At 67.7% G+C, this 56,460-nt stretch carries 49 protein-coding genes, 1 tRNA gene and 1 pseudogene (2 of these 51 only partly in view); 17 read left to right on the forward strand and 34 right to left on the reverse strand.

What is annotated here, in order from left to right:
* Window positions 1-1,912, reverse strand: the 5' portion of a protein-coding gene (locus ABDJ85_RS16600; protein WP_347705910.1) for a hypothetical protein. 368 nt of this gene lie to the left of the window's left edge; only the first 1,912 of its 2,280 coding nucleotides appear in the window; it begins with the start codon at window positions 1,910-1,912; its stop codon lies beyond the left edge, outside the window.
* Window positions 1,913-2,045: 133 nt separating this feature from the next.
* On the opposite strand from ABDJ85_RS16600, the gene ABDJ85_RS16605 reads away from it, so the two are divergent.
* Genes ABDJ85_RS16605 through ABDJ85_RS16620 form a run of 4 tightly spaced genes read left to right on the forward strand, consistent with a single transcriptional unit; the run spans window position 2,046 to window position 7,555 of the window.
* Entirely contained in the window at window positions 2,046-4,139 is a 2,094-nt protein-coding gene (locus ABDJ85_RS16605; RefSeq protein ID WP_347705911.1) for a 3-hydroxyacyl-CoA dehydrogenase NAD-binding domain-containing protein, read from the forward strand.
* A gap of 10 nt (window positions 4,140-4,149) precedes the next feature.
* Window positions 4,150-5,325, forward strand: coding sequence for an acetyl-CoA C-acyltransferase (locus ABDJ85_RS16610; protein WP_347705912.1), 1,176 nt, complete (start codon window positions 4,150-4,152; stop codon window positions 5,323-5,325).
* Entirely contained in the window at window positions 5,325-7,097 is a 1,773-nt protein-coding gene (locus ABDJ85_RS16615; RefSeq protein ID WP_347705913.1) for an acyl-CoA dehydrogenase family protein, read from the forward strand. The genes ABDJ85_RS16610 and ABDJ85_RS16615 overlap by 1 nt, the downstream gene beginning before the upstream one ends.
* A 5-nt stretch (window positions 7,098-7,102) precedes the next feature.
* Entirely contained in the window at window positions 7,103-7,555 is a 453-nt protein-coding gene (locus tag ABDJ85_RS16620) for a PaaI family thioesterase (protein ID WP_347705914.1), read from the forward strand.
* Here ABDJ85_RS16620 and ABDJ85_RS16625 read toward each other — a convergent pair.
* Window positions 7,540-8,049 carry a hypothetical protein gene (locus tag ABDJ85_RS16625; protein WP_347705915.1) on the reverse strand — a complete coding sequence of 170 codons (510 nt, stop codon included), beginning with the start codon at window positions 8,047-8,049 and terminating at the stop codon, window positions 7,540-7,542. The genes ABDJ85_RS16620 and ABDJ85_RS16625 overlap by 16 nt on opposite strands.
* A gap of 158 nt (window positions 8,050-8,207) precedes the next feature.
* Between ABDJ85_RS16625 and pelA the strand changes: the two genes are divergently transcribed.
* On the forward strand, window positions 8,208-9,539 hold the full coding sequence (gene pelA / locus ABDJ85_RS16630; protein ID WP_347705916.1) for a pectate lyase: 1,332 nt from the start codon (window positions 8,208-8,210) through the stop codon (window positions 9,537-9,539).
* Between the two features lie 66 nt (window positions 9,540-9,605).
* Here pelA and ABDJ85_RS16635 read toward each other — a convergent pair.
* The 13 genes from ABDJ85_RS16635 to ABDJ85_RS16695 form a co-directional block, all read right to left on the reverse strand.
* Window positions 9,606-9,682, reverse strand: a tRNA-Pro gene (locus tag ABDJ85_RS16635).
* A gap of 26 nt (window positions 9,683-9,708) precedes the next feature.
* On the reverse strand, window positions 9,709-10,191 hold the full coding sequence (locus ABDJ85_RS16640) for a MerR family transcriptional regulator (protein WP_347705917.1): 483 nt from the start codon (window positions 10,189-10,191) through the stop codon (window positions 9,709-9,711).
* A 35-nt stretch (window positions 10,192-10,226) separates the two neighbouring features.
* On the reverse strand, window positions 10,227-10,583 hold the full coding sequence (locus ABDJ85_RS16645) for an integration host factor subunit alpha (protein ID WP_347705918.1): 357 nt from the start codon (window positions 10,581-10,583) through the stop codon (window positions 10,227-10,229).
* Between the two features lie 23 nt (window positions 10,584-10,606).
* Entirely contained in the window at window positions 10,607-13,036 is a 2,430-nt protein-coding gene (gene pheT, locus ABDJ85_RS16650) for a phenylalanine--tRNA ligase subunit beta (protein WP_347705919.1), read from the reverse strand.
* An 18-nt stretch (window positions 13,037-13,054) separates the two neighbouring features.
* Window positions 13,055-14,098, reverse strand: coding sequence for a phenylalanine--tRNA ligase subunit alpha (gene pheS, locus ABDJ85_RS16655; protein WP_347705920.1), 1,044 nt, complete (start codon window positions 14,096-14,098; stop codon window positions 13,055-13,057).
* A gap of 88 nt (window positions 14,099-14,186) precedes the next feature.
* The gene (rplT, locus tag ABDJ85_RS16660) at window positions 14,187-14,543 is read right to left on the reverse strand and encodes a 50S ribosomal protein L20 (RefSeq protein WP_025564000.1); all 357 of its coding nucleotides are present in this window, start codon (window positions 14,541-14,543) and stop codon (window positions 14,187-14,189) included.
* 27 nt (window positions 14,544-14,570) lie between these two features.
* Complete coding sequence (gene rpmI, locus ABDJ85_RS16665) at window positions 14,571-14,774, reverse strand: 50S ribosomal protein L35 (protein WP_028601240.1); 204 nt, start codon at window positions 14,772-14,774, stop codon at window positions 14,571-14,573.
* A gap of 120 nt (window positions 14,775-14,894) precedes the next feature.
* Window positions 14,895-15,440: a translation initiation factor IF-3 gene (gene infC / locus ABDJ85_RS16670; RefSeq protein WP_347705963.1), complete on the reverse strand. Its 546-nt coding sequence runs from the start codon at window positions 15,438-15,440 to the stop codon at window positions 14,895-14,897.
* A 68-nt stretch (window positions 15,441-15,508) separates the two neighbouring features.
* Entirely contained in the window at window positions 15,509-17,416 is a 1,908-nt protein-coding gene (thrS, locus tag ABDJ85_RS16675; RefSeq protein ID WP_347705921.1) for a threonine--tRNA ligase, read from the reverse strand.
* 184 nt (window positions 17,417-17,600) lie between these two features.
* A complete protein-coding gene (locus ABDJ85_RS16680) occupies window positions 17,601-18,689 on the reverse strand; it encodes a patatin-like phospholipase family protein (protein ID WP_347705922.1) in 1,089 nt (362 codons plus the stop codon).
* Between the two features lie 12 nt (window positions 18,690-18,701).
* Complete coding sequence (locus ABDJ85_RS16685) at window positions 18,702-20,900, reverse strand: TonB-dependent receptor plug domain-containing protein (RefSeq protein WP_347705923.1); 2,199 nt, start codon at window positions 20,898-20,900, stop codon at window positions 18,702-18,704.
* 187 nt (window positions 20,901-21,087) lie between these two features.
* Window positions 21,088-23,418, reverse strand: coding sequence for a Tex family protein (locus ABDJ85_RS16690; protein WP_347705924.1), 2,331 nt, complete (start codon window positions 23,416-23,418; stop codon window positions 21,088-21,090).
* A gap of 53 nt (window positions 23,419-23,471) precedes the next feature.
* Window positions 23,472-23,993 carry an FKBP-type peptidyl-prolyl cis-trans isomerase gene (locus ABDJ85_RS16695; protein WP_347705925.1) on the reverse strand — a complete coding sequence of 174 codons (522 nt, stop codon included), beginning with the start codon at window positions 23,991-23,993 and terminating at the stop codon, window positions 23,472-23,474.
* 36 nt (window positions 23,994-24,029) lie between these two features.
* Here ABDJ85_RS16695 and ABDJ85_RS16700 point away from each other — a divergent pair, with 36 nt between their 5' ends.
* Together ABDJ85_RS16700 and ABDJ85_RS16705 are read left to right on the forward strand one after the other, a co-directional pair.
* On the forward strand, window positions 24,030-25,142 hold the full coding sequence (locus ABDJ85_RS16700) for a JmjC domain-containing protein (protein WP_347705964.1): 1,113 nt from the start codon (window positions 24,030-24,032) through the stop codon (window positions 25,140-25,142).
* An 89-nt stretch (window positions 25,143-25,231) separates the two neighbouring features.
* The gene (locus ABDJ85_RS16705; RefSeq protein WP_347705926.1) at window positions 25,232-25,639 is read left to right on the forward strand and encodes a hypothetical protein; all 408 of its coding nucleotides are present in this window, start codon (window positions 25,232-25,234) and stop codon (window positions 25,637-25,639) included.
* 500 nt (window positions 25,640-26,139) lie between these two features.
* Here ABDJ85_RS16705 and bamC read toward each other — a convergent pair whose 3' ends face one another.
* The 5 genes from bamC to ABDJ85_RS16730 form a co-directional block, all read right to left on the reverse strand.
* Window positions 26,140-27,309, reverse strand: coding sequence for an NlpB/DapX family lipoprotein (gene bamC, locus ABDJ85_RS16710; RefSeq protein WP_347705965.1), 1,170 nt, complete (start codon window positions 27,307-27,309; stop codon window positions 26,140-26,142).
* 80 nt (window positions 27,310-27,389) lie between these two features.
* A complete protein-coding gene (dapA, locus tag ABDJ85_RS16715; protein ID WP_347705927.1) occupies window positions 27,390-28,271 on the reverse strand; it encodes a 4-hydroxy-tetrahydrodipicolinate synthase in 882 nt (293 codons plus the stop codon).
* 48 nt (window positions 28,272-28,319) lie between these two features.
* Window positions 28,320-28,829 (reverse strand): class I SAM-dependent methyltransferase, encoded by a 510-nt coding sequence (locus ABDJ85_RS16720; protein WP_347705928.1) that lies wholly within the window; start codon window positions 28,827-28,829, stop codon window positions 28,320-28,322.
* A 112-nt stretch (window positions 28,830-28,941) separates the two neighbouring features.
* Window positions 28,942-30,150 carry an MFS transporter gene (locus ABDJ85_RS16725; protein ID WP_347705929.1) on the reverse strand — a complete coding sequence of 403 codons (1,209 nt, stop codon included), beginning with the start codon at window positions 30,148-30,150 and terminating at the stop codon, window positions 28,942-28,944.
* A gap of 51 nt (window positions 30,151-30,201) precedes the next feature.
* Window positions 30,202-31,659, reverse strand: coding sequence for an amidohydrolase family protein (locus tag ABDJ85_RS16730; RefSeq protein ID WP_347705930.1), 1,458 nt, complete (start codon window positions 31,657-31,659; stop codon window positions 30,202-30,204).
* A 56-nt stretch (window positions 31,660-31,715) separates the two neighbouring features.
* On the opposite strand from ABDJ85_RS16730, the gene ABDJ85_RS16735 reads away from it, so the two are divergent.
* From ABDJ85_RS16735 to ABDJ85_RS16750, 4 genes and pseudogenes are all read left to right on the forward strand, one after another.
* Window positions 31,716-33,716, forward strand: a complete 2,001-nt coding sequence (locus ABDJ85_RS16735; RefSeq protein ID WP_347705931.1) for a DNA topoisomerase IV subunit B — start codon at window positions 31,716-31,718, stop codon at window positions 33,714-33,716.
* Window positions 33,709-34,377 (forward strand): lytic transglycosylase domain-containing protein, encoded by a 669-nt coding sequence (locus ABDJ85_RS16740; protein ID WP_347705932.1) that lies wholly within the window; start codon window positions 33,709-33,711, stop codon window positions 34,375-34,377. Before ABDJ85_RS16735 ends, ABDJ85_RS16740 begins: the two co-directional genes overlap by 8 nt.
* Window positions 34,374-36,710 (forward strand): DNA topoisomerase IV subunit A, encoded by a 2,337-nt coding sequence (gene parC / locus ABDJ85_RS16745; protein WP_347705933.1) that lies wholly within the window; start codon window positions 34,374-34,376, stop codon window positions 36,708-36,710. The genes ABDJ85_RS16740 and parC overlap by 4 nt, the downstream gene beginning before the upstream one ends.
* A gap of 235 nt (window positions 36,711-36,945) precedes the next feature.
* A pseudogene (locus ABDJ85_RS16750) lies at window positions 36,946-37,407 on the forward strand (FxDxF family PEP-CTERM protein); the annotation flags it as partial.
* On the opposite strand, the gene ABDJ85_RS16755 reads toward ABDJ85_RS16750, so the two are convergent.
* The 4 genes from ABDJ85_RS16755 to ABDJ85_RS16770 form a co-directional block, all read right to left on the reverse strand.
* A complete protein-coding gene (locus ABDJ85_RS16755; protein WP_347705935.1) occupies window positions 37,401-38,003 on the reverse strand; it encodes a hypothetical protein in 603 nt (200 codons plus the stop codon). The pseudogene ABDJ85_RS16750 and the gene ABDJ85_RS16755 sit on opposite strands and share 7 nt — an antisense overlap.
* Window positions 38,003-38,662: a ribose-5-phosphate isomerase RpiA gene (gene rpiA, locus ABDJ85_RS16760; protein ID WP_347705936.1), complete on the reverse strand. Its 660-nt coding sequence runs from the start codon at window positions 38,660-38,662 to the stop codon at window positions 38,003-38,005. Before rpiA ends, ABDJ85_RS16755 begins: the two co-directional genes overlap by 1 nt.
* 31 nt (window positions 38,663-38,693) lie before the next feature.
* Window positions 38,694-39,137, reverse strand: coding sequence for a DUF2141 domain-containing protein (locus ABDJ85_RS16765; RefSeq protein WP_347705937.1), 444 nt, complete (start codon window positions 39,135-39,137; stop codon window positions 38,694-38,696).
* 126 nt (window positions 39,138-39,263) lie between these two features.
* Window positions 39,264-40,385 (reverse strand): 3-deoxy-7-phosphoheptulonate synthase, encoded by a 1,122-nt coding sequence (locus tag ABDJ85_RS16770; protein ID WP_347705938.1) that lies wholly within the window; start codon window positions 40,383-40,385, stop codon window positions 39,264-39,266.
* A gap of 42 nt (window positions 40,386-40,427) precedes the next feature.
* Between ABDJ85_RS16770 and ABDJ85_RS16775 the strand changes: the two genes are divergently transcribed.
* The 4 genes from ABDJ85_RS16775 to ABDJ85_RS16790 all read left to right on the forward strand — a co-directional run bounded on the left by ABDJ85_RS16775 (window position 40,428) and on the right by ABDJ85_RS16790 (window position 44,698).
* Window positions 40,428-41,465: a quinone-dependent dihydroorotate dehydrogenase gene (locus tag ABDJ85_RS16775; RefSeq protein WP_347705939.1), complete on the forward strand. Its 1,038-nt coding sequence runs from the start codon at window positions 40,428-40,430 to the stop codon at window positions 41,463-41,465.
* Between the two features lie 64 nt (window positions 41,466-41,529).
* Entirely contained in the window at window positions 41,530-42,930 is a 1,401-nt protein-coding gene (locus ABDJ85_RS16780) for a TolC family protein (RefSeq protein ID WP_347705940.1), read from the forward strand.
* Between the two features lie 272 nt (window positions 42,931-43,202).
* Window positions 43,203-43,616 (forward strand): sugar 3,4-ketoisomerase, encoded by a 414-nt coding sequence (locus ABDJ85_RS16785; RefSeq protein WP_347705941.1) that lies wholly within the window; start codon window positions 43,203-43,205, stop codon window positions 43,614-43,616.
* Window positions 43,610-44,698 carry a DegT/DnrJ/EryC1/StrS family aminotransferase gene (locus ABDJ85_RS16790; RefSeq protein WP_347705966.1) on the forward strand — a complete coding sequence of 363 codons (1,089 nt, stop codon included), beginning with the start codon at window positions 43,610-43,612 and terminating at the stop codon, window positions 44,696-44,698. Before ABDJ85_RS16785 ends, ABDJ85_RS16790 begins: the two co-directional genes overlap by 7 nt.
* A gap of 36 nt (window positions 44,699-44,734) precedes the next feature.
* Here the strand turns inward: ABDJ85_RS16790 and ABDJ85_RS16795 are convergent, their stop codons facing one another.
* From ABDJ85_RS16795 to ABDJ85_RS16810, 4 genes are all read right to left on the reverse strand, one after another.
* A complete protein-coding gene (locus ABDJ85_RS16795) occupies window positions 44,735-45,916 on the reverse strand; it encodes a radical SAM protein (RefSeq protein ID WP_347705942.1) in 1,182 nt (393 codons plus the stop codon).
* 137 nt (window positions 45,917-46,053) lie between these two features.
* On the reverse strand, window positions 46,054-46,761 hold the full coding sequence (locus tag ABDJ85_RS16800) for a class I SAM-dependent methyltransferase (RefSeq protein ID WP_347705943.1): 708 nt from the start codon (window positions 46,759-46,761) through the stop codon (window positions 46,054-46,056).
* A gap of 2 nt (window positions 46,762-46,763) precedes the next feature.
* Window positions 46,764-47,369: an HAD family hydrolase gene (locus ABDJ85_RS16805; protein ID WP_347705944.1), complete on the reverse strand. Its 606-nt coding sequence runs from the start codon at window positions 47,367-47,369 to the stop codon at window positions 46,764-46,766.
* Window positions 47,366-48,313 carry an ATP-grasp domain-containing protein gene (locus ABDJ85_RS16810; protein ID WP_347705945.1) on the reverse strand — a complete coding sequence of 316 codons (948 nt, stop codon included), beginning with the start codon at window positions 48,311-48,313 and terminating at the stop codon, window positions 47,366-47,368. Before ABDJ85_RS16810 ends, ABDJ85_RS16805 begins: the two co-directional genes overlap by 4 nt.
* Before the next feature lie 135 nt (window positions 48,314-48,448).
* Between ABDJ85_RS16810 and ABDJ85_RS16815 the strand changes: the two genes are divergently transcribed.
* Both ABDJ85_RS16815 and ABDJ85_RS16820 read left to right on the forward strand, forming a co-directional pair.
* Entirely contained in the window at window positions 48,449-49,795 is a 1,347-nt protein-coding gene (locus tag ABDJ85_RS16815) for a hypothetical protein (RefSeq protein WP_347705946.1), read from the forward strand.
* Window positions 49,792-50,466 (forward strand): glycosyltransferase, encoded by a 675-nt coding sequence (locus tag ABDJ85_RS16820; RefSeq protein WP_347705947.1) that lies wholly within the window; start codon window positions 49,792-49,794, stop codon window positions 50,464-50,466. The genes ABDJ85_RS16815 and ABDJ85_RS16820 overlap by 4 nt, the downstream gene beginning before the upstream one ends.
* A 146-nt stretch (window positions 50,467-50,612) precedes the next feature.
* Here the strand turns inward: ABDJ85_RS16820 and ABDJ85_RS16825 are convergent, their stop codons facing one another.
* From ABDJ85_RS16825 to ABDJ85_RS16850, 6 genes are all read right to left on the reverse strand, one after another.
* Entirely contained in the window at window positions 50,613-51,608 is a 996-nt protein-coding gene (locus ABDJ85_RS16825; RefSeq protein ID WP_347705948.1) for a succinylglutamate desuccinylase/aspartoacylase family protein, read from the reverse strand.
* Complete coding sequence (locus tag ABDJ85_RS16830) at window positions 51,605-52,408, reverse strand: PIG-L deacetylase family protein (protein WP_347705949.1); 804 nt, start codon at window positions 52,406-52,408, stop codon at window positions 51,605-51,607. The genes ABDJ85_RS16825 and ABDJ85_RS16830 overlap by 4 nt, the downstream gene beginning before the upstream one ends.
* A gap of 34 nt (window positions 52,409-52,442) precedes the next feature.
* Entirely contained in the window at window positions 52,443-53,606 is a 1,164-nt protein-coding gene (locus tag ABDJ85_RS16835) for an esterase-like activity of phytase family protein (RefSeq protein ID WP_347705950.1), read from the reverse strand.
* Window positions 53,607-53,694: 88 nt separating this feature from the next.
* Window positions 53,695-54,954, reverse strand: coding sequence for a 3-deoxy-D-manno-octulosonic acid transferase (locus tag ABDJ85_RS16840; RefSeq protein ID WP_430765562.1), 1,260 nt, complete (start codon window positions 54,952-54,954; stop codon window positions 53,695-53,697).
* Window positions 54,951-55,136 carry a hypothetical protein gene (locus tag ABDJ85_RS16845; protein WP_347705951.1) on the reverse strand — a complete coding sequence of 62 codons (186 nt, stop codon included), beginning with the start codon at window positions 55,134-55,136 and terminating at the stop codon, window positions 54,951-54,953. The genes ABDJ85_RS16840 and ABDJ85_RS16845 overlap by 4 nt, the downstream gene beginning before the upstream one ends.
* A 14-nt stretch (window positions 55,137-55,150) precedes the next feature.
* On the reverse strand, window positions 55,151-56,460 hold the 3' portion of the coding sequence (locus ABDJ85_RS16850) for a phosphomannomutase/phosphoglucomutase (protein WP_347705952.1). The gene runs 88 nt beyond the window's last position; 1,310 of the gene's 1,398 nt are visible here — the last part of the coding sequence; its start codon lies off the right edge, out of view; the stop codon is at window positions 55,151-55,153.

Consider the following 56,460-nt stretch of genomic DNA (forward strand, 5'->3'; position numbering starts at 1 on the left):
CATCCCGGCAGAGCCAGTCGTCGGCGCGGGCCGGCGTGTTGACCAGCAGCACCAGGCGCAGGCGACGGCGGTCCAGCACCTGGCTGCAATCGTCCTCGGGCTTGCAGTCGCGCAGCAGGCCACTGGTCTCCAGCTCGCGCAGCACGTCCAGCAGCGCCAGCGTGCCGCTGGACTCGACGTAGCCGCCGTCACCCAGGTGGTCCCAAGTGCCGCCGTCGTCAAAGGCGTCGCCGTCGTGGTGCGGTGTCTTGAGCCGCACCGTGCCGGCCGGGCTGATGTAGGGGAAACGGGCGCTGTTGTGCACGGCCTGGGCCAGGCTCAGGTTGTCCACGTCCAGGTCCAGCGTGCCGTCCAGCAGGTCGATGCCATCGGCCTCGTGCAGGCGGAAGTGGGTCTGGTAGACGCGTTGTCCGCGTGTCAGCGCAGCGGTATTGAGCGACAGCAGGGGCAGCCAGCCGTTGCTGCGAGCCATCTCGCCGGTCAGGGCCGTGAAGGGCGCGGCGAACGGGTTGGGGGCCGGCGTCTTGGCGGCGCAGCGCAGCGCCAGCTGGCGGTCCCAGTCGCGCTGCCAGACCTCTTCCAGCCCCAGCGAGCGGTCCCAGCCCTGGAAGTCGATGGGCAGGAAGCGCTGCACGAGGTCGGGGTAGAGCATCAGGCCCACGGGCGCGGCCAGGTGGTCTTGGCCGGTGAAGGCGCGGGTGAGCTTCCAGGGCGAGCAAGCGGCGGCATCGGCCGCACGGCGTCTGGCGTCGAGGGCCGCGACAAAGGTGCTGGCACCCAGCGCACCGCCGGAGGTGCCACTGATGGTGAACACCGAATCGGCGAAGTTGACGTTCTCCTGCTCGCCCAGCTCCTGCAGGCGCGCCAGGGCCGCGCTGCCCCAGTAGGCGGCACGCGAGGCGCCGCCCGCCACGGCCACCAGCACCAGCGGCCGCTTGCCGTCGGCACCGGGCCCGGCCAGCCACTGCTGCAGCCACACGTCCACACCCAGGCGTGGCGCGTTGGCGGTGACTGTGCCTGGGCCTGCGCGGCCCACGATGTGGTTGTCGTTCAGCGGGGCAAAGAGGACGAAGAGCACCAGGGGCAGCGGCGTCAGCGGCACGCGCAGATAGACCTTGGGCAGGTAGGTCAGCACCACGGCGCCAAACACCACCCAACTGCCCAGCGCAAACAGCACCAGTGCCGGCGCGCCCAAGGCACGCGCAGTGCCTTCAGGCCACCACAGCAGGGCGCTGAACAGCACCCACTGCAGCCCCAGGGTCAAGGTCAGCAGGCCGCGCGAGAGATTGGTCAGCCTGTCTTCACGTGCCAGGTCGGCCACCGCCTGCGCGCGGGTCTCCAGGGCCAGCGCGCGATACAGCCAGGACTGCTCGGGCAGCCGCTGCAGCCACACACGCCGTTTGATGGCAAACAGCAGCAGGGCTGCCGTGATCAAGAGCAGCACCGCGCCCACCCAGCGCTCGCCGTGCACGGTCAGGAAGAAGCCCGCCACCGGCAGCCCACCCAGCGGGATCAGCGCGCGCGGCATCCAGCGGCGCAGCTGCTCGGCAAAGCGCTTGTGCACGCATTCGCCCAAGGTGTCGGCCTTGAAGCGCCGGTCCAGCAGCAGGCGGCAGGTGTACCAGGCCAGCAGCAGCCACAGGCCAAAGGCGACGAACAAGGACAGCGGCTGGCCCCAATGCGCATCCAGGGCCAGCAAGGCCTCCTGCGCCTGCGGCACGCTCACCAGGAAGAGCATGCCCGCCACCACCACGCCCACCGGGAAGGCGCACAGCCACAGCGCGCGGGCGAGGTAGAGCAGCCGGGGGACGTCGCCCTCGGCACCGCCCCCACCCATGCGTGGCGGTTCGTCAGCGGGTGGCGCTGATGGCGGGGGTTTGTCGTGCGGGGGGTAGACCACGGGAATCAGCATGCCCGCATGCTAGCTGCGGACCCGCCGGCCTGGCGCCGAAATCGGGCCGCAGCCTGTCACGGCAGGGACAAGACCGCGCCGGAGCCCACTCCTAGAATGAATCGAACGATCGTTCTTTTTTGTCAGGACGCCCATGACTGCCCTTTATGAAGTGCGCGGCAACGTCGCCGTCATCACGCTGGACAACCCGCCCGTCAATGGCCTGGGGCTGGCGACCCGCAAGGCCTGTGTCGAAGGCGTGCTGCGCGCCGAGGCCGACCCGGCCGTGCAAGCGGTGGTGCTGACGGGTGCCGGCCGCGCTTTCTCGGGCGGGGCGGACATCAAGGAATTCGGGCAACCGAGCGCCCTGGCCGAACCCAGCCTGCACACCCTGATCCGCGTGGTGGAAGCCTGCAGCAAGCCGGTGGTGGCCGCGTTGCACAGCGTCTGCATGGGCGGCGGGTTGGAGCTGGCCCTGGGATGCCACTACCGCGTGGCCGAGGCCAAGGCCACGCTGGCCCTGCCCGAGGTCAAGCTGGGCCTGGTGCCGGGCGCCGGTGGCACGCAGCGCCTGCCACGCGCCCTGGGTGTGGAGCCCGCGCTCAACATGATCCTCAGCGGCGAGCAGGTGCCCTGCGAGTTGCTTGCCCTGGCGCCGGGCCAGAAGCTGTTTGACCGCCTGGTGCCGCAGGACGCCCTGGGCGCCGCCGTGGCATTGGCGCAAGAGGTGGCAGCCGTGCGCCCGTTGCCCAAGGTGCGCGACCTGGCCGCCACGCACCCGAATGCCGACGCCTACTTCCAGTTCGTCCGCAACAGCGTGGCGGCTGCGCAGCCCCGCTACCCAGCCCCGCAGCGCTGCATCGACGCCGTGAGCTGGAGCCTGACCCTGCCGTTTGAAGACGGCCTGCGCCGCGAGCGCGAGACCTTCATCGCGCTGATGCTCACGCCCGAGTCCAAGGCTTTGCGCCATGCCTTCTTTGGCGAGCGCGCGGCCAGCAAGATTGCCGATGTGCCGGAGAACACACCGCTGCGGGAGATCCGCAGCGTGGGCGTGATTGGTGCCGGCACCATGGGTGGCGGCATCACGATGAACTTCCTGAATGCCGGCATCCCCGTGACCCTGCTGGAGACCAAGCAGGAAGCGCTCGATCGCGGCGTGGCGACCATCCGCAAGAACTACGAAGCGCAGGTCAAGAAGGGCAAGCTCAAGGACGACAAATACGCCGCGCGCATGGCCCTGCTCAGCACCACGCTGAGCTATGACGACCTGAAGAACACCGACCTGATCATCGAGGCCGTGTTCGAGGAGATCGGCGTCAAGGAGGCCGTGTTCCGCCAGCTCGATGCCGTGGCCAAGCCCGGCGCCATCCTGGCCAGCAACACCTCGACGCTGGACCTGAACCAGATCGCCGCCTTCACCGCGCGCCCGCAGGACGTGCTGGGCATGCACTTCTTCAGCCCCGCCAATGTGATGAAGCTGCTGGAGGTGGTGCGCGGCCAGGCCACGGCCAAAGACGTGCTGGCCACCGTGATGCAGCTGGCCAAGAAGATCAAGAAGACGGCCGTGGTCTCGGGCGTCTGCGATGGCTTCATCGGCAACCGCATGCTGGAGCAGTACGTGCGCCAAAGTACCTTCCTCGTGGACGAGGGTTGCAGCCCCGAGCAGGTGGACAAGGCGGCCGAGGCCTTCGGTTTTGCGATGGGCCCGTTCCGTGTGGGGGACCTGGCAGGAAATGACATTGGCTGGGCCATCCGCAAGCGCCGCCGCGTTGAGAAGCCCGACGTGCGCTACTCCGAATGCGCCGATCGCCTATGTGAGCTGGGCCGCTTTGGCCAGAAGACCGGTGCTGGCTGGTACGACTACCAGCCGGGCAATCGCAAGCCCATTCCATCGCCCGTGGTGGCCGAGATGCTGGAGAAGCACCGCGCCGCCATTGGCGCCAAGACGCGCGCGATCTCCGACGATGAGATCGTCCAGCGCCTCGTCTTCGCCCTCGTCAACGAGGCGGCCCATTTGTTGGAAGAAGGCATCGCCCAGCGTGCGTCCGACGTGGACATGGTCTACCTCACCGGCTATGGCTTCCCGCTCTGGCGCGGCGGGCCCATGCGCTACGCCGACGAGTTCGGCCTCTTCAACGTCGTGCAGGCCATGAAGCGCTTTGCCGCCAACGCGATGGACGACGGCGCCTTCTGGCAGCCGGCGCCGCTGCTGGAGCGCCTCGTCGCCGAAGGCAAGTCGTTCACCTGAGGATTGCACGATGACCTCCGCACTCATTCTTTCGACCGCCCGCACGCCCTTCGCCAAGAGCTGGAAGGGCGCCTTCAACATGACCCACGGCGCAACGCTCGGCGCCCATGTACTGAACGCGGCCGTGCAGCGCGCAGGCGTTGCGCCCGAGGAGGTCGAGGACGTGATCCTGGGCTGTGCCCACCCCGAGGGCGCCACCGGCGGCAACATCGCCCGGCAGAGCCTGCTGCGCGCCGGTTGGCCGGTCAGCGTGTCCGGCATGACGGTCAACCGCTTCTGCTCCAGCGGGCTGCAGACCATTGCACTGGCCGCACAGCGCATCCTGGCGGGGGAGGGCGACGTGTTTGTGGCCGGTGGCGTGGAAAGCATCTCTTGCGTGCAGAACGAGATGAACCCCCACATGGCGCTCGACCCCGCACTGCTGGCCGCCAAGCCCGAGGCCTACTGGCCCATGCTGCAGACGGCCGAGATGGTGGCCAAGCGCTACGCGATCCCGCGTGAGCGGCAAGACCGCTTTGGCGCCGAGAGCCAGCAAAAGGCCTGTGCGGCGCGCGCGGCCGGCCGCTTCGAGGCCGAGATCGCCCCCATCACCGTCACCATGGGCGTGATGGACAAGCAGCTCGGCCTGGTCTCGCGCGAGGTGACCGTGAGCGGCGACGAGGGCCTGCGCGAGGGCACGACCTACGAGACCATCAAGGACATCCGCACGGCCGTTCCAGGCGGGGTCGTCGCAGCCGGGAATGCCAGCCAGTTCTCGGACGGCGCCGGGGCCTGCGTGGTGGCAAGCGAGGCGTATGCAGCGCGGCGCGGCCTGCAGCCGCTGGGTCGCTTCCTGGGCTTTGCGGTGGCGGGCTGCGAGCCGGACGAGATGGGCATCGGCCCCGTCTTCGCCGTCCCCAAGGTGCTGAAGCGTCTTGGCTTGAGCGTGCAGGACATCGACCTCTGGGAGCTGAACGAGGCCTTCGCGGTGCAGGTGCTGTACTGCGTGGACAAGCTCGGCATCCCCATGGACCGGCTCAACGTCAACGGCGGTGCCATTGCGATGGGCCACCCCTATGGCGTCTCTGGCCAGCGGCTGACGGGGCATGCCTTGATCGAAGGCCGGCGCCGGGGCGTCAAACGCGTCTGCATCACCATGTGCATCGGCGGTGGCATGGGCGCGGCTGGGGTGTTTGAAGTGCTGTGATGCGTGAGCTGCTGGACTTCCTGCTCTTCGACTGGCTGAAGGTCGAGACCCTTTGCGCGCGGCCGCGCTTTGCCGAGCATTCGCGCGAGACCTTCTCCGCCGTGCTCGACACCTGCGAGCGCATCGCCCGCGAGCGCTTCGCGCCGCTGAACCGCCTCGTCGATGCCCAGGAGCCGCAGTTCGATGGCCAGCGGGTGACCCTGCCTGAGGGCGTGGGCGCGGCACTGGCCGCGTACGTCGAGTCCGGCATGCTGGCTGCTGCGCAAGACATGGATGCCGGCGGCATGCAACTGCCTTGCACGGTCGAGATGGCGGGCAATGCCTTCTTCAGCAAGGCGAGCGTGGGCCTGTCGGCCTACGCCATGCTCACCTCGGGCAACGCCAATTTGCTGATGGCCCATGGCACGCCGCGCCAGCGCGAGGTGTTTGCGCGGCGAGAGCTGGCGGGCGAGTGGTTTGGCACCATGTGCCTCTCTGAGCCGCAGGCCGGCTCGTCGCTGTCCGACATCACGACCCGCGCCGAGCTGGACGACGCGGCCGACCCGCTGGGCCCGCGCTACTGCTTGCGCGGCCACAAGATGTGGATCTCGGGCGGCGAGCATGAGCTGACGCCCAACATCGTCCACCTGGTGCTGGCCAAGATCCCAGGCCCCGACGGCAAGCTCGTGCCGGGCACGCGCGGCATCTCGCTCTTCATCGTGCCCAAGTGGCGGGTCGATGCGCAAGGCCAGCTCACCGGCGTGCGCAACGACGTGCAACTGGCCGGCCTCAACCACAAGCTGGGCTACCGGGGCACCACCAACTGCCTGCTCAACTTTGGCGAGCGCGAGGGCGCCGTGGGCTACCTCGTCGGCCAGCCCGGCGAGGGCCTGAAGTGCATGTTCCACATGATGAATGAGGCGCGCATCGGCGTGGGTACCGGCGCCGTGATGCTGGGCATGGCCGGGTATGAGGCCAGCCTTGAGTACGCCCGCCAGCGCCCGCAGGGCCGCGCCATGGGCCCGGCCGGCAAGGACGCTGCCGCGCCCCAGATCCCCATCATTGAGCATGCCGACGTGCGGCGCATGCTGCTGGCGCAGAAGAGCTATGTCGAAGGCGGCCTGGCGCTGGAGCTTTACTGCGCGCGCCTGGTGGATGAGCTGCGCACGGGCGATGCCGCAGCGGCCCAGGCCCTGCTCGACGTGCTCATCCCCATCGCCAAGAGCTGGCCCAGCGAGTGGTGCCTGGAGGCCAATTCGCTGGCTATCCAGGTGCTGGGCGGCTATGGCTACACGCGCGACTTCCCGGTCGAGCAGTACTGGCGCGACAACCGCCTGAACATGATCCACGAGGGCACGCACGGCATCCAGGCGCTGGACTTGCTCGGTCGCAAGGTCGTGCAGCAGGGTGGGGCTTCGTTGGCCGCCCTGGCCGCCCACGTGCAAGCCACGGTGGAACGCGCGATGCCGTCTGATTGGGCTCCGCAGGCCAAGCAGCTAGCGGCCGCGCTGGCGCAACTGGGGGCCGCCACCCAGCAGGCCTGGCGCACCGGCGAGCCCGCCGAGGCGCTGGCCAATGCCGTGCCCTACTTGCAGGCCTTTGGGCACACGGTGGTGGCCTGGCTATGGCTGGACGTGGCGCTCGCGTCCCCCGGCAACACGGCAGCCGCGCAAGGCCGGCAGGCGGCGGCGCGCTACTTCTTCGCCTACGAACTGCCCAAGACGGCGGCCTGGCTCGACGTGGTCGCACGGCGAGAATCCGTTTGCCGCGACATGCGGCCCGACTGGTTCTGAGCCCCTTGGACTTCCCCGTACACATTCCGTTCGTCGAGCAGCTTGGGCTGCAACTGGTGCGCCTGGACGAGGGCGAATCCGAGCTGCATCTCAGCGTGCAGGAGCGCCACCTCAACTCCTGGCGCGTGGCGCATGGCGGCGTGCTCATGACTTTGCTCGACGTGGCCATGGCGCATGCCGCGCGCAGCGTGCACCGCCATCTGCCCGAGATGGGCCCCGGCGTGGTGACGGTGGAGATGAAGACCAGCTTCATGCGCCCCGGCGAAGGCGAGCTGCGCGCCATCGGCCGCTTGCTGCACCGCTCGACGACCATGGCCTTTTGCGAGGCGCAGGTGGTGGCGCCTGACGGCAAGCTCTGCGCCCATGCCACCGGCACCTTCAAATACCTGCGAGCCCTGCCTGGGCGCGATCGCGCGGTGAAGCCCCTGGCCTCGCGGGCCGCTCAGGCCGACGGCTGACGCCCCATCCATCCGCGCACCCGGCGGCGCACAGCGAGCTTGAGCGCCCGCGCCGCCCGCCAGACGCTGCTGCCGCGCACCCAGGCCAGCAACTCGGTCTTCCAAGCCGTCCAGCGCCCGTAGACGCGGGCGAACCATGGCAGTTGCATCAGTGCCGGCTGGATCAAGCCAAACAGCCAAGCCAGCAAGGCCGTGCCCACCAGCTTGGCCGCAATCACCAGCAGCACGCCGAGGCTCACGCGCCCCATCGCCACCAGCCACACCGCCAGCAGCTTGATGGGCAGGATCAAGAGGCTGGGCAGCACCAGCACCAGCAGCGCCCAGCGTGGCGGCAAGCGCCGCAGCCGTGCCTCCAGGCGCGCCACCAGCGGCAGCCGTCCCAGCAGCGCAAACGCGCGCCGCAGCGGCTCCCAGCCCCATTCCTCGAACAGGATCAGCAGGGCCACCACCAGGCGCACCAGCCAGCGCAAGGGCGCGATCAACAGCTTGAGCATGGGCGTGAGTCTGCCTCGGCGTCGGGGCCATGCCTGAAGTCAGCGCGTCGGTTTGGAAGAGCCGACAGCGCCCGGACGGGCATGGGCTCGTAAAAATGCAAGAATGGAACGACGTTTCAACTTAACAGCCCCGCCGCTTGGGGTCTGCGTTTGACCCCATGAAGCTCCGACTGCCCATGCTTGCCCTGCTGCCCCTCGCCTTGAGTCTGGCGCTGGCTGGACCCGCCGCCTTGGCCCGCGTGGTCGGCCAGAACCTGCCGCCGCCGCCGCTGACGGCCGAACGCGTGGAGACCCTGCCGGCATCGGCGCGAGCGGCCTGGCTCGACTACCTGAGCCGCTCCAGCGCCCAACAAGCCCGGGACCGTGCTGCGCTGGCCGCCGAGCGTGCCGGCCTCGACACCTGGCCTGCGCCGCCCGAGAGCCACGGCCGAGGTGCTGAGACCATGCCGCTCAACAAGCCTGCCGCTTGGTATGCCAGCGAGGAAGCCCTGCTGATTGGCCGCAACATCCTCAGCTACCAGACGCCCGCCGGTGGCTGGGGCAAGAACCAGCCGCGTGACCGGCCGCCCCGCGCGCGCGGCCAGGCCTACGTGGGCAACAACAACTCCAAGTACGCAACGCCGGGCGACTTTGACCTGCCCAAGGACGCCAACTGGAGCTATGTGGGCACCATCGACAACGATGCCACCATCACCGAGATCCGCTTCCTGACCCGACTGGCCGCCCAGGCACCCGGTGCGGTGGGCGAGGTGTACCGGGAGGCAGCGCTGCGCGGCATCGACTATGTGCTGCACGCCCAGTTCCCCAACGGTGGCTGGCCCCAGGTCTGGCCCCTGCAGGGCGGCTATCACGATGCCGTGACGCTGAATGACGACGCCGTGGTCGAGGTGGCCGAGCTGTTGATGCAGGTGGCCAAGGGCTCGGACGGCTTCGACTTCATCCCCCAGGACCGCCGAGCACAGGCCGCGCAGGCTGTGGAGCGCACCATCCAACTGCTGCTTGACGCCCAGCTGCGCGAGGGCGGCCAGCGCACCCTGTGGGCCCAGCAGTACGACGCCCTGACTCTGGCGCCGGTGTCGGCGCGCAACTACGAGCCCGGCGCGCCCTGCACGGCCGAGAGCGTGGGCGTGCTGGTCTTCCTGATGGGCTTGCCCGATCCCAGCCGCCAGGTCCAAGCCGCCGTGCACGATGGCATCGCGCTGCTGGAGCGCATCGCCGTGCACGGCCGCGCCTGGGACGGCAAGGGCAGCACCGAGGGCCGACGCCTGATCGACAAGCCCGGCAGCCGCCCGCTCTGGGCGCGCTTCTACGGCCAGGACACCTGGCAGCCGCTGTTCGGTGACCGCGACAAGAGCCTGCACGACGACGTCAACGAACTCAGCCGCGAGCGACGTGATGGCTACAACTGGTGGGGCGAGTGGCCGGCCAAGGCCTTGAAAGCCTACGAGAGCTGGTCGACACGCTGGCCACGTCCGGCGGCACAGCCCTGACTCAAAGGGACAAAGAAAAACGGGTTAGCGGCCAAAGCTGCTAACCCGTTGCTCTATCGAAAAAAATGGTCGGGACGGCGGGATTCGAACTCGCGACCCCTTGCACCCCATGCAAGTGCGCTACCAGGCTGCGCTACGCCCCGACTGAGCCTCGCAGTATAGCCGAGATTCAGAGTGTCAGAGACGCTCGGATGGCGAGCAGCTCGGCACGGACCTGCTCGAGCGTCTCGATGGGCTCGGCGACAGGCAGCGAGCTGGAAGCGCCTTGCGCCAGCAGCGGACGCGCGCTCATGGCCGGTGCGGCGACGGGGACCCGATGCGCCAGTTCGGCCGCCAATTCGCGTGCGGCCTCGGCCTCGTCGCGGAAGGTTTCCGAGCCTTCGGGCTTTTGGCCGGGCGTGACTTCGCCCAGTTGGTTGCGCGCACCGCTGATGGTGAAGCCCTGGTCGTAGAGCAGATCGCGGATGCGGCGGATCAGCAGCACCTCATGGTGCTGGTAGTAGCGCCGGTTGCCGCGCCGCTTGACCGGTTTGAGCTGGGTGAACTCCTGCTCCCAATAGCGCAGCACATAGGGCTTCACGCCGCAAAGGTCGCTGACCTCACCGATGGTGAAGTAGCGTTTGGCGGGGATGGCGGGAAGCGCCTTTTCCATTGGGAATCAACGGGTTCGGATGGGGAGAGAAGACTCTACTCGAAGTCTTCCGCGCCGGGAGCGTCACCTTGCACAACTGCCTTCAACTTTTGGCTGGCGTGAAAAGTCACAACGTTGCGGGCGGCGATCGGGATCGACTCGCCGGTGCGTGGGTTGCGACCCGGGCGGGGCGCCTTGCGGCGGATGTTGAAGTTGCCAAAACCCGAGAGCTTCACGTCGTGGCCCTTGACGAGGCTGGCGTGGAGCAGGTCGAAGAAGGCCTCGACCATGTCCTTGGACTCGCGCTTGTTGAGGCCGAGCTTGTCGAACAGCAGGTCAGCAAGTTCGGCCTTGGTGAGGGTCGGCGTTTCGAGGCTGCCGATTGCGATGCCGGGTGGGGTGGGTGCGTCCATCGGTCGTTCCAGTCGGTGCGGGCTCAGCCACGCAGGCGTGCGCCAAGTTGCTGGGTGGCGGCGGCCGTCAGGGCGCCGATACAGGCTTCGGTGCGCTCGTCAGTGAGCGGTTGTTCGTTGTCGAGCAGTTCGAGGCGAACGGCGAGGCTGCGCTCGCCGGGCTGCAGGTCACTGCCCGCGCCAGGTGCGGGCTTGAAGACGTCAAACAGGCGCGCAGAGCGTAGCAGCGGTCCGCCGGCCTGGGTCAGCGTGGTCAGCAGCGCGTCGTGCGTGACGTGTTCGCCCACCACGAGGGCGAGATCACGCAGCACCGGTTGCTGGCGCGGCAGGGCCTGACCCTGGGGCAGGGCGCGCTGCAGGGCGGCGTCCAAGGTCAGCTCGAAAACGATGGGCGCGCTGCCGGTGATCTCATAGCCCTGGCGCCAACGGGGATGCAGTTCGCCAACGATGCCGATGTCACGCCCATCCAGCAGCACACGCGCGCTGCGGCCGGGGTGCAGGGCCGGGTGCTCGGCTGCGATGAAGCTGAGGCGCTGGGGCGCAAACAGGGCTTCCAGGTCGCCCTTGACGTCGTAGAAGTCCACCGCGCGGTCGCGCTGGCTCCATTGGGTCTCGTCGGCGGGGCCCCAGGCCAGGCCGCCGAGGCGCATCGGCTGGCGGATGCCGGCCACGTCGGTGGGGCCGACCTGGATGCTGGCGTCGCGCAGGAACACGCGGCCACACTCGAACACCCGCACGCGCGAGGCGCGCCGGCTCTGGTTGTGGCGCAGCACCTGCACCAGGCTGCCGATCAGGCTGGTGCGCATCACGGCCAGCGGCGCGGCGATGGGGTTGAGCAGCTTGATCGGGTCGGTGCAGCCGGCCAGCTCACGCTCCCAGCGCTCTTCGACGAAGCTGAAGTTGATGGTTTCAAAGTAGTCGCGTGCGGCGAGGCTGCGGCGCAGGGCATGCACGCCCTGGCGCGACTCCGAGCGCACGCGGCCGACGATGGGCGCCAGCGGCGCCGTGCCCGGCAGGCTGGGGTAGCCGAGCACGCGGATGACCTCTTCGATCAGGTCTTCCTCGATCTCCAGGTCAAAGCGCCAGCTGGGCGGCGTGACGGTGAAGACGCCATCCTGGACCGTGAAGGGCAGGCCGAGGCGGGTGAAGACGGTCTCGACCTGCGCCTGCGTGATGGGCATGCCGATGACCTTGCTGGCGCGCGCCACGCGCAGCTTCACGGGCTTGCAGGCGGGCAGCTTGGGCGACTGGTCGTCCATGGGGCCGACCTGGGTCTCGGGTGTGCCGCAGATGTCGAGGACGAGCCGCGTGATGCGCTCGATGTGCTCGACGGTCTGCGACGGATCCACGCCACGCTCGAAGCGGTGGCCGGCGTCGGTCGAGAAGTTGAAGCGGCGGCCACGACCCATGACGGCCTCGGGCCACCAGAAGGCGGCCTCGACGTAAACGCTCTTGGTGTCGTCCGATACGGCGGTGTGGTCACCACCCATGATGCCGGCCAGCGACTCAACCTCGCGCGCATCGGCGATCACGCCGACCTTCTCATCGACTGTGATGGTGTTGCCATTGAGCAGCATGAGCTGCTCACCCGCGCGGCCCCAGCGCACGATCAATTCGCCGCTGATCTTGTCGAGGTCAAAGATGTGCGACGGGCGGCCGAACTCGAACATCACGTAGTTGGAGATATCGACCAGGGCCGTGACCGAGCGCTGGCCACAGCGCTCCAGGCGCTGGACCATCCAGGCCGGTGTCTGGGCTTTGGTGTTGATGCCCTTGATGACGCGACCCGAGAAGCGGCCGCAGAGGTCAGTGGCTTCAATGCGCGCGGGCAGCTTGTCGGCGATCGTGGCGGCGACGGCGGGGAACTCGGGCTTGAGCAAGGGCGCGCCGGTCAGCGCGGCCACCTCGCGGGCGATGCCGTAGACGCTCAGGCAATGTCCGAGGTTGGGCGTGAGCTTGAGGGTGAAGAGCGTGTCGTCCAGCAGCAGGTGCTTGCGGATGTCGGTGCCGACGACCGCATCGCTGCCAAGTTCGAGCAGGCCGCCGTGGTCTTCGCTCAGCTTGAGCTCGCGGGCCGAGCACAGCATGCCGAAGCTCTCGACGCCGCGCAGCTTGCCAACGCCGATCTTGAAGGGCTTGGCAGGGTCATCGGTGGGCAGTTCGGCCCCGACGGTGGCCAGTGGCACCTTGATGCCTGCGCGCGCATTGGGCGCGCCGCAGACGATCTGCAAGTGCTCTGCACCTCCCGCATTGACCTTGCACACGCGCAGCTTGTCGGCGTTGGGGTGCTGGACGGCTTCGAGGATCTCGGCGACGACGATGCCGTGGAAGGGCGGCGCGACCGGGCGCAGCTCTTCGACCTCCATGCCGGACATGGTCAGCAGTTCGGCCAGTTGCTGGGTGTTGAGTGGCGGATTGCAGAACTCGCGCAGCCAGGACTCAGGAAATTGCATGATCTCTTCGGGACAGGATTACTTGAACTGGGCGAGGAAGCGCAGATCGCCATCAAAGAAGGCGCGCAGATCGTTGACGCCATAGCGCAGCATGGCCAGGCGGTCGATGCCCGAGCCGAAGGCAAAGCCGATGTAGCGCTCTGGGTCGAGGCCCATGTTGCGGATCACTTGCGGGTGCACCTGGCCCGCGCCAGAGACCTCCAGCCAGCGCCCCTTGAGCGGGCCGCTCTCGAACATGATGTCGATCTCGGCGCTGGGCTCGGTGAAGGGGAAGTAGCTGGGGCGGAAGCGCAATTGCAGCGCATCGGTCTCGAAGAAGGCCGTGATGAAGTTGAGGTAGACGGCCTTCAGGTCCTTGAAGCTGATGTTCTCGCCAACCCAGAGGCCTTCGACCTGGTGGAACATCGGCGAGTGTGTGGCGTCGCTGTCCACGCGGTAGGTGCGGCCCGGGGCGATCACGCGGATCTCAGGCATGGTCGCCAGCCCGGCATGGCGCTTGGCATGGGCCTGCGCGTAGCGGATCTGCATCGGGCTGGTGTGCGGCCGCAGGTTGAGCCAGGCCCCGTTCTCGTCCTTCATGTCGACGTAGAAGGTGTCCTGCATCGAACGGGCAGGGTGGTTCTCGGGGTTGTTCAGCGAGGAAAAGCTGAACCAGTCGGTTTCGATCTCGGGGCCATCGGCCACGTCAAAGCCCATCGAGCCGAAGATGGCCTCGATGCGCTCCATGGCGCGGGTGATCGGGTGCAGGCCGCCAGTGCCGCGTTGGCGGCCGGGCAGGGTGACGTCGAGCGCTTCGGCCTTGAGCTGCTTTTCGAGCTCGGCGGCGGCCAGGGCATCACGGCGTGCGGTCAAGGCGGTCTCGATGCCGACCTTGAGTTGGTTGATCTCGGCGCCGCGCGTCTTCTTCTCCTCGACGCTGAGGGCGGCCATGCCCTTGAGGAGTTCGGTCACGCGGCCGGACTTGCCGAGGAAGCGCGCCTTGGCGTTTTCCAGTTCGGCGGGCGTCGGGGCGGCGGCAAAGTCCGCTTGCGCGGCGGCCAGAAGAGCGTCGAGATCAGACATTCGGGACAAATGAACAAAAAAGGGGCCGACCACGATGGGCCGGCCCCGATAAGTTGCGGTCCCCGACGCGAGTCGGGGCGGGTCGCAATCAGGCGAGCGCGGCCTTCACCTTGGCGAAGATGCTGGCAAAACCAGCCGGGTCGTTGACGGCCAGATCGGCGAGGACCTTGCGGTCGATCTCGATCTGGGCCTTCTTCAGACCCGCCACGAACTTGCTGTAAGACAGGCCCAGACCACGCGACGCGGCGTTGATACGGGCAATCCACAGCTGACGGAAAACGCGCTTCTTGGTGCGGCGGTCACGGTAGGCGTATTGACCCGCCTTCATCACCGCCTGCTTGGCGATGCGGAAGACGTTCTTACGACGACCGCGGAAGCCCTTGGCCAGGGCCAGGACCTTCTTGTGACGGGCGCGAGCGGTAACACCACGTTTGACGCGAGGCATGTGTTTCTCCTTTGAGTCTTGGTGGGGTTACAGACCGGCGAAAGGCAACATTTGAGCCATATGGCCCATGTTGGTTTCGTGCACGTTCACAGCGCCGCGAAGCTGACGCTTGTTCTTCGTGGTCTTCTTGGTCAGGATGTGGCGCTTGAACGCCTGACCGCGCTTGACGGTGCCACCCGGACGAACGCGAAAACGCTTTTTCGCGCTGCTCTTGGTCTTCATCTTGGGCATGTAATGCTCCTTCTTCGTTATGTCCCTGGGGCGGTGTCGGAGAGCCCGGCACGCTTGTTGGCCTCAGGAGACTTGTGATCCGGCGGGCGACCAAACCCACCGGCCAAACTGCAAAACCTGCTACTTACGCTTGGGCGCCAGCACCATGATCATCTGGCGGCCTTCGAGCTTGGGCATGTGCTCCACCATCGCCACATCGGCCAGTTCGTCGCGGATCCGTTCCAGCAGGCGCATGCCGATTTCCTGGTGCGTGATCTCGCGGCCCCGGAAGCGCAGCGTGACCTTGCCCTTGTCGCCGTCTTCGGCGATGAAACGGCGCAGGTTGCGCATCTTGATCAGGTAGTCACCTTCGTCCGTGCCCGGACGGAATTTGACTTCCTTGATTTCGATGATCTTCTGCTTGGCCTTGGCCTCCGCAGCGCGCTTTTGCTCCTGGTACTTGAACTTGCCGTAGTCCATCAGCCGGCAGACAGGCGGGTTCGCCGTCGCCGAGATCTCGACGAGGTCCACGTCCATGTCGCCCGCCATGCGGAGGGCTTCCTGGATGGAAACGACGCCGATCGGCTCGTTCTCGGGGCCGTTGAGGCGAACCTCGGGAGCCATGATTTCGCGATTCAGTCGGTGCTTGCGCTCCGGGATGGCACGACGGTCGGCAAAAGTAGCGATGGTGAAAACCTTTCGTCGGGTGCCTCAGGCGCTGGCACCCAGAAAAAACAAAACGCGCCCGAACCTGGTCAGGCCTTGTTCGTGATGTCTGCGGAGATCCTGGAGAGGAAGTCCTGCAGAGGCATCACACCAAGGTCCTGGTTGCCCCGGGCGCGCACCGCAACGCTGCCATTTGCCTTCTCCTTGTCACCCACGACAAGGATGTACGGCAGCTTTTGGACGGAATGCGCGCGAATTTTATAGGTGATTTTCTCGTTGCGCAAATCAGCTTGAGCCCTAAGCCCTTGTTTTTGCAGCGATTTCACGACTTCCTGGACGTAGTCGGCCTGGGCATCCGTGATATTGCAGACCACGACCTGGGTCGGAGCCAGCCAAACGGGCAGGGCGCCGGCGTGTTGTTCAATCAGGATGCCGATGAATCGCTCCAGGCTGCCGACAATGGCGCGGTGCAGCATCAGGGGGCGTTTGTGCTCGCCGTCTTCATCGACGAAGGCCGCGTCGAGGCGCTCGGGCATGTTGGGATCGACTTGAATGGTGCCGCACTGCCATTCGCGACCGAGGGCGTCCTTCAGCGTGTATTCGATCTTGGGGCCGTAGAACGCGCCTTCGCCGGGCAGGTAGGTGAAGTCGCAGCCTGAGGCCTTGAGGCCTTCGGCCAGCGCGGCCTCGGCTTTGTCCCAGCTCTCTTCGGTGCCGATGCGCTTTTCGGGCCGCGTCGAGAGCTTGTAGATGATGTCGTTGAAGCCGAAGTCCTTGTAGACCTTCTGCAGCAGGGTCGTGAAGGCGGTGACCTCGGCCTGGATCTGGCCCTCGGTGCAGAAGATGTGGCCATCGTCCTGCGTGAAGCCGCGCACGCGCATGATCCCGTGCAGGCCGCCGGTGGGTTCGTTGCGGTGGCATTGGCCGAACTCGCCGAAGCGCAGCGGCAGGTCACGGTAGCTCTTGACGCCCTGCTTGAAGATCAGGATGTGGCCTGGGCAGTTCATCGGCTTGAGCGCGTAGTCGCGCTTCTCCGACTCCGTGGTGAACATGTTCTCGCGGTACTTGTCCCAGTGGCCGGTCTTCTCCCACAGCGTCTTGTCGAGGATCTGCGGGCCCTTGACCTCCTGGTAGCCGTTGTCGCGGTAGACGCGGCGCATGTACTGCTCAACCTCTTGCCACACCGTCCAGCCCTTGGGGTGCCAGAAGACGACGCCAGGAGCGTGCTCGTCGATGTGGAAGAGGTCCAACTCGCGGCCCAGCTTGCGGTGGTCGCGCTTCTCGGCTTCCTCCAGCATGGTCAGGTACTTCTGCAGGTCGTCCTTGCTGGTCCAGGCCGTGCCGTAGACGCGCTGCAGCATCTCGTTGCGGTGGTCGCCGCGCCAGTAGGCGCCGGCCACCTTCATCAGCTTGAAGTGCTTGAGCTTGCCTGTGCTGGGCACGTGGGGACCCCGGCAGAGGTCTTCGAACTTGCCCTCGCGGTAGAGGCTCACGTCCTCGTTGCTCGGGATGCTCTCGATGATCTCGGCCTTGTAGTGCTCACCGAGACCCTTGAAATAGGCCACGGCCTCGTCACGCGGCAGCACGCGGCGCTCGACCTTTTCGTCCTTCTTGGCGAGTTCGACCATCTTGGATTCGATGGCGGCCAAGTCCTCGGGCGTGAAGGGGCGCTTGTAGGAAAAGTCGTAATAGAAGCCGTGCTCGATGACCGGGCCGATGGTGACCTGGGCCTCGGGGAAGAGCTCCTTCACCGCATAGGCCAGCAAGTGGGCGGTGGAGTGGCGGATCAGTTCCAGGCCGTCGGCGTCCTTCTCGGTGACGATGGCCAGGCTGGCGTCCTGGGTGATGAGGTGGGAGAGGTCGACAAGCTTGCCGTCGACACGGCCGCCGAGTGCGGCCTTGGCCAGGCCGGTGCCGATGCTGGCGGCGACATCGCCGACCGTCAGGGCTGCGGGGTACTCACGGCGCGAGCCGTCGGGGAGTTGGATAGAGATCATGGGTCTGCTCCTCGGAGCTGAAAAACAAAAAGCGCGGCCGGGTGCCGCGCTTTGTTGTTGGGCCCGTGAAGGGCGAAAGGCGTGACAAGCCGCGGCCGACTATTCCGTGGTGACGGTCGGGGTAGTTCGCGGTGTCATAACCAAGTTGCCTTTCTCGCTCTTGCTATGGAAGGGAGCCGCGATTCTACGGGAGGGGCTCGGCCTGGAGGCTGGGCTGTCGCGTCAAGGTGTCAAAGGCCTCGGCCAGACGAGCGCTCTCAGACACCGCATGGCGCCAACGCGCTTGCCGCGTCGCGTCGTCGAGTTGCATGAAGTCGTTGCGGTCGGGCAGCTTGCTGCCAGGCAGCGAGGCGATCCAGTCTGGGTGCGGACAGAGCAGCACGAGGTTGTCCAGAAACGGTGTGCTGCGGTGTCGGTTCTTGAGCGCCTTGTCGAGCCAGCCTGGCACGACATGGGGCTGGAAATGGGGGTAGAGCACCAACGGCGTCTCGGTAGCCAGCAGCGGGCGGTAGTCCAGGTGCAGGTGGTAGTCGGTGATGCCGCCGTCCCAGTACGCGCCCTGCGGCGCGCCGGGCAGATCGTGCTGGGCTTGCAGCCAGAACGGGATGGAACAGCTGGCCAGCAGGGCCGGGCGCAAGTTGGCGGCGGAGAGGTCGACGCGATGCGTCGGAAAGTCGGCCAGCGGCAGCGGGAGCGCTGTGCGGGTGTCCGAGAACACCACGCGGTCCAGCCATCGCGCGAGCCCAGGCCGACTGATCAGGTTGTTCGCGAAGGCGCCGGCATAGCCGGCTGCCGTGCGCCAGCGTCCCTCGCGCCGCAACAGCGGGTGGCGGCCGCGCGAGGTCACGACGTGCAAGCGCCAGCGCGGGTGGCCCAGCACGGCGGCCTCACGGCCAGAGAACCAAGTAGACAGGATGTCGCCAAAACGCTCGCTGACATGGGCTGGGCGCGGGCGTTTCTCGCCCGGCAGCGTGTCGTAGCGCTGGGTGACATAGGCCTCGGCCATGTCGCGGAAGGCCGCGTCAGCGTCCTGGTGCGCCCGGGCTGCCGTGGCCATTCGCCAGGCGCCAATGCTGGCGCCGACGAGGTGGACAGGCTGCTGGCTGCGCTGCAGCCAATCGCCAAACAGGAAACGATCCAGCCCGTTGAGGACCAGCCCCTTGGGGCCACCCGCTGCGGCGGGGACGAGCCCGACGTCTGCGGGCTGCAGTCCGCGCTCGGCCAGCCGCTGCCTAGCGACCGGACCGGCGAGGACGCGCAGCACCTCAGCCATGGGCGCTTGGGTTCAGAACTTGTGTTCCCAGTTCACCGACCACCAAGTCGGCGGCACGCGGCGGTTCCAGTTGAATTCGCCGGTGGGGAAGGACGTCATCGACCCTTGCTTGGAGGCCAGCAGGCCGTTGACGGCCACGCGCACGCCATCCTTGGGTGAAAGCTGGGCCATCACAAAGGCATCCATCGAGCGGTTGGGCAGGTTCTCCTGGCGCTGCAGCGCCGTCTGCTGGACGCTGAACTTGGGGGCGATCTGGGCCGAGAAGCCCATCGACACCGGCAGGGACTTCATCCGGTAATCAGCCCCGAAGTTGAACTGCCAGGGCTGCTGGCCCTCCAACCGGTTGTCAGGGCCGGGCACGCCGCCCACCTTGGACTTGTAGACGTTCAAGGAGGCGCGCAGGCTGAGCGCAGTGGTGGGCTCGAACACCGAGGGGAAAAGTTCCGCTGCACGGCCCTTGACCTCGACCTCCAGGCCTTCGGTGGTGGCACGGTCCAGGTTGATGGGCTTGGCCACCCAACGCTGGCCGCTGGCCCACGACACGGTCTCGAGCGCCAGGCTGTTGCGGATCAGGCCATTGATGCGGCGGTGGAACACGCCCACCGACAACATGCCGCCACCCGGCAGGTATTTCTCCCAGGCCACGTCCAGGCCGGTGGCCAGCTCGGGGTTGAGGTTGGGGTTGCCGGTGCGGTCGGGGGCCGTCTCGGTGTTGGGGCCGGTGGTCGGGTAGTTGGTGTTGATGGTGGGCCGGGCGATCAGCTGCTGCACATCGGGCGCCTTGTAGCTGCGCGTCAGGCTGGCGCGCACCAGGTCGCGGCCCTTGGGGTTGGGCTTGAAGTTGACGTGCAGCAGCGGCGTGGTGACCTTGCTGGTGCTGCTGAAGTCGCTGCCCACGCCGGTGCTGATGGTCTTGATCTGCTCGTGCCGGACGCCGGCATACGCCGACCACTGCGGGCTGATCTCCCACTCGTCCTGCGCATAAGCGGCGCTGCGGGTGATGCGGGCGTCGAAGGGCTGTCCCTCCAGGCCGGGCAGCAGGTCCACGCCGTTCTCGACGGTGCGGCGCTGCTCGTTGCGGGTGCGGCGTTCGACCTCGGCGCCGGTGGTGACGGTGTGCGCCTCACCAGCGTATTGGCTGTATTTGCCGGCGAGTGATGCCTGGCGATTCTTGTTGTCGCCCGAGGTCACGCGGTCCACCGTCGGCTTGCCGGTGGCGTCGCGGCCGGCCAGGCTGAAGTTGAAGTCCGCGCCGCCGCTGCCCACGCCTGCGCGCAGCTCGATGCGCTTGTCTTCGTCGAAGCGGTTGTTGTATTGCAGGTTCAGCCGCGTGGCCGAAAAGGTGCCACGGTTGCGCGTGGTGTCGAGCACGCTCGGCGGCGCGCTGCCCAGCAGCACTTGCGTGACGCTCTCGCCCTCGTTGCGGAAGCGGTTCTGCACCGCAAAGCCCTGCAGGGACAGGGACTCGTCGTCGCCCAGCTTCCAGGTCAGGCGGGGCGAGAAGTTGATGCCGCGACCAAAGGCCTTGTCCTGGCTGCTGCTGCTCAGGTGTTGGGGCTGACCGAAGCGATCACGCCCCAGGCGTTCGCTCTCCGAGTCGTTGGCAAAGTGCCATTGATAAAACGACACGGGCAGGACAAAGCCCAAACCGCCAATGGCTCGGTCGCCGTAGGTGAAGCCGGCATTGAGCACCGGCTTCTCAGCCGCGTAGGCAAAGCCGATGCGGGCGTCCTTCTGGACCACGCGGGGCGCGTCCTTGAGGATGATGTTGAGCGTGCCGGCAATGGCCTGGGCGCTCTGGTCGGCGGTGGGCGCCTTGGTGACTTCCAGGCGCTCGACCTGGGCGGGGTTGAGGTTGTCGAGGCTGAATCCCGGGGGCGCAGGCTCGCCGTTGACCAGGATCTGCGTGTAGGCGCCGCCCAGGCCGCGCATGCGCAGCTGGCCACCGGAGACATTGATGCCGGGCAGACGCTTGAGAACGTCGGAGAGCTGGGTGTCGCCGTATTTGTCGAGCTCGTCACGGCCATACAGCTGCTTGGCCACAGGCTCGCGGCGGCGCAGGTCGGTGTCGGTCTGGGTGCGGCGCACCTCGACACGGTCGAGCTGGTTCTGGGTGCCGGGGGTGGTGGTCTGGGCGCGGTCAACCTCCTGCTGCGCGAGCGCCAGTGCGGGGCTTAGCAACAGCAGGGTGGCGAGGGAAATCGACTTCAAAAGGGGCTCCGGAGCAAAGGAAGGCGGCATGCTGCCCGCACGCCGTGAGTCGCGCCGCAAGGGGGCGACGAAGTGTCGAAAGGGGAGGGCGAACGGCGGCTGCCGGGCGCGATTGGATCATCGCAGGGGATACCCCGAGGTGCCGAAGGTCAGCCCGTGCTGACTCAGGGTGTGGATGCGGGGTGGTTCAGCGCTTGGTCTGCAGCTTGGCGAAGGCGGCAGCCATGGCCCCGCCGGAGCTGGGCTCTGGCCGCGCACGCGGCTGTTCACCACGCGCGGGCGGGCGGTAGGCGTTGCGCTCGCCTCCGCTGCCAGCGCGCGGCGGCGCGGCATCGAGCTTCATGGTCAGCGAGATGCGCTGGCGTGCCAGGTCCACCTCCAACACCTTGACCCGGACCACGTCGCCCGTCTTGACCACCTCGCGGGCGTCGGTGACGAATTTGTGACTCAGCTGGCTGACGTGGACGAGCCCATCCTGATGCACGCCCAGGTCCACAAAGGCCCCGAACTGCGCCACATTGCTGACGGTGCCCTCCAGCACCATGCCGGGCTGCAGGTCGCGCACGTCCTCGACGCCGTCGTTGAAGCGCGCGACCTTGAAGTCGGGTCGCGGGTCGCGGCCCGGCTTTTCCAATTCGGCCAGCACGTCCTTGACGGTGATGAGGCCGAAGCGCTCGTCCGCCAACAGCTCGGGCTTGAGGCTGCGCAGCACCTCGCTGCGGCCAATCACCTCGGCGGCGGGGCGCTTGAGCAGGCCGAGCGCGCGCTCGACCAGCGGATAGGTCTCGGGGTGGACGCCACTGAAGTCGAGCGGGTTGTCGCCCTCGCGGATGCGCAGAAAGCCAGCCGCCTGCTCGAAGGTCTTGGGGCCGAGGCCGGTGACATCGAGCAGCTGCTGCCGGTTGCGAAAGGCACCGTGCGCATCGCGCCAACGCACGATGCTGGCCGCCACGCTGGGGGACAGGCCCGACACGCGTGAGAGCAGGGCGCTGGAGGCGGTGTTCAGGTCCACGCCCACCTTGTTCACGCAGTCCTCGACCACGGCGTCCAGCGCGCGGGCCAGTTCGCTTTGGTTGACGTCGTGCTGGTACTGGCCAACGCCAATACTCTTGGGGTCGATCTTGACCAGCTCAGCCAGCGGGTCCTGCAAACGCCGGGCGATGGAGACCGCGCCGCGCAGCGAGACGTCGAGGTCAGGCAGCTCCTTGGAGGCGAACTCCGAGGCCGAGTAGACGGAGGCACCCGCTTCACTGACCACGACCTTTTGCAGGCCCGTGCCGGGTGCGTGCTGCTCGATGCGCTTGAGCAGGTCGGCGGCGAGCTTGTCGGTCTCACGCGAGGCCGTGCCGTTGCCGATGGCGATGAGGTTGACACCATGCGTGGCGCACAGCCGCCCCAGGGTGTGCAGGGCGCCTTCCCAGTCACGCTTGGGCTCGTGGGGGTAGACGGTGCTGGTGTCGAGCACCTTGCCGGTGTCCGACACCACGGCCACCTTAACGCCGGTGCGGATGCCGGGGTCCAGGCCCATCACCACCCGCTTGCCGGCTGGGGCGGCGAGCAACAGATCGCGCAGGTTCTCGGCAAACACCTTGATGGCCGTGGCCTCGGCAGCCTCGCGCAGGCGGGCGAACAGGTCGCGCTCCAGGCTGAGCGAGAGCTTGACCTTCCAGGTCCAGGCCACGGTCTTGCGGATCAGCTCGTCGGCCGGGCGGTTGGCGTGGCGCCAGCCGAGGTGGGTGGCGATGCGCCCCTCCGCCAGGCCGGGCTTGCCAGGCACGGGCTCTTCGTCAAGCGCCAGCTTGGCGTCGAGCAGCTCCAGGCCACGGCCACGGAACACCGCCAACGCGCGGTGCGAGGGCACAGTGCGGATCGGCTCGGCGTAGTCGAAGTAGTCGCGGAACTTGGCGTGGTCGGGGGTGTCGGGGCTCTTGCCCTCGCAAAGCTTGGACTGGAACAGGCCCACTTCCCACAGCCACTCGCGCAGCTTGCCCACCAGCACGGCGTCTTCGGCCCAGCGCTCGGAGAGCAGGTCGCGCACGCCGTCGAGCACCGTGTGAGCATCGGCAAAGCCGGCATCGGGGTTGAGGAAGTGGGCGGCCTCGGTCAGCGGCTCCAGGCTGGGGTCGGCGAACAGCGCATCGGCCAGCGGCTCCAGGCCGGCCTCCCGCGCAATCAGGCCCTTGGTGCGGCGCTTTTGCTTGTAGGGCAGGTAGAGGTCTTCCAGCTCCTGCTTGGTGGGCGCGGCGGCAATCGCGGCTTGCAGTTCGGGCGTCAGCTTGCCTTGCTCGGCAATGCTCTTGAGCACGGCGATGCGCCGCTCAGCCAGCTCACGCAGGTAGGCAAGGCGGCTCTCCAGCTCGCGCAACTGGGTGTCGTCGAGGCCCTGGGTGGCTTCCTTGCGGTAGCGGGCGATGAAGGGGACGGTGGCGCCGCCATCGAGCAATTCGACGGCGGTCTGCACCTGCTGGGGCCGCACCTGCAGTTCGGCGGCAATCTGGGCAACGATCTGGGAATCCACAACGACATCCGGCGCCGCAGGGGCGCCTCAAGCAAAAAGAAAAGGGGGAAGAGTCAGTGCAGCGGTTCGTCCGGCGGAGCGCCGGTCTGGACGCTGAAGAGCGGCTCGGCAATGCCGCCGGCCTCGACCTCGGCCTCGGTGGCCGGGCGCACGTCCAGCAGCTTGAGGTGCATGCGCAGGCCAATGCCGGCCAGCGGGTGGTTGCCGTCCAGCACCACATGCTCGGGGTAGACCTCGGTCACGGTGTAGATGGCCTCGGTCGGCATGCCTTCGGACTGGGCCCCTTCGGGCAGGCCTTCCATCTGCATGCCAACCTCGACCCCATCGGGGAAGAGGCTGCGTGCCTCGAAGCAGACCAGGTCGGCGTCATAGTCGCCAAAGGCTTCGTCGGGGTTGAGCGCGAGGCTGGTCTCGAAGCCAACTTCCTGGCCTTCCAGGGCCGCTTCGACCTTGGCAAAGAGGTCATCCCCGCCATGCAGGAATTCCATAGGCTCGGTCAGTTCGTCGATCAGCTGACCTTGGGCGTCTTCAAGTCTCCAGCGCAGGGAGACAACACAGGGGCGGGACACTTGCATGGCCAGGATCATAGGCTCGGCACAATGACCGGCATGATCGACATCGACGTCCCAACGCCGCTGCTGGGCGGCATCAGCCCCGCCACTTTCATGCGGCGGCATTGGCACAAGAAGCCGCTGCTGGTGCGCGGCGCCGTGCCCCCCGTTTCGCCCGTGACACCGCAGGACATGGCGCGCCTGGCGGCCAGCGAGGACGTGGAGTCCCGCTTGGTCTCGGCTTTCGACGGGCGCTGGCGCCTGCGCCATGGCCCCATCGCCCGTCTGCCTGCCCGCAGCAAGCCGGGCTGGACCTTGCTGGTGCAAGGCCTCGACCAGCATGTCCCTGCGGCCCGCCAGTTGCTCGACGCTTTTCGCTTTGTGCCCGAGGCGCGGCTGGATGACCTGATGGTCTCCTATGCCAGCGATGGCGGCGGTGTGGGGCCGCACTTCGACTCCTACGACGTTTTCCTGATCCAGGTGGCCGGCCAGCGCCGCTGGCGCATCGGCCGACAGCCGGACGCCAGGCTCAAGCCCAATATGCCGCTGCGCATCATCGAGAACTTCCAGCCTGAAGCCGAGTTCCTGCTCGGCCCCGGCGACATGCTCTACCTGCCGCCGCGCTGGGCGCACGACGGCATTGCCGTGGGCGATGGCTGCATGACGGCATCGGTGGGATTCCGGGCGGGCACCCAGGCTGAACTAGCGGCCGAGTTGCTCTCGCGGCTGGAGCCCGCCAGGGCCACTGCCGAGCGGCGCTACGCCGACCCGGGCCAGCCCGCCGTGCAAGCGCCGGGCGAGGTGCCCGCAGCCCTGCAGGCCTTTGCCCGTGAGGCCGTGGCGGCTGCGCTGGCTGCGCCCCAGGCGCTCGATCAGGCTTTGGGCGAGTGGCTGACCGAGCCCAAGCCTCGCGTCTGGTTTGATGCGGGTGGCGACTGGCAGCCTGGTCAGGGCGTCAAGCTCGATCGCCGCAGCCGCATGCTTTTCGATGCCAAGCATGTGTTCCTGAACGGCGAGAGCTATCTGGCCCGGGGCCGAGACGCCCAGATCATGCGCAAGCTGGCGAACGAGCGATCCTTGTCGGCCCGCGAACTGCAGCGCCTCTCGCCGGGCGCCCAGGAGCTGGTGAGCCAGTGGGCCGAAGCTGGCTGGCTGCATGGGGAGGGCGCATGAGCGAATCCAGCGCGTTCGAGGGCCGGCTGGCTTTCCAGGATGCGGTGCTGTCCTTGCTCGCCTGGGCCGGTGAGCACCAGGCGCGCAGCATGGCCGCCTTTGACCCAGACTTTGCCGATTGGCCCTGGTCCCGGCCGCAGGCCCTCGAAGCCCTCCAGCGCTGGGCGGGCAGGGGGCGCCAACTGAAGCTGCTGGCGCTGCACTACGAGGCTTTGCTGCAGGGCCAGCCGCGCTTCGTGCGCTGGCGGCGTGACTATGACCACCTGGTCGAAGCCAAAGCGATCCCCGACGATGCTCCCGAGCAGGAACTGCCGGTGGCCCTGCTGCTGATAGACGGGGGCGAGGCGGGTGTTCGCGGCTTGCGGCTACTCGAAAAGGCCCGCTGGCGGGGCGTTTTGTTCACTGACCAAGCCACGTTCAGCCAAAACTGGCACTGGTTTGATGCAGTAGCGCAACGTTCACCCGACGCATTCCCGTGCACCACGTTAGGTCTGTGAAAGGAAACCGGTGTGAGCCCCCTATAATTGCGGGCTAGGCGAGGGAAGCGCTCGAGGTTTTCCGCGTCTTGTTCTTCCGGGAATGGTGGGTTGCTTGAATGTACAGCGACATCGCCGTTACCCAAGATTTGGTGTGCACCGTCTCTTTAATCCTTTGAGGACAAGTATGAATAAGTCGATCGTTTTGGCTTCCCTGGTCGCGCTGGTGGCCCTGACCGCTTGCGGCAAGAAGGCTGAAGAAGCTGCTCCGGCCCCCGCTCCGGCCGCCTCCGCCGCTCCGGCCGTTGAAGCCGCTTCGGCTCCCGCTAGCGCCGCTGACGCTGGCTCGGCGCCCGCCGCTGACGCTGCTTCGGCCGCCTCTGCCGCCAAGTAATCGCAGTCCCGGTTTTGCAAGAGCCGCCAAGGTGCAAGCCTTGGCGGCTTTTGTTTGGGCCGACGCTTTTGCTGAGCACCAATGAAAACGCCCTCCGAAGAGGCCGTTTTCATTGGTGCGGGCTGAATCAGCGCAGGTCTTCCATGAGCAAGCCCAGGATGCGCTTGGCATCGTCATTGGACTGCGGCTGACCCCGTTCATCCAGGATGCGGACGGTGGTCTTGCCGGCGTCGGTCTTGACGGAGACACGGTAGCGGTTCGGGGCCACGGACTTGGCGCCAAACCACTTCATGATGAAGTTGGGCTCTTCCTGGCCGGCCTTCTCGGGGTCGGCGTAGCGCAGGTAGAACAGGCCGGCGCTGCGGTCACGGTCTTCGATGGTGAAGCCATGGCGGTCCAGCGCCAGGGCGACGCGGCGCCAGCCGCGATCGAAGGGCTCGTTCAGGGTCAGGAACTCAGGCACTTCGCTGAGCGGAATGCGCTTGCGGAAGTCGGGGCCAGGCAGGCTGCCGGCGGGCCGGGCAGGCGTCGGCGCGGCGTCTGCCGCAGCCAGCTTGACCTCTTCGGCTCGTCCGCCGAGTTTCAACATCAGGCGCGAGAGCATCTCGGCTTCGAGCTGCGGGTCCACGGGACGGGCTTGCCACGCGGTCTGATCACGGTTTTGCGTGGTGTAAACCTCTTGCATGCCGCGATGGCTGATGTAGATGTCAGTGCCGCCACTGGGATTGCGCTCGACCCGGGTGCGGTACATGTCGCGCTCGCCGGTCGAGTAGAGGCCATCAAACAGCTTGCCGATGGTGGAGCGGATGATGTCCTGGGGCAGCTTGGCGCGGTTCTCGGCCCAGCCGGTCTCCATGGAGCCGATGTCGGCCTGTTCCTTGGCAATCTCCAGGCCACGCTCTTGCCAGAAGGCACGCACCTGAGGCCAGACCTGCTCAGGCGTCTGCGAGGTGTGCAACCAGCGCTCGCTGCCGGATCGCTCGATGCGGATGTCGCCGACCGAGGCAGGCGCCACGGTGCCGGCCGCGACGGTTTGCAAGCCGGAAGGTGTCGGGCCACGCACTGCATTCAAGGCCGACGCGGTGATCGCGCCATCCTGAACCTGGGCGCGGTTGTCGCGCGCCAGCTGGCTGAGGTCCGGGGGCACTTCCAGGCCTTGGGTCTGGCGGGCGTTGGTGCGGTAGTCGACCTTGTCGGTCGGGAACATGCTCTCGATCGTGCTGCAGGCGCTGAGCGACACGATCAGAGCCACCGCTGCTGCGCGAACGGCCGAGACGGTGAACGGGGTATGGGACATCACGCTGGGAATCTCCGGGTGGGGCGGCCAAGGCCGCCCAGGCAGTCGCGCATTAGACCAGAGCAGATCACTGTCAAAGCTCAGCGCAAGCCCGCCTCGGTGAGCGCTTGGCCAACAGCCGCCTGGCCTGCGGCCGTGAGCGGCGTGAGCGGCAAGCGTAGGTGCTCGCCGCACAGACCCAATTGATGCATGGCCCACTTGGCCGGTGCTGGACTGGGTTCACAGAACAGTTGCTTGTGCAGACCGAGCAAACGCAGGTGAATTTCCCGAGCGCCGATGGCGTCGCCGGCCAGCGCCTTTCGGCACATGTCGGCCATGGCGCGGGGCGCAACGTTGGCCGTCACACTGACATTGCCATGTCCGCCCAGCAGCATGAGGGCGATGGCCGTTCCGTCATCGCCCGAGTAGATGTGGAAGCCCTTTGGCGCGTGCTTGATCAGGTAAGCCGCCCGCTCAATGTTGCCGCTGGCTTCCTTGATGCCGAACACCCCGGGAAGGCCAGCGCAGCGCAAGGTGGTGTCCGGGAGCATGTCTGCCACCGTCCGCCCGGGGACGTTGTAGAGCATGGTCGGAAGATCCACCGCCTCGGTGATGGCCTTGAAGTGCTGGTAGATGCCCTCTTGAGACGGCTTGTTGTAGTAGGGCACCACAGACAGTGAGCAGTCAGCGCCGACCTGCTTGGCGAAGCGACTGAGTTCGATGGCCTCACGGGTCGAGTTGGCGCCGGTGCCGGCCATGATGGGGATGCGACCAGCCGCATGCTCGACAGCGGTCTTGATGATCTGGCAGTGCTCCTCGACATCCACGGTGGGCGATTCACCCGTGGTGCCGACGACGCAGACGCAGGCCGTGCCCTCTTGAATGTGCCAGTCGATCAGGCGCTTGAGCGCCGGGTAGTCGACGCTGCCGTCCTCAAGCATGGGGGTCACGAGGGCGACGATGCTGCCGGTAAAGGGAATCATGGGGAGAGTAGGGGAGTCAGTCGGGCGATTTTATGGGCGCCCGCCCTGTCAAAGTTGCGGCCACCGGGCCGCAACGCGCTGGACGAAGCGGGCGTTGACACCGCCAGGGCCTGCGGGCTCGAACACGTCTTCAAACGCGGTGACGTCCCAGCCGCGCAAGTGCGTGAGCAACTCGGCGCGCTGGAGCAGAAAGTCGGGCCGGGAGGGGCGCCCGATGCGCTGCTGTCCGTTTGCAAAGGTTTCGTAAATCAGGCTACCTCCGGGCGCCACGCTGGACATAAGCGTGCCCAGCAAGGGGCGCCACAGGTAGTTGCACACCAGCACCAGGTCGAACGTCTGACCAGCCAGGGGCCACGAGCCGGCTTCGATGTCGGCCACGATGACGTCAGCCACCGCGCGTAGCGGCTCGATGGCCTCGGCATCACGGTCCACGCCGGTCACCTGCCAGCCTTGTGCGGCCAGCCAGCGCAGGTTGCGCCCACTGCCGCAGGCGACGTCGAGGCAGCTGCCGCGCTGCGCGGGGAGGTGATCCTGCAGCCAGCGAGACGGAGCCGTCATCCGACGCAGGACCAAACGTAGTCGGCCAACCGGACCATGACCCCGGGGCGCAGGTAGGCGAGCGCCACCAGCAGCAAGACGGCGCCAACGGCTACGGCGACCCAGGCCGATCTCACGCGGCCGCCATCCTGCGAATCGGCGACTCGCGAACCGGCAGGTTGATCAAGGCGGCGAACACGCCCAGCGCCACCGCCAGCCACCACACCACGTCATAGCTGCCCGTCGCGTCATAGAGGCGGCCGCCCAGCCAAACGCCGAGGAAGCTGCCCACCTGGTGGCTCAGGAAAACGAAGCCGCCCAGCATCGACATGTGCGCCGGGCCGAAGATCTGCGCGATCACGGCATTGGTTGGCGGCACGGTGGACAGCCACAGGAAGCCGATCACGGCCGAGAACAGGTAGACCGACATCGGCGAGAGGGGCAGCGTCACGAAGAGCGTGATGGCTACCGCTCGCAGGGCGTAGATGCCGGAGAGCAGGTAGCGCTTGGGGAAGCGCTGGCCCAGCATGCCGGCCGCATAGGTGCCGAAGATGTTGAACAGGCCGATCAGCATCAGCGCGACGGTGGAGACCTCCAGCCCCAAGCCCTTGTCGCGCAGATAGCTGGGCATGTGGACGCCGATGAACACCACCTGGAAGCCGCAGACGAAGTAGCCCAGCATCAGCAATTGGAAGCTGCGGTAGCCAAAGGCCTCGCGCAGAGCGCCAAGAATGCTCTGCCCCCCGACGACGACGGGCCGCTCGGGCTCGCGCACCCCCAGGGCCAGTGGCAGGATGAGCAGTGCGCTGCCGGCCAGCAGCCAGAGCGCCATTTGCCAGCCGAGGTGGGAGATCAGCAGGGTCTCGATGGGGATCATGGCGAACTGCCCGAAGGAACCCGCCGCCGCCGCCACGCCAAAGGCCCAGGAGCGGCGCTCGGGCGCAACGGTACGACCCAGCACGCCGTAGATCACGGCGTAGGTGCAACCGCTTTGCGCCATGCCGATCACGACGCCGCAGCCCATCGTGAAGGCCCAGGGCACAGCGGCCACCGACATCAGCACCAGCCCCAGGGCGTAAAGCAGCCCGCCACCGATCAGCACCTTCCAGGCGCCGTAGCGGTCGGCCAGCATGCCGGCGATGGGGCCAGCCGCCCCCCAGGCCAGGTTCTGAATCGCGATGGCGAAGGAGAAGGTCTCGCGCGTCCAGCCGCGCTCCGTGATGATGGGCTGCAGCCAGAAGCCGAAGCCGTGACGGATGCCCATCGAGAGCGTGACGATGAGGGCGCCACACAGCAGCACCTGCTGGGCGCTGAGGGTGCGGGATGGGGTGGTGGCTTGCATCCGCCGGAATGTAGCCAAGCGCGCCGAATCCCGCTGGGCGCAGGGGTCGATTCAGCGTGCCTTGGCGCTGGCCGGGCGGGCCGACTTGGCCGCAGGCTTGGAGGCGGGTGGTTTGGCGGCTTGCTTTTTGCTTCCCGCCTTGCCGGCCTTTTTGCTGCCTGCCGCCTTCTTGGGCGGCTCAGCCGTGGAGGCGCTGGCCAGGCTGCTGGCGGCGGCCACCTGGGCCAGTTGGGTCAGCAGCCGCCCTTGCTTGACGCGCAGCAGGGGCTGGTCGAGGTGAGACAGGTCTTCCAGCGGGTCGCCAAGCAGCAGCAGGAAGCTGGCTTCGCAGCCGGGCTCGAAGCAGCCCAGCCGCCGCTGCGGGAACAAGGCACGTGGCGTGTCGCGCGTGGCCAGGCGCAGCAGTTCGGGCCGGGGCAGGGCGCCAAGCTGGTCTAGAGCCTTCACTTCGGCCAGCGCGGTGCCCATGAAAACGTCTGAGCCGATCAGCAACTTTGCGTGGGCCATTTGCAGCCGCGCAAGGTTCTGGCGTTGCACGGTGCGCAGCGCCGCCAGCATCTCGGGCGCGGGCTGGAAGAGCTCGGTCGCGGCCACCGTGGTGACGATGACCGTGCCTTGGCGGGCAGCCTGCTCGGCACTTTCCTGGCTGATGAGGAAACGCTCGGGCGGGTCGCCCAGGGGGTTGGCGTAGCCGGGCAGGTGAACGATCCAGTCCACCCCGGCGGCCAGCGCGGCGTCAAAGTCGGCGGCGCTCTCGACATGGGCGGCCACCTTCAGCTGGTCGGCGTGGGCGCGGCGCGTCAGGGCGCTGAGGGTCTCGGGCGACAGGCCGAGGCGGCCAAACATCTCGGGCCGGCCGCGCAGTTCGGGGCGCTCATGGTGGGCCAGCACGGCGCGGATCATGCCGCCGGCCGCGCGCTCGCGGATGGCGGGCCACTGTGCGTCCAGTTGCTCGGGGGTGTCGAGCAGCACCAACTGCTGTTGCTGGCGGGCGGTGTCGGGGGTGGCGTCCTTGAGCAAGGTCGCCAGCGGGTAACCGTCGCTGGACGTGACGCAGGCGGTCACGAAGTTGACGTCGGGCGCCGCCGGCTGGTCGGCCAGGGGGCGCACCTCGGCCACGCTGGTGGGGTCGCCGCAGAGCATGGCGGCATAAAACACGCCCTCGTCGAGGTAACGCTGCGCAAACTGTTGCCAGCCCCAGGCGGTTTGCAGGTTGTGGTTGTGGGCCTCGGCCAGCGGGGGGATCAGCACCTGGCCGCGCAGGTCCATCTTGCGGTTGACCTTGGCGGGCTTCTTGGCGACAAAAACACCGCCCTCGATGTAGAGATTGCCGCGCTGGATCTGGCGGCCATCAAACCAGCGCGCGCCCTTGAGCTCCCAGGTCAGCGGGGCACTGGCTTCATAGGGCGCCTCGGGCGGCGGACTCTGGGCGGTGGCCGGGCCAGCAGCCACGGCGGCCAGGGCCAGCAGCAGGGGGCCACGCAGCAAGGAGAAGAAGGAAACCGGCAAGGGCTGGCAATTCTTGGGAATGGCGGGCGATGCTACCTTCATAGAATCCCGCCCCTATGGCCCCGCGAAACCCTGTAACTTCATCCAGTGCTTCTTCGCCCGACGGGTATGGCGAAGCGTCCATCCGCGTCCTGAAGGGGTTGGAACCCGTCAAGCAGCGGCCGGGCATGTACACCCGCACCGAGAACCCCCTGCACATCATCCAGGAGGTGATCGACAACGCGGCGGACGAGGCCCTGGCGGGTTTTGGCAAGCGCATCGACCTGACCGTGCATGCCGATGGGTCCGTCTCCGTGGCGGACGACGGCCGGGGCATCCCCTTCGGCCTGCATCCCGAGGAAGGCGTGCCCGTGGTGGAGATCGTCTTCACGCGTCTGCACGCCGGTGGCAAGTTCGACAAGGGCTCAGGCGGTGCCTATAGCTTCTCGGGCGGTTTGCACGGCGTGGGGGTGTCGGTCACGAATGCGCTGGCCAAGCGGCTCGAAGTGGCCGTCTGGCGCGACAAGCAGGTGGCCGGCATCGCCTTTGAGCATGGCGATGTGGTGCAGCAGGTGGTGACGCGGCCCATGGCCGGTGGTGACCGCAAGCAGGGCACGACGGTGCGCGTCTGGCCCGAAGCGAAGTATTTCGAGAGCGCCGAGCTGCCCAAGAACGAGCTGATCCATCTGCTGCGCTCCAAGGCAGTGCTGATGCCGGGCGTCACCGTGACGCTAAAAATCGAGAAGACCGGCGAGACGACGACTTGGCTCTACAAGGGCGGTCTGCGCGACTACCTGGGCCAGGCCATGAGCGCCGACCCTTTGATCCCGCTCTTCGAGGGTGAGCAGTTCGCCACCGCCGGCGAGAGCGAGAACTTTGCTGAAGGCGAGGGCGCCAGCTGGTGCGTGGCGTTCACTGAAGACGGCGCGCCGATGCGCGAGAGCTACGTCAACCTGATCCCGACGGTGGCGGGCGGCACGCACGAGTCCGGCCTCAAGGACGGGCTCTTTGGCGCCATCAAGAGCTTCATCGAGATGCACAGCCTGCTACCCAAGGGTGTGAAGCTGATGCCCGACGACGTGTTCTCGCGCGCCAGCTTCGTGCTCTCTGCCAAGGTACTGGACCCGCAGTTCCAGGGCCAGACCAAGGAGCGCCTCAACTCGCGTGACGCGTTGCGCCTGGTGTCTAGTTTTGTGAAGCCAGCGCTGGAGCTGTGGCTGAACCAGCATGTCGAGCATGGCAAGAAGCTGGCTGAGCTGGTCATCAAGCAGGCCCAAACCCGACAGCGTGCGGGCCAGAAGGTCGAGAAGCGCAAGGGCTCCGGCGTCGCCGTGCTGCCGGGCAAGCTGACCGACTGCGAAAGCCGCGACCTGCTGCACAACGAGATCTTCCTGGTCGAGGGCGACTCGGCCGGCGGCAGCGCCAAGATGGGCCGCGACAAGGAGACCCAGGCCATCCTGCCCCTGCGCGGCAAGGTGCTGAACGCCTGGGAGGTCGAGCGCGACCTGCTCTTCAAGAACAACGAGATCCACGACATCTCGGTCGCCCTGGGCGTGGACCCGCATGGCCCCAGTGACAGCCCCGACCTCTCGGGCCTGCGCTACGGCAAGGTCTGCATCCTCTCGGACGCTGACGTGGATGGCTCGCACATCCAGGTGCTGCTGCTGACCCTGTTCTACAAGCACTTCCCCAAGCTGGTCGAAGCCGGGCATGTGTTCGTCGCCCGTCCGCCGCTCTACCGGGTGGATGCACCGGCGCGCGGCAAGAAGCCGGCCGCCAAGCTCTATGCGCTGGATGAGGGTGAGCTGACCGCCATCCTCGACAAGCTGCGCAAGGAAGGCGCGCGCGAGGGCGCCTGGAGCATCAGCCGCTTCAAGGGCCTGGGCGAGATGAGTGCCGAACAGCTGTGGGACACCACGCTCAACCCCGAGACGCGCCGCTTGCTGCGGGTCCAGGTGGGCGAGGCCGGCGTGGACGCCACGACCGACCTCTTCAACCGCCTGATGGGCAAGGGCGAGGCCTCGTCGCGCCGCGAGTTGATGGAGCTGCACGGCGATGCGGTGGAAGTGGATGTCTGAGCGGCTCCTACCTTGGCTGCTGGTGGGGCTGGCCTGTCTGGCCGGTCCGGCCCAGGCCGAGCTCTGGGGCTTTGTGGATGGCGCCGGCGTGGCCCATTTCGCCACGCGCCAGATGGATGCGCGCTTCCTGCCTGTCATGGGCCGCGTGCAGGCCATGCGTGTGCCGGGCAAGCTGGATGGCGCGCCCTCGCTCGTCACCTGGCTGGACATCGCGCCCGAGGTCAAGGCCGTGCAGCCCTGGGTGCGTGAGGCGGCTCGCGCGCACGGGCTGGACCCCGACCTGCTCAAGGCCGTGATCGCCGTGGAATCGGGCTACCAGCGTGATGCCGTGTCGCCCCGTGGCGCGGTGGGCCTGATGCAGATCACTCCCGAGACGGCCAGCCGCTACGCCAATGCCGCCGAGGCCGCGCGCCTGCGTGAGCCCCGCATCAACATCGAGACCGGCGCGCGCATGCTGGCCGACCTGCTGCGCCGCTTTGGCCGCATCGACACCGCCCTGGCGGCCTGGAATGCCGGCGAGGGCACGGTGCGCCGTGCCGGCAATCGCATGCCCGACATCGACGAAACCCGCGCCCATGTGCACCTCGTGCTCGAGTTGTACTGGGCCTTGCTGCAGCGCAGCCAGCCGGCTCACGCGCAGTACATCAAGCATCACGGATGACCCAGCAGACCACGATCGACTTCGGCAGCCCGGCGGCTGACGATGACAGCAACCAGTTGGCGCTCGCCGCCTACGCGCAGCAGGCTTACCTGGAGTACGCGCTCAGCGTCGTCAAGGGCCGCGCCCTGCCGGCCTACTCCGACGGCCAAAAGCCCGTGCAGCGGCGCATCCTTTACTCCATGCAGCGCATGGGCCTGGGCTGGAGCGGCAACAGCGGCGCCAAGCCCGTCAAGGGCGCCAAGGTGGTGGGCGATGTGCTCGGCAACTTCCACCCCCACGGCGACCAGTCCGTCTATGACGCCTTGGTTCGCATGGCGCAGGACTTTGCCCAGCGCTATCCGCTGATCGACGGCCACGGCAACTTCGGCAGCCGCGACGGTGACGGCGCCGCCGCGATGCGCTACACCGAGGCGCGCCTGGCGCCCATCGCCCGTTTGCTGCTGGAGGAGATCGACGAAGGCACCGTCGACTTCCGCGCCAACTACGACGGCACCACGCAAGAACCCATCGACCTGCCGGCGCGCCTGCCCTTTGTGCTGCTCAACGGCGCCAGCGGCATCGCCGTGGGCCTGGCGACCGAGGTGCCCAGCCATAACCTGCGCGAGGTGGCAGCGGCCGCCGTCGCGCTGATCCGCGACGACAAGCTGTCGGATGACGAGCTCTTTGCCCTGCTCCCTGGGCCGGACTTCCCTGGCGGCGGCCAGCTCATCAGCGCGCCTGAGGAAATCCGCGCGGCCTATGCCAGCGGCCGGGGCAGCCTCAAGCTGCGGGCACGCTGGAAGGTCGAGGACCTGGCGCGCGGCCAATGGCAGATCGTCGTCACCGAGCTGCCCCACGGCACCAGCAGCCAGAAGGTGCTGGAAGAGATCGAAGAGCTGACCAACCCCAAGGTCAAGCTCGGCAAAAAGGCGCTCACGGCCGACCAACTGCAGCTCAAGGCCAGCGTGCTGGCCGTGCTCGATGCCGTGCGCGACGAATCGAGCAAGGACGCTGCGGTGCGTCTGGTCTTCGAGCCCAAGAGCCGGACCGTCGAGCAGCAGGACCTCATCAACACCCTGCTGGCCCACACCAGCCTGGAGAGCAGCGCCCCGGTCAACCTGACCATGATCGGCGCCGACGGCCGCCCGGTGCAGAAGAGCCTGCGCCAGATCCTCGTCGAGTGGATCGGCTTCCGCCAGGACACCGTCCGCCGCCGCACCGAGCACCGCCTGGCCAAGGTCAACGACCGCATCCATGTGCTGGAAGGTCGGCAGCTGGTGCTGCTCAATATCGACGAGGTGATCCGCATCATCCGCGAGTCCGATGAGCCCAAGAGCGCGCTGATTGCCCGCTTCCGGCTCTCCGACCGCCAGGCCGAAGACATCCTCGAAATCCGCCTGCGCCAACTGGCGCGGCTGGAAGCCATCAAGATCGAGCAGGAACTCTCCAACCTGCGCGACGAGGCCGCCAAGCTGCAGGACATCCTGGGCTCGGCCACGGCGCTGCGCCGCACCGTCATCAAGGAGATCGAGCAGGACGCCAAGCAGTTTGGCGACGACCGCCGCACCTTGATCCAGGCGGAAAAGCGCGTGGTCGCCGAGGTCAAGATCGTCGACGAGCCCGTCACCGTGATCGTCAGCCAGAAGGGCTGGATCCGGGCGCTCAAGGGCCACGAGGTGGACGTGGCTGCCCAGACCTTCAAGGCGGGCGACGGGTTGTGGGGAGCCTTCCGGTGCCGGTCCGTGGACCCGCTGATCGTGATCGGCTCGAATGGCCGGGTCTATTCGGTGCTGGTCTCGACGCTGCCTGGCGGACGCGGGGACGGCCAACCTATCACCACCCTGATCGATCTGGAGGCGGGGACGCAGATTGCGCACTACCTGGCCGCTGCCCCGGCGACTCAGCTCGTGCTTGCCGGAACACAAGGCTACGGACTGATCGCCCAGGTTGCGGACCTGGTGAGCCGCCAAAAGGGGGGCAAGACCTTCCTGACGCTGGAAGCCGGCGAGGCGCCTTTGTTGGCGCTGATCCCGCCGCCTTCTCCGGCCGCCACGCAATTGGCGGCCCTGGCGAGCTCCGGCCGTTTGCTCAGCTTTGCCCTCGACGAGCTCAAGCATCAGCCCAAGGGCGGGCGCGGCCTGACGCTCATGGACCTGGATGCCAAGGAGCGCCTGCTTGCGGTCGCTTGCTTCTCGAACGCCCTGCGGGTGATCGGGACAGGGCGAGGTGGCAAGGCCAAGGAAGAGCTGCTGAAGGCCAGCGCCCTGGTCCAATTCGCCGGAAAACGGGCCCGCAAGGGCAAACCTGTTGAGGGCTTGACCCGGGCGCTGACCTTGAGCGTTCCATCCAGCTGATTGAAAGCCGACACACAGCTGAAACGCTTGCCATCCTTGGATGCAGTCGTTACTTCGCCATGCTGCTTGTCACGATTTGTCCCCCTTAGATGGGGGTCTCCCCCTAGCTTTATGCTGCCCTGCAGCGAGAACTAAGTCTCGGTTCAGGCAGACTGGCGTCATTGGAGTTTGCCCTAGGTGGGCTTAGGAGTAGCAAATGAAGTTGTCCTCAACCTTGCAACGCTTGGCCGTAACGGCCGCGCTGGTTGCTGCGCCTGCAGCGTTTGCAACCAGTTTCATCACCTCGGTTCCCTCCGGTGGTTCCATCGACGCGAGTGGCCCGACTTGGGCCGTCCTCAGCCACGCCCCCGTTGCCAAGGGGCCCTTCGGCGACACCTGGGCCCTGCATTTCGACACGGCCGTCAGCTTTGCGGCTGAAGCGAGCTCGATCAAGGTGAGTGGCTTCTCTGCAGGCCTGTACGGTTCCGACTGGTCGCCGATCGCAATGCTGCCGGTGGACGAGTGGACGCCGTTGGCCCTGGCCTCTGGTGACTACTTCATTTCGGTCACTGGTACTGCTGTGAAGTCGGTCCTGGCGAGTTCCTACACGGTTTCGGTGTCGGCTGTGCCGGTGCCTGAACCCGAAACCTACGCGCTCTTCGCCGCTGGCCTGGGCATCGTTGGCTTCGTGGCCTCGCGCCGCCGCCGCGATCACTGAGTCGACGACGGGCGATCAAACCCCATGCGGGGGTGCTGGCGGGAGCCGGCACCCCCGTTTGCATTGCGGCCGCGGGCAGGGAACCAGATCTCGCGTTGCACCCAGCGGTGCAGCGGGACGGCGCGTGGGTTGGTGCGGTGCTGGGTCAGGTGGTCGAGCAAGGCCGCGTCGCGCACACAGGCCTGACTGCCGAACTCACGCAACGAGTCCTGGCGCTTGGCCTCGCGCTGCAGGCGGCCCAGGGGCTCACCGAGGCAGCGCTCGATGTCGGCCAGCACGACCCAGCGGCAGCCGTCCTCGGGGTCGTCGTGGACGCGGACCGTCTGGCCTCGGAAGTTGAAGTGGCGGCCCTCGATGTCGCGCAGCGCTGCGCCCTTGATGGCCTGGTAGGCCCAAGCGGCCAATTGACGCAACTCGGGCAGCAGCGCGCGGCCCCAAAGCAGGCCGACGACCAAGGGGAATAGCGGCCCGTTGAGGCGCAGCGATAGCAGGGTGCCGCCCACTGCCAGCGCAACTCTCAGGCCCACGCCCCAGCGCCGATGCCAGCGTGCCAGGCCCTCCGCCGTGAAGCCGTAGCGCGGGCGCTGATGCGGCATCAGAAGTTCAGGCTGCGCACACCGTCGGCACCGCCAAGCAGGCAGCGCTTGGCCTTGTGGCGGGCAAATACGCCCACGGTGACCACGCCCGGCCATTGGTTGACTTCGGTCTCGAAGGCCAGGGGCTCGGTGATGGCCAGGTCGTGCACGTCGAGGATCTGGCAGCCGTTGTCTGTGACGACGCCCTGGCGCAGCACGGCCCGCCCGCCCAGCAGGGCGAAGCGGCGGCTGAGCTGGGCCGCAGCCATGGGGATGATCTCCACCGGCAGCGGGAAGCGTCCCAGGGTTGTGACGAGCTTGGATTCGTCGGCAATGCAGAGGAACTCGTCGGCCAGGTCGGCGACGATCTTTTCGCGCGTCAGGGCCGCACCGCCGCCCTTGATCATGTAGCCGTCGTAGTCGATCTCGTCGGCGCCGTCGATGTAGAGCGGCAGGCGCTCGACGGTGCTCGCGTCAAGGACCGTATAGCCCCTGGCCCGAAGGCGGGCCGTGGAGCGTTCGGAACTCGACACGGTGCCGGCCAGGGCCATGCCGTTGTCGGCCAGCGCATCGATGAAACAGTCGACCGTCGAGCCCGTGCCAACGCCGAGGATGGCACCGGCAGGAACATGGGCGAGGGCGGCTTGGGCGACGAGTTGTTTGAGTTGGGCGGCATCCATGGCGAGATTGTCTCAGCCAAGCCAGCCCGGCTCAGTGCAAACGGACGCGCACCACCTGCCCTGCCTTGGGCTCGATCGCACACTGCTCGAAGGTCGGCGGCCCGAAGTTGCCCACGGCGTCATTGGTGAAGCCGTAGGGCTCCAGGGGGATGCCCATTTGGCCTTGATCGAGCTTGCCGTTGGCATTGACGTCCTGGTAGATGGACAGCGCCACGGCGCCCTTGGGCAGGTTCTTGAGCACCACGCGCTGGCGTCCGCTGCGGGCGTCGTCCCCAAGGGCCACTTGCTGCCCGGTCACGGGCTTGCGGAGCCAGTCGCCTGCCGCGTTGAAGACGCCGATCATCAAGCTGGACTTGCCGACCGCATTGACATCCAGCCCCTCGACCTCCAGCGTGAGGTCGACGGCCCGGGCGGCGGTGCCGGCGAGCGAGAGGCAGGCCGCAATCAAGGCGGAAAGCAGGGCAGGGCGGAACATGAGCAGGCTCCAGAAGTGGATTGAGGAGCCTGAACTCTGAGCGGCCCACGCCGCGTAGGCGAGTGGCTTGCGATGAGCGGTGGAGCCAGGGCGCGAAGGGCTGCCGGGGCTGCGCCGGCGGGCGCGTCAGCCGCGGCGCAGGGCCACGGCGGCGGCCAGCTCGCGCAGCAGCGGCTCGGTCTGGCTCCAGCCCAGGCAGGCGTCGGTGATGGAGACGCCGGGCTTGAGATCAGCCTTGGTCTGGCCGGGCAGCAGGTCCTGGCGGCCGGGCTCCAGGTGGCTCTCGATCATCACGCCGGTGATGCCGCGATCACGCCCGGCAATTTGCTGGGCCACGTCTCGGCCCACGTCGATCTGGCGCTCGTACTTCTTGCTGCTGTTGGCGTGGGAAAAGTCGATCATCACCTGCGGGCGCAGGCCCGAACTCTTCAGCGACTCGTAGGCGGCCGCCACCGAAGCGGCGTCGTAGTTGGGCGCCTTGCCGCCGCGCAGGATGACGTGGCAGTCGCCATTGCCGCGGGTCTCGAAGATGGCGGCCACACCCATCTTGGTCATGCCCATGAAGGCATGGGCGCTGCCGGCTGCCAGCACCGCGTCGCTGGCCACCTTGATGCCGCCGTCGGTGCCGTTCTTGAAGCCCACCGGGCAGGACAGGCCGGAGGCCAACTGGCGGTGGCTTTGGCTTTCGGTCGTGCGGGCGCCAATGGCGCCCCAGGCGATCAGGTCGGAGATGTACTGCGGCGAGAGCAGGTCCAGGAACTCGGTGCCGGCCGGCACGCCAAGGCCGTTCACGTCCAGCAGCAGCTGGCGGGCCAGGCGCAGGCCTTCGTTCATGTGGAAGCTGCCGTCGAGCCGCGGATCGTTGATATAGCCCTTCCAGCCGACCGTGGTGCGCGGTTTCTCGAAGTAGACGCGCATCACGATGCAGAGCGTGTCGGCCAGCTCGTCGCGCAGCAGCTTGAGTCGCCGCGCGTAGTCCATGGCCTGCTCGTGATCGTGGATGGAGCAGGGGCCCACGACGACGATCAGGCGGTCATCGGCGCCATGCAGGATGGCGCTGATCTCACGGCGCGCGCGCTCGACCAGCTCCAAGGTGGCATCTGGCACCGGCAACTCTTCCAGCAACAAGGCCGGGCTGATGAGGGCGCGCACGGCGCTGATGCGGGTGTCGTCGGTGCGCGTGGTGTCGTGCGTACCGTCGCGCGAGCCGGCCTCGTGGTCGTTGGCGGCGTCTTGGGGGAAGTTCATGGCGGGCTCCGAAGCCCCTCATTATCTTGGGACAATCCCGCCATGCCGCTGATTCCGTACGCCCTGACCCGCCCCTTCCTGTTCGGCATGGATCCCGAACAGGCCCACGAACTGACCCTGGGCTCCATCGCCCGGCTGCAGAACACCCCGGCGGCCTGCCTCTGGGCGGGCGAGCGGGTGAGCGACCCCGTCACCGTGGCGGGGCTGCGCTTCCCCAACCGCATTGGCCTGGCCGCCGGGCTCGACAAGAACGGCCGCTGCATCGACGGCCTGGGGGCCATGGGCTTTGGTTTCATCGAGGTGGGCACCGTCACGCCCAAAGGCCAGCCGGGCAACCCCAAGCCGCGCATGTTCCGCCTGCCTGAGGCCAATGCCTTGATCAACCGTCTGGGCTTCAACAACGAGGGGCTGGCAGCCTTCCTGGCCAATGTGCAACGGGCCTACAGCTTCCGCAAGGCGGGCGGCATCGTCGGTCTCAACATCGGCAAGAACGCTGCGACGCCGATTGAGCAAGCGGCCCAGGATTACCTGACGGCCCTGGCCGGCGTCTACCCGCACGCCGACTACATCACCGTCAATATCTCCAGCCCCAACACCAAGAACCTGCGCGCCCTGCAGGGCGACGCCGAGCTGGCGGCGCTGCTGGGGCAGTTGCAGGAGCGCAAGGCACGGCTGGCGACTGAGCATGGCCGGCAGGTGCCTATGTTCGTCAAGATCGCGCCCGACCTTGACGAGGCCCAGGTCGAGACCATCGCCACCACACTCAAGACGCTGGGCATCGACGGCGTCATCGCCACCAACACCACCCTCTCGCGCGAGGCCGTCAAAGGCCTGGCGCATGCTGAGGAGACTGGCGGCCTCTCGGGCGCGCCCGTCTTCGAGGCCAGCAACCGGGTGATCCAGCAACTGCGGGCGGCGCTGGGCGCAGCCTTCCCCATCATCGGCGTGGGCGGCGTTCTCAGCGGTGCTGATGCGGCAGCCAAGCGCGCAGCCGGGGCGGACCTGGTTCAGGTCTACACCGGGCTGATCTACCGGGGCCCGGCCCTGGTGCCGGAGTGCGCGCGGGCGCTGGCGAAATAGCCGGCCCACCGGGGCCTTTTTCGGCTCATTCTGCGAGGGGAGGGCGTGGTCTAGTGGTGAGGCCATGCCCCTGCTTGCCCGCTGCCTCCTCGTCCTCTTCGCGCTGCTGTCGCTTGCCGTCAGCGACGCAGCTACGCCGCGCCCGGTCAAGCCGCCGCCCAAGCCTGCGCCGGTAGCGACTGAGCCCGCGCCCACCCAAAGTCGCTGCACCGAGGAGGACCCCGGCGCTGCCAAGGGCAGTGCGGACGCGGGCACCACCACCTTCAGTGCGGACCCGCGCCAGGGCCTGCAAACCCTCATCGACCTGACCCTGGCCCGCAGCAAGGCCCTGGGGGCCGCCAAGCTGCTGGCCGATGCTGCGCGCGATGACATCGCCGAAACCCAGGCCATGCGCTGGCCCACGGCCAGCCTCACCATCAGCGAGCAGGGCATCAGCAACACCGTCAACGGCCGCGATGCCGGCAAGGGCGGCCAGTTCAACGCCGGCGTGACGGCCAGCGTGACGGTGTTCGACTTTGGCCGCGTGGCCAAGATGGTCGAATGGCGCAAGGAGATGGCCGAGGTGGCCCTGCTGGGCCAGCGCAGCGCCGAGGAGCAGCTGGCGCTGACCGTGGTCAACCTCTCGCTGGACCGTGCGCGCTTCATCCTGCAGTCCCAGGTCTACGGCCAGTACGTGCGCAAGATGGCCTGCCTCGTCGAGGCGCTGGAGATCATCACCAAGGCCGACAAGGGCCGCTCCAGCGAGCTGCTGCAGGCCAACAAGAGCATGCTGCAGGCCGAGATGTCGGTGTCGCAGACCCAATCGGCCCTGCGCCAGACCGAGATCCGGCTGCGCCGCCTGGTGGGCGACCCGCTGCCACCGCCGGTGGGCATGGCCGCCGCGCTGGCCGTCATGCCGGCGCTCGACGACATGATGGCCGACATCCTGCAAGCCCCCGACATCACCCAGGCCACGGCCAGCGCCCGCGCCCAGCGCAGCCTGACCGAGAGCATCGCCGCCGGTCAGCGGCCAACGGTCAGCATCGTGGGCAATGCGATCAAGCTGGCCGGCGTCAGCCGTGCCAATGACTTTGGCGCCGGCGTGCAGATCAGCATCCCGCTGCTGCAGCCCGGGGCCAACGCCCAGCTCAGCGCGGCGGTCAAGCGCTACCAGTCCACGCTGCTGCAGCGTGATGAAGCCATTGAAGCCAAGCGCTACCGGCTGCTGGAGATGCACGAGATGGGCTCCGAGGTGCTGGACCGCGCCCGCCGCATCGTCGAGATCCTGCGCAACAGCGACCGCGTGCGCGCCGCCACGCTGCAGCAGTGGCAGCAGCTGGGCCGCCGCTCACTCTTTGACGTGATGGCCTCCGAGGGCGACTACTACTCGCTGCGCGTCGCCCACGTCAACGCCATGTACGACGCCCAGCAGGTGATTGCCCTGATCTGGTCCATGGGCCGCGGCGTGCTCACGCCGTTGCGCTGATACTTGAACCTAGAAACCGCAGTTGACCGCTTGCTACTCATCCAAAGTCATGTCCGATCAACACATTGCGGGTGTCGCCATGTTCACCACGTTGATGACCACCGCTGCCCGCCCGCTGGTCTGCCGCTTCGGGCCCCGGGCGGCGTTGTTCCTCCTGGTGGGCAATGAGCCCACTGCGTCGTCACGCCTAGCCCAGAGCCCGCTTCGACAGCCCCTCGGGCGAGCCCAACTGCGGTTTCTAGGTTGAATTTTTAGATCCATCCACTCGCAGCATGTCCATCGACCGTTGCCAGATCACCGAGCTGCCCAAGATCCACGATCCGCGCGGCAACCTGACCTTCATCGAGGGCAATGTCCATGTGCCCTTCGACATCCAGCGCGTCTACTACCTGTATGACGTGCCCGGTGGCTCCGAGCGCGGAGGCCATGCCCACAAGAACCTGCACCAGTACATCATCGCCATGTCGGGCAGCTTCGACGTGGTGCTGGACGACGGCAAGAACAAGAAGCGCGTCCACCTCAACCGCAGCTACCAAGGGCTTTACGTCTGCCCCATGATCTGGCGGGAGCTGGACAACTTTTCATCCGCCTCGGTGTGCATGGTGCTGGCCTCCACGCGCTACGACGAGGGCGACTACTTCCGCGACTACGCCGAGTTCATGCGCGCCAGGTGGTCGGCATCTTGATCCCCTTCCTCGACCTCAAGCGGCTCAACGCCACCTACGACGACGGCATCCGTGCCGGCATCGACCGCGTGCTGGCCTCGGGTTGGTACATCCTCGGCGCCGAGGTGGACGCGTTTGAGCGCGAGTTCGCGGCCTACTGCGGCGTGCGCCACTGCATCGGCGTGGCCGATGGGCTCGATGCCCTGGCTCTGATCCTGCGCGCCATGGGCATCGGCCCCGGCGACGAGGTGCTGGTGCCGTCCAACACCTTCATCGCCACCTGGCTGGCCGTCAGCAGCGTGGGCGCGCAACCGGTGCCCGTCGAGCCCCGGCCCGGCACGCACAACCTGGACCCTGACCGCCTGGAAGCTGCCATCACGCCGCGCACGCGGGCCATCATGCCGGTGCACCTCTATGGCCAGCCCTGCGAGATGGATGCGATCAACGCCGTGGCTGCTCGGCACGGCCTGCGTGTCATTGAAGACGCTGCCCAAGCCCATGGCGCGCGCTATCAAGGCCGCCGCGCTGGTGGCCTGGGCACAGCAGCCGGCTTCAGCTTCTATCCTGGCAAGAACCTCGGCGCCTTGGGCGACGGCGGTGCCGTGACGACCAATGACGACGAGCTGGCAGCCCGCGTACGCCTGCTGCGCAACTACGGCTCAACGGTCAAGTACAAGCACGAGGTCAAGGGAGTGAACTCTCGCCTCGACGAGATGCAGGCCGCCGTGCTGCGCGCCAAGCTGCCCGGGCTCGATGCCGACAACGTCGCGCGCGCTCAGGCGGCCGCTTGGTATGGCGAGGCCTTGGCTGGCCTGGATCTGGTGCTGCCCGAGGTGGCGCCGGGTGCCGAGCCGGTTTGGCATCTCTACGTCGTGCGCAGCAAGCGGCGCGAGGCCCTGCAAGCGGCGCTCAGCGCGGCGGGCATCGGCCATCTGGTGCACTACCCCATCGCCTGCCACCAGCAGGGCGCCTATGCCGACACGCAGTGGCCCGCGCTGCCGATTGCCGAGCAGTTCCAGCACGAGGTGTTGAGCCTGCCCATCGCGCCCTACCTGAGCCGCGAGGACGTGCAGCGTGTGGTGGATGTGATTCGCAGCGCCTGAGGCGCTGCGTTCAGACCTACAAGGACGTTCGGCGAGTCAGTGCGGCGCTGCGACGATCGCGCGAACCTGCGTTTCCAGCTCCTGGGTCGAGCAGTCGGCCGCGTTGGAGCAAGCCTGGCAGGCTGCCGGCACATGGCCCAGCAGCAAGTCGCGCCGGAAGGCCTGCATGCGCGGGCCGTCGATGCCTTCGCCGGCCTCATGCACATTGCCCACGGCCGGCATGTCGGTCACGCAGCAGGGGAAGAGGGCGCCATTGGCGGCCAGCGTGAAGCGGGTCCAGGGCTGGATGCACATCTTGGTGCGCGTGCCCTCGGCGGGCGTGTCGGTCGCGTCGGCGGGTGTTGCCGCTTGCGAGCCGTTTTGCATCTGCAGGATCAGCGCGTTGATGCGCTCCATCAGGTGCGGCTGCACCGACAGGCTGTAGGCCTTGCGCGTCTGCGCAAAGTTGATGGCCTTCTGGATCGACTGCACTGAAGCGGCAAAGCGGGCAGGGTCTTCCAGCCCCACGGGGCGGATGCCGTTGAGCTGCACGGCCTCGAACTCATAGAGGTCGGACAGCGACAGGTGCGAGATCGGCAGCGAGGCCAGCATCACGGCCAGGTCGTAGATGCCCAGGGCCGCTTCGGCGTAGATGGTGGCGTTCACAGTCAGGCGCGGCATGCGCACGCCGTGCGCCTCGCACCAGGCCTTGAGGCGGACGATGTTGTAGACGATCAGTGACAGGTCGGACTTGGCGCGCATGGTGCGCGTCAGGTCGCGGTCGGCCGTGTCGATGGAGATCATGATCCCGTCGAGCTGGGACAGTACCGCGAACTCCGCATCGCCGTACTTCATCGCGAAGTTGCTGTTGATGTGGATGAAGGCGCGCGGGTTGGCAGCGCGGCCCGCCTCGATCAAACGCGGCAGGTCACGGATCCAGTCCTTGTGGAAGGTGGTCTCGCCGGTGCCGGCCAGCAGCAGCTCCGAGAAGCGCTCGCGGGCAATCACGGCCAGGGCCTGGTCGATGGTGGCGCCGCTCATGTCCATGTCGCGGCCGGGGATCTGGTCGTCGCCCGGGTTGGACTTGCTGCAGTACTTGCAGCGCAGGTTGCAGCGCGAGGTGTACTCGACCATCAGGCCTTGCGGCTTGGACAGCAGCAGGGCAGGGTCCACGATGCGCACCTCGCCGCCAAAGGCGCGTTGGGGCTTGAAGTGCACGGGGCTGACAGCGATGCTCATGGGGCGATCCTGGGCAAAGATAGAGATCCAGCCCTCTTGGGGGCCATCGCTGGATTGGACCTCGCCCCCGCCGTCAGCAAGCCCGGATATGCGCGCGCTTGAGCGCACATTTCGTGGCGCCGTGTGACTTTCTGGCGTTAGGCCAGGCTCGCCACCACGTAGATCTCCGCCGCGATGTCCGGGTAGCGTTCGCCCAGGCGCATGAAGCTGTCCAGCATCTCGGGCGTCCAGTCGCGGTCGATCTGGGCGTTGGACACCGGCTTGAGCCAGTAGCCGCCAAACACCTCGATGGCCAGCTTGGACTGGGTAAAGCAAGCGCGGAAGGACTCGGGGTTGAACACGCGCTGGTGGCCGTGGCGGTGGTCCAGCTCGCTCATTGCGTCTTCCTGCGGCAGCAGGCCCATGATGACGGCGGCCTGCCGATGCACCGAGCGTGCATTGGGCACAGCGGCAAAGATCCGGCCACCCGGCGCCAGCCACTGCCGCACCAGTGAGAGGACGCCGACCGGGTCGGTCACGTGCTCCAGCACATGGCCCAGCACGATGGCGTTGAAGGGCTGCGCGGGCTTGAAGTCCTCGAACATCGAGTGGTGCACCTGGGCCTTGGGGAAGGCCTGGCGCAAGCCCTGGCAATAGACCTCGGAGCCCTCCAGCAGGTGCAGTTCGGCGTAGTCCTTGGCGATCAGCGGGGTCATCACGCCCTCGGCCGGGCCCATCTCCAGCAGGCGGCCTGCCGGCAGGTAGCGCCGGGCGATGGACCAGCTGTAGCGGATCATGGCGGCGTTGCAGCCCAGGCCATAGATGGAGTCGCGGGCGATGGCGTCCAGTTGGGCGTTTTGGTTCATGGTTACAGGGCCGCCAGCGCGGCGGGCAGGTCGTTGAAGGAAGGGCGGCCGTGGCGCGCCCAGAAGGCGGGCGAGCGCATGCCGCAGGCCAGCGCCAGGAAGCGCTGCCCGGCAGCATCGGCCGCTTCGGCATCGCTCTCGGTGTCACCGATGAAGGCTTGGGGCTGCAGGCGCCGCAGCGCCTCGGCCTTGCGTGCGGCAGCCTCGGTGGGCGGCACGACGATGAGGTCGTGGATGCGGCGTGTAAGGCCCAGGCGGTCGAGTTGCTGCTGCAGGAAGAAGCGCTCACGCCGGGCGGTCAGCACGACGATGCGGTGCTGAGTCGAGGCCAGCGCCTCGGCCACGCCCGGCAGCAGGCGGTCAAAGCCCAGCCAGGGCCAGTGCTCAATCTCGCGCGCCCAGGCGGCGGCGCGTGGCTCGGGCTGCGGGTGGCCCAGCTGGCGCAGCGCGGCCACGTTGTTGGCGCCTTCGCGCTTGGCGGCCCAGAAGCGCGGCCAACTGCTCGCGGGCATGCCATCACCCACGCACACGGCCCGCATCAGCGCGCAGTGCCGGGGCTCGCAGCTCAGCAGCGTGCCGTCGAGGTCCAGGGCCAGGGTCGTGCTCATTCGGTCGCGGTGAGCAGTTCGATGTACTGCCGCGTCACGCTGCAGCGCTCGTGGTGGCGTTGCAAGCGGCCGTCCAGCGGCTGGCCAAAGACGCTGGCCAGGTGGGCGCCAAAGAAGTCGCCACCATTGGCCGCGCTCATCAAGGTGCCGGCCCCGAGGCGGGGGTTGATGTCGGTCACGGCCAGGCGCGTGGCGCCGTCGGACATGGCCTGGAAGCAGAACGGCGTGCGCAGCGCAAAGCCGCGCACCAGGCGCTCGGCCATGTCCTGCATGGTCGGGTTGGGTGCGATGCGGGCCTTGGTGCAGACGCCGCTCTTGGTCTCGACCCGCTCGCGCACCGAGACAAACACGCCGCCATCAGGCAGCGGAAAACAGTCCGCCGTGAACTCAGAGCCTGGCAGGCTCTCCTGCACAAAGGCGTCGGGCGGTAGCGTGTCGAGCTGCTCCAGCCGGTTGATGGGCCAGGTGGCGCGGCCGCCGAAGCTGCCCGGGCACTTGGCGATGCCGGCCTGGCCAGCCGCGATCTCGGCGCGGCTCAGGGTGCGGGGGCTGTCGATGCCCAAGGCGCCGAGTGCAGCGTGGTAGCGGTCCTTGGCCAGGGCCAGGGCGGTGAAGGCGGCGGGGGGCGACAGAACCTCGCAGTCAATCTCGGCGCGGTGGCGGGCGGCGAAGTCGATCTCGGGGTCGATGATGGGCAGGTAGTGCGTGACGCCATGCTGGGCGATCAGGCTATTCAGCCGCGCGATGTAGGCCGCGTCGGCCGTGAAGCTGGCCCACTGCTCATGGTGCTGGGCAAACTGTGCGGCGCTGCACCAGGCGGCGGGGTTGGTGTCCGCCGTGACGAGGCCGGCCTCGGGGAATTGCTGCGACAGCGTCAGCGCATAGGCCCAGCCCACGCCAGTGCCGGCGGCCGTGATCAGCAGGACCTGTTTTGGGTTGCTCATGCCGGCCATTGTGCGGGGCGTGGAGGCAGGGCCAGGCTCGGATTTGACCCTCATTTCCCACCGTAGAAGCCGGGTCCAGCGCCTAGACTGCACGGCCGACTTCTACGCTGCAACCCCGCCCGGCCATCCATCGCCATGCGCCCTGACTACCTCACGCTCGTCCAGCAACTGGAGGCCCTGCAGTCGGCCGGCGCCTGGCCCAACATGCTGCTGGAGATCAGCAATGTGGTGATCGGGCTGCTCAACGACGCGCGGGCCAAGGGCCTGGTCTTCGGGTCGGCTGAGATGGACCGCTTTTGCCTCTCGGCCGGTGCCTTGTGCGCCACGCAGCGCGGTGTGGCCATGCCCGAGCAGCACGACGACAGCCTCGCCGTGCACCTGGCCACCGAGCTCTATGACGGCCAAGGCGGCCACTCGCTGGCGCTGAAGGACGTGATCCGCGCGCGGCCTGATCTGCGCCATGTCGTCATCGTCACCAACCTGCACCAGCGCCCCTTGCCGCTGGACAAGTTTGCGCAGGACCTGGGCGGCCGGGTGCAAATGGTCGAGGTGCCAGCGCTCAACCTGGCCGACAAGCTGAACTGGCTGCTGGCCCAGCTCGCCGCGCTCAGGCCCGGGCTGCTGACCCTGTTTGCCCACCACTACGACGTGGTGTCCATCGCCGCTGCGCAGCCCGCCATCGCGCGCGAGACGGCCTTCTTTCACCATGCCGACCACGACATGGCGCTGGGCGTCTTCCTGCCCCATGCGCTGCATGTCGATTGCACCAACCTCTCGCACCACAAGTGCCAGCACTACCTCGGCGTGTTCAACCCGGTGTACTGGCCGCTGGTGTCGCCCGACCTCGGCGTGCGGCAGGGCCACCGCTTCATGGACGGGGGCCAGCTGCGCACCTGCTCGCACGGGTCCTCGGGCAAGTTCCTGGCACCGGGGCGCTATGGCTATTTCGACCTGATGCTGCGCCGCCTGAGCGAGCTGCCGGGCGAGCACCTGCACATCGGCATGCTGCCGGAGGCAGAGATCGCGGGCTTCCGCGCGCGGCTGGCTGCTGCTGGGCTGGACCCCGCACGCTTTCGCTACCAGCCGCCGGTCTCGGGGCTGTGGGCCTATCTGCGAGACAGCGCGGTGGACGTCTGCATCTCCTCCTTCCCCATCCAAGGCGCCAAGGGCCTGGTCGAGACCCAGGGCGCAGGCCTGCCGGTGGTGATGAACGAGAGTGGCCTCTCCAAGCACCACTCCACGCGCGAGCTGATCTACGACGAAGCGCCGTGGTGGGAGACGCCCGACCAATTGCTGGCCGTGCTCAAGGCCCTGACGCCCGAAACGCTTGCGGCCCAAGCCCAGGCGGCCCGGCGCTTCTACGAACGCTGGCACCACCCGCGTGAGCTGGCCTACGCCGTCAACAACCCCCGCCGCACCGCGCCCGTGCCACCCGTGCGCCACCCGCCCTGCGACACGCTGGCGCTCTATCTACGCTCATGATCGATCTCGTCTGCGCCACTCGCATGACCCCCGAGGAGTTCTGGTCCAAGGGGGCGCTCGGCCTGTCGCTGCGGCGGCTGCACCATGAGTCCCGCCTGCGGCCGCGCATCTACTTCGAGAACAAGCACGGCCTGCCGTTCCTCTACAACCAGCGCATCGTGGTCGAGGACGCGTCGCCGGTGATGGCCTTCATCCACGACGACGTCTGGCTGGACGACCACTTCTTCTTCGAGCACGTGATGGCAGGCGTCACGGCCTATGACGTGATCGGCGTGGCTGGCAACCGCCGCCGCCTGCCGGGCCAGCCCTCCTGGGCCTTTGCCAACACCAAGTTCGAGTGGGACGACCGCAGCTACCTCTCAGGCGCCGTGGCTCATGGCCCCAGCGCCTTTGGCCCCATCAGCGCCTTTGGCGCCACGCCGGCCGATTGCGAGCTGCTGGACGGCGTGCTGCTGGCAGCCAAGCGCGAGGTGCTGCTGCGCAGCGGCGTGCGCTTTGACGAGCGCTTCGAGTTCCACTTCTACGACATGGACTTCTGCCGCAGCGCCCGCGCCGCTGGCCTGCGCGTGGGCACCTGGCCGATTGCGCTGACGCACCAGAGCGAGGGCGGCTTCAGCTCCAACGGCTGGCTGCAGAGCTACCAGCGCTACATCGGTAAGTGGGGCGACTAGGGCAACGCTGAACAAGTCCCTCGCGCGTGCCGCATCCCTGCTTTGGGCGATCTGCGGCGTTGCAAATGCTCGCTGTAGCCCACGCTACAGCTCCGCTTTGCGCCTAGCAACTCATCCCAAACCAGGGCGCGGCGCATCGCGGGGACTTATTCAGCGTCGCCCCAGCCCAGCTTGCGATCACTCTCGCGGGCCAAGTAAAACCACTCGGTCCCTGGCTGAGACTTCACGTTCGGGAAGACGATGCGCCCACTGCTCGGGGCCAAGACCTTCTCGCCGCTGCCCCGTGTGCCGATCAGCTCGCCCTTGGTGATGGGGTCGAAGCTCTTCCACTCACGCGCAAACTGGTCGTCCATGGACTCGCGATCGATGACGTCGTAGAGGCGCAGCATCTCCAGCGGTGTTGCCGGCTGGAAAGCTTCGACGGCATCCGGCGCCAGCATGCCGAGATGCACCAGGGTGCGCAGGATGGCGAGCCGGGCCACGCTCGGACCTTCGGGGTCCAGGTGCTGGCCGCACTCGAGCGTGATGGCCCAGCCGCCGGTGGAGCGCATGTATTCGGTCGTGCCCACGCCGTAGTGCGGGTCGGTGACGAGCTGGGCCTTGCGTGAGCCACCGCTGGCGCGGGCCTGGCGGCGGCGGATGCCTTCGGCATAGGTCGAGAGCCAGCCTTCGACGATGCGGCCCACACCCAGGCGCGCGACCACGGCGGACTCGACGGCCTCGTGCGCAAAGGGCTCCAGCTCGCCGCTGTTGTTGCGCGGCCCGACCATCGCAAAGGCCTGGCCCTGGCTCTGGAAGCTGTGCAGGTCAAGCAGGCCATCATGCGCGGCCAGCAGGGGGCAGAGCTGGCGGGCGATGCGGTCCTCGTAGTCCTGCGGCACGATGGGTGGGCGCAGGTTGCGGTTGAGGTTGCGGTCGCCCTCGCGGCGGTTCAGCGTGTGGGCCAGCGGGTTGACGATGGGCACCAAGGTGAGCACGCCGCGCAGCAGGGTCAGCTCGCCGCCGTCCAGCTGCTTCATGATTTCGGCCATGGCCACGCTGCCGTGGATCTCGTTGCCATGCACGGCGCCGGTCACGATGAGCTTCGGCCCCGGCTGCAGGGCGGCGTACTGGTGGATGCGCAGGTGTTGAGTCGGGATCATGGCGAGGCAAAGAGTCGGGCTGCGGTAAGGGCCGACGCAGCGGGGTGGATGCGGCAGGGCAGGTCGTCTGCGAGCTGGCCGCCTTCGACGCGCACCAAGCGGTAGAGCGTGGCAAAGGCAAAGTCGGGCGGTGCACTGCCCGGGCCGCCCACAAGCTCGCCACCCCGGCGCACGCTGTCGGCCATGAAGGCGGGCAGGCGCAGGTGATAGGGGTTGCGGGCAATCTCGCCCTGGTGGGCCATCAACGCAGCCATCAGGCGGGCGGTGTCGGCACAGCTGGTTTGCACCAGCGCGTTGGGCGCAGCCTGGGTGGACCAGAACTCGGTGCAGGCCAGGAACGTAGAGAGCCCGGCCTCGGCCAAGGCCGCGATGCCAGCGGCATGGACGCGGCGGTGCGTGGGGTTGTCGTCTTGCGCGTGTGGCAGCAGCACCAGGTCGGGCTGCAGGGCGGCCAGCAGCTCGTGCAGGGGCGCGTCGCCGAGCGATCGGGGCTCAAAGCCGAGCTGATCGCAGGCGGCCTGCATCTCGGCCCAGCGCTCGGCCTGGCGGGCCGGAGCGCTGCCCAGGGTCACGGCCAGTGCCGTCACGCGCCAGCCGGCCTCCTGGTGCAGGCGCAGCGGCAGGGCGCCGTTGATGCATTCGTCGTCGGGGTGTGGCGCCAGGATCAGCGCGTGGCGGGGCTCGGCTTCGGGAACGGGCGGAGGGCCATCGGGCGCGGCCTGCAGCAGTGCGGCGTGGGCGGCAACCCGGCGCAGGCACTCGGCCTGGGCAGCCTCAGGCGGCATGGTGAGCATGGACATGGGCGCCAACATGGGCGTGATGGTACGGGGCAGCTCAGAGGCTGCCGTCGAGCCGCAGGGCGATGAAGTGCGTCTGGCGATGGCCCGAGAAGTCGTTGTCGGTCACCAGCAGCAAGGTGCGCTGGCCGTCCAGCTCGGGGCCCCAGCTCAGGCCCTCGACGTTGTCGAGCGCCAGCGGGCTGCCATCGTCGTTGTGAAGCGTGGTGAGGTCGAGCAGCAGACGCTTGGCCACCGGCTGAGCCTCTCTGCCGCGCAGGCTGGGCCAGCCGGCCACATTGGTGGCGCCGGCGGTGTCGATCAGGAAGAGCCGGATCACATTGCCCGTGGGCTTGCCCGTGGTGGCCGAGACACCGGGCGTGATGCCGCCCTGCGAGTAGGAGCGTTCCAGCGCCAGGAAGCGGCCGCCGTCCAGCGCCAGCAGTTCGACGAGGCCGTTCACGGCAAAGGCGGTGGGCGGGTTGGCCGGCACGGGCAGGGGCTCCACCGGGTAGACGACTTCGGCGCCAGGCTGGCCGGTCTCGGCATCGAAGCTGAGCAGGCGGGCGCGGCTGCCGGTGGTCAGCGTGGGGGGCTCGTCGTCTTGCGTCAGCGCCACTTCGGTGGCCACCCAGAGCGTGCGGCCGTCGGGCGTCAGGGTCAGTGACTCAAAGCCCAGGTTGTCACGCACACCCCGGTCGCCGGGCTCGGTGCCGGCCACGCTGCCGGCCGGGATGTAGGCCTCGGGCGGCAGCCACTCCATGCGCTCCAGCCCATCCAAGCCGATGACGCGCACGCTGGGCGCCACGAACTTGACCGTCTTGCGCATGCCTTCGCCCGACCAGTAGGCCCGCTGGCGTGCCACGTCGATGCGCAGGCCCTCGGGGTCCACCAGGTACTGCGCGTAGTGCTCGCCGCCCGGGCCGCGCAGCGGCGTGACGGCCAGGAACTCGACCCCCTCGTGCCCCGGCGTGGGCGAGCGCTTGAACTTGCTCAGGTCCAGGCGCAGCTCGTAAAAGCGCGGCCGGCCCACGCGATGGTCGTCACTGATGCACAAGAAGCGGTCGGTGCCGGGAATGCGGTCGATGCTGGACAGGCCACCGACCTCGGTGCCTTGGTGGCGCTCCGTCGTGGGCACGACCTGCTGGCCCAGATAGCCGAGGGTCTGCGCCGTGGCGCCAAGGCTCAGAAAGAGGAGGGTGCTGAGGAGGGCGTGCTTCATGGGCGGATTTCTCAGGCTGACCGGCAGGATAGCGGGGTGCTGTGACGGTGGCGGTGGCTCTATCAGGCTTCGTCGCTGGCCGCATCGCCTAGGTGAGGCCGAGCGCCTCCACCATGCGCCTCGCGGCGCCGCGATGGGCCGCCGCAAAGCCCAGCGCGCGCGCGCTCATCGACGCGGCCGCGTCGCCATCCACACACAGCGCCACACCGCGTGCCACGGCTTCGCCCAGCGCCGCGCAGCGCTCGGCAGCGCCGGCCGCCAGGGCCAGTTCGGTGGCCTCGGCGAAGTTGAAGGTGTGCGGCCCGGCCAGCACCGGGCAGCCACAGGCGGCAGCTTCGATCAGGTTCTGGCCCCCCAGGGGCTCGAAGCTGCCACCCAGCAGGGCCACGCGCGCAAGGCCGTAATAGAGCGGCATCTCGCGCATCGAGTCGCCCAGCCACACGTCGGCATCAAGGGGCGGGGTGTCGCCCCAGCTGCTGCGGCGTGACAGGCTGAGGCCGGCGGCGGTGACGAGGCCGGCCACTTCGTCAAAGCGCTGCGGGTGGCGAGGCACGATGAGCAACTGCGGGCGCGGGGCGGCCAGGCGAGCCCAGGCGGCCAGCAGCGCGGCTTCTTCGCCCTCGCGGCTCACGGCCAGCATCAGCACCGGGCGGGGCAGGGCAGCGGCCCAGGCCTGGCCACGCGCCAGCTGGGCGCTGTCCACGGCGATGTCGTACTTGAGGTTGCCGGTGACGCACACCTCGGGCACGCCCATGGCCCGCAGCCGCGCGGCGTCGGCCTCGGTCTGGGCCATGGCGAGCTTCAGGCGCTGCGCGGCCGGGCGCAACAGGGCGGCAAAGCGTTGGCCCTGGCGCAGGCTTTTCTCGGACAGGCGGGCGTTGACCAGCAGCATGGGCAGCCCGGCGGCTTCGGCCTCGGCCAGCAGCACGGGCCAGACCTCGGTCTCCATCAGCAGCCCGAGCTTGGGCCGCCAGTGCTTCAGGAAGCGCCGCACGCTGCCCGGCGTGTCATAAGGCAGCCAGGCCTGGGCGTCGCCCTCGCGCAGCAGGGCCGTGCCGGCCTCGCGGCCCGTGGCGGTGGAGTGGGTGATGAGCAGCTTCACGCCCGGGGAGCGCTCGCGCAGCGCGTCGATCAAGGCGCTGGCGGCCCGCGTCTCGCCCAGAGAAACGGCATGGATCCAGACGCGCCCGGCGACCGTGTCCCGGTCGTAAAAGCCCAGGCGTTGGCCGACTGCGAGCCGGTAGAGCGGCTCTTGCCGCCCACGCCACCATAGGCGCAGCAGGTAGGCGGGGGTCAGCAGCCGCAGCAGGGTGCTGTAGGCGCCACGGGCTAGCGTTTCAGAGATCAACGTCGATCCGACTTGCCGTCACTCAACACGTAGCAGAGCGGGCCCAGCAGCGGCACGCTCAAAAAAACGAGCAACCAGACCTTGGTGTGACCATTTCGAACGACACGGCGCGTGCACATGATGGCGGGCAGCAAATACAGCCCCAGAAATATCAGGGGCAAAAGGCCCATCACCGTGTGCACGAGGCCATTCACACTCAGTGCCCGGCCGCAAACGTGGCGTTCGGCTTCACCCGCTTGAGCTGGGCCAGCACGTCGTGCTGGATGCGCTCCAGCGCGGCCTGGGTTTGGCCTTCAAAGCGCAGCACCAGCACGGGCGTGGTGTTGGACGGGCGGATGAGGCCAAAGCCGTCGGCGTACTCGACGCGCAGGCCGTCGATGGTGATCAGCTCTTGGGCGCCGGGGAAGTCGGCCAAGGTGGCCAGGGCCTTGAGCTTGGTGACGACCTCGTGGTGCTCGCCCTCGGCGCAGGGCACGTTCAGTTCGGGGGTGTTGAAGCTGTTGGGCAGGGCCTTGAGCACCTTGTTGCCATCGGCGGCGCGGGACAGGATTTCCAGCACACGGCCGGCGGTGTACATGCCGTCGTCAAAGCCATACCAGCGCTCGCCGAAGAAGATGTGGCCGGAGAGCTCGCCGGCAAACGGCGAGCCGGTTTCCTTGAGCTTGGCCTTGACGAGGGAGTGGCCGGTCATCCACATCAGCGGCTTGCCGCCGTGCTTGCGGATCCAGGGGGCGACCTGCTGGCTGCACTTGACGTCGAAGATGATCTGCGCGCCCTTGTTGCGGCTCAGCACGTCGGCGGCCAGCAGCATCAGCTGGCGGTCGGGCATGATCATTTCGCCGTCGCGGGTGACGATGCCGAGGCGGTCGCCGTCACCGTCAAACGCGAGGCCCAGCTCGGCGCCGGTGGCGTGGACGATCTTCTTCAGGTCTTCGAGGTTCTCGGGGCGGCTGGGGTCCGGGTGGTGGTTGGGGAAGTCGCCGTCCACGGTGGAGTAGATGTCGATGACCTCGCAGCCCAGGGCTTTCAGGATGGCCGGGGCGCTGGCACCGGGGATGCCGTTGCCGCTGTCCACCACGATCTTCATCGGGCGCGAGAGCTTGCAGTCCGAGACGATGCGGTGCGTGTACTCGGCCAGGATGTCCATCTTGCCGACGCGGCCCTTGCCGGTGGCGTAGCTTTCTTCCTCGATGCGGCGGCGCAGCGCCTGGATCTGGTCGCCAAACACGGCGGCGCCCTTGAGCACCATCTTGAAGCCGTTGTAGTCCTTGGGGTTGTGGCTGCCGGTGACCTGGATGCCCGAGTGACAGCCGTGCTTGCCGCGCGTGGCGGCCACGTAATAGAGCATCGGGGTGGTCACGGCGCCGAGGTCCACCACGTCTAGGCCGGTGGAGGCGATGCCGCGGATCAAGGCGGCCACGAGGCCGGGGCCGGAGACGCGCCCATCGCGGCCCACGGCCACGGCCTTTTCGCCCAAGGCCTTGGCCTCGGTGCCGAAGGCGCGCC

Source organism: Roseateles paludis (genome assembly GCF_039872745.1).
In the GTDB taxonomy this organism is placed as follows: domain Bacteria; phylum Pseudomonadota; class Gammaproteobacteria; order Burkholderiales; family Burkholderiaceae_C; genus Pelomonas; species Pelomonas paludis.

Coding starts and splice junctions, on each gene's coding strand:
- ABDJ85_RS16815 (WP_347705946.1), top strand. CDS start 48,449: ATGCGCCCTGACTACCTCACGCTCGTCCAGCAACTGGAGGCCCTGCAG.
- ABDJ85_RS16610 (WP_347705912.1), top strand. CDS start 4,150: ATGACCTCCGCACTCATTCTTTCGACCGCCCGCACGCCCTTCGCCAAG.
- pheS (WP_347705920.1), bottom strand. CDS start 14,098: ATGTCTGATCTCGACGCTCTTCTGGCCGCCGCGCAAGCGGACTTTGCC.
- ABDJ85_RS16765 (WP_347705937.1), bottom strand. CDS start 39,137: ATGTTCCGCCCTGCCCTGCTTTCCGCCTTGATTGCGGCCTGCCTCTCG.
- ABDJ85_RS16680 (WP_347705922.1), bottom strand. CDS start 18,689: ATGGCTGAGGTGCTGCGCGTCCTCGCCGGTCCGGTCGCTAGGCAGCGG.
- ABDJ85_RS16640 (WP_347705917.1), bottom strand. CDS start 10,191: ATGGAAAAGGCGCTTCCCGCCATCCCCGCCAAACGCTACTTCACCATC.
- ABDJ85_RS16835 (WP_347705950.1), bottom strand. CDS start 53,606: ATGAAGCACGCCCTCCTCAGCACCCTCCTCTTTCTGAGCCTTGGCGCC.
- ABDJ85_RS16775 (WP_347705939.1), top strand. CDS start 40,428: ATGCCGCTGATTCCGTACGCCCTGACCCGCCCCTTCCTGTTCGGCATG.
- ABDJ85_RS16805 (WP_347705944.1), bottom strand. CDS start 47,369: ATGAGCACGACCCTGGCCCTGGACCTCGACGGCACGCTGCTGAGCTGC.
- ABDJ85_RS16720 (WP_347705928.1), bottom strand. CDS start 28,829: ATGACGGCTCCGTCTCGCTGGCTGCAGGATCACCTCCCCGCGCAGCGC.
- pelA (WP_347705916.1), top strand. CDS start 8,208: ATGAAGCTCCGACTGCCCATGCTTGCCCTGCTGCCCCTCGCCTTGAGT.
- ABDJ85_RS16800 (WP_347705943.1), bottom strand. CDS start 46,761: ATGAACCAAAACGCCCAACTGGACGCCATCGCCCGCGACTCCATCTAT.
- ABDJ85_RS16705 (WP_347705926.1), top strand. CDS start 25,232: ATGGCCGCCTTTGACCCAGACTTTGCCGATTGGCCCTGGTCCCGGCCG.
- ABDJ85_RS16810 (WP_347705945.1), bottom strand. CDS start 48,313: ATGAGCAACCCAAAACAGGTCCTGCTGATCACGGCCGCCGGCACTGGC.
- ABDJ85_RS16625 (WP_347705915.1), bottom strand. CDS start 8,049: ATGCTCAAGCTGTTGATCGCGCCCTTGCGCTGGCTGGTGCGCCTGGTG.
- ABDJ85_RS16785 (WP_347705941.1), top strand. CDS start 43,203: ATGTCCATCGACCGTTGCCAGATCACCGAGCTGCCCAAGATCCACGAT.
- ABDJ85_RS16615 (WP_347705913.1), top strand. CDS start 5,325: ATGCGTGAGCTGCTGGACTTCCTGCTCTTCGACTGGCTGAAGGTCGAG.
- parC (WP_347705933.1), top strand. CDS start 34,374: ATGACCCAGCAGACCACGATCGACTTCGGCAGCCCGGCGGCTGACGAT.
- ABDJ85_RS16795 (WP_347705942.1), bottom strand. CDS start 45,916: ATGAGCATCGCTGTCAGCCCCGTGCACTTCAAGCCCCAACGCGCCTTT.
- ABDJ85_RS16645 (WP_347705918.1), bottom strand. CDS start 10,583: ATGGACGCACCCACCCCACCCGGCATCGCAATCGGCAGCCTCGAAACG.
- ABDJ85_RS16780 (WP_347705940.1), top strand. CDS start 41,530: ATGCCCCTGCTTGCCCGCTGCCTCCTCGTCCTCTTCGCGCTGCTGTCG.
- ABDJ85_RS16770 (WP_347705938.1), bottom strand. CDS start 40,385: ATGAACTTCCCCCAAGACGCCGCCAACGACCACGAGGCCGGCTCGCGC.
- ABDJ85_RS16820 (WP_347705947.1), top strand. CDS start 49,792: ATGATCGATCTCGTCTGCGCCACTCGCATGACCCCCGAGGAGTTCTGG.
- bamC (WP_347705965.1), bottom strand. CDS start 27,309: ATGTCCCATACCCCGTTCACCGTCTCGGCCGTTCGCGCAGCAGCGGTG.
- rpmI (WP_028601240.1), bottom strand. CDS start 14,774: ATGCCCAAGATGAAGACCAAGAGCAGCGCGAAAAAGCGTTTTCGCGTT.
- ABDJ85_RS16755 (WP_347705935.1), bottom strand. CDS start 38,003: ATGCCGCATCAGCGCCCGCGCTACGGCTTCACGGCGGAGGGCCTGGCA.
- ABDJ85_RS16740 (WP_347705932.1), top strand. CDS start 33,709: ATGTCTGAGCGGCTCCTACCTTGGCTGCTGGTGGGGCTGGCCTGTCTG.
- thrS (WP_347705921.1), bottom strand. CDS start 17,416: ATGATCTCTATCCAACTCCCCGACGGCTCGCGCCGTGAGTACCCCGCA.
- dapA (WP_347705927.1), bottom strand. CDS start 28,271: ATGATTCCCTTTACCGGCAGCATCGTCGCCCTCGTGACCCCCATGCTT.
- rpiA (WP_347705936.1), bottom strand. CDS start 38,662: ATGGATGCCGCCCAACTCAAACAACTCGTCGCCCAAGCCGCCCTCGCC.
- ABDJ85_RS16605 (WP_347705911.1), top strand. CDS start 2,046: ATGACTGCCCTTTATGAAGTGCGCGGCAACGTCGCCGTCATCACGCTG.
- pheT (WP_347705919.1), bottom strand. CDS start 13,036: ATGCAATTTCCTGAGTCCTGGCTGCGCGAGTTCTGCAATCCGCCACTC.
- ABDJ85_RS16725 (WP_347705929.1), bottom strand. CDS start 30,150: ATGCAAGCCACCACCCCATCCCGCACCCTCAGCGCCCAGCAGGTGCTG.
- ABDJ85_RS16735 (WP_347705931.1), top strand. CDS start 31,716: ATGGCCCCGCGAAACCCTGTAACTTCATCCAGTGCTTCTTCGCCCGAC.
- ABDJ85_RS16695 (WP_347705925.1), bottom strand. CDS start 23,993: ATGCAAGTGTCCCGCCCCTGTGTTGTCTCCCTGCGCTGGAGACTTGAA.
- ABDJ85_RS16825 (WP_347705948.1), bottom strand. CDS start 51,608: ATGATCCCGACTCAACACCTGCGCATCCACCAGTACGCCGCCCTGCAG.
- rplT (WP_025564000.1), bottom strand. CDS start 14,543: ATGCCTCGCGTCAAACGTGGTGTTACCGCTCGCGCCCGTCACAAGAAG.
- ABDJ85_RS16830 (WP_347705949.1), bottom strand. CDS start 52,408: ATGTCCATGCTCACCATGCCGCCTGAGGCTGCCCAGGCCGAGTGCCTG.